Raw genomic sequence first — 56,913 nt, 5'->3', positions numbered from 1 at the left:
GATGACGGGCTCGAATGCGTTGAGCTGCAACTGTCCTGCCTCGGCGGCGAGTGTGACGGTGAGGTCGTTGCCGATCACCTCGAAAGCGACCTGGTTGACAACCTCGGGGATGACCGGATTGACCTTGCCCGGCATGATGCTCGATCCGGCCTGCACCGGCGGTAGCACGATCTCGCCGAAACCCGCTCGTGGACCAGACGACAGCAGACGCAGGTCATTGCAGATCTTCGACAGCTTGACGGCGGCGCGTTTGGTGACGCCCGACAGTTGCACGAAGGATCCCACGTCGGACGTCGCTTCGACGAGGTCGCCCGCGGTGGTCAACGGCAGACCGGTGATGCGTCGCAGACGTTCGCACGCACCCGCAGCGTATGCCGGATGGGTGTTGAGTCCGGTGCCGATCGCGGTGCCGCCCAGGTTGATCTCGGCGATGAGGCTGATGGCCTCGTCGATCCGGTCGGCGTCCTCGCCGATCGTGACCGCGAACGCACCGAACTCCTGACCGAGCGTCATCGGCACCGCGTCCTGGAGTTGCGTGCGACCGAGTTTGAGTATTCCGCCGAACTCGAGGGATTTCTCCGAGCACTCGGTGGCGAGCGCGCGCAGCGCAGCCGACAGGTCGCTTGCAGCGGCGCCGAGCGCGACCTTCACCGCTGTCGGATAGACGTCATTGGTGCTCTGACCGAGGTTCACATGCTCGAGCGGATGTACCACCTGGTACTCGCCGCGGGAGTGGCCGAGCAGTTCGAGCGCCCTGTTCGCGATCACCTCGTTGGCGTTCATGTTCGTCGATGTCCCGGCCCCACCCTGGATCTGGTCGACGACGAACTGCTCGTGCAGTGCTCCGCAACGGATCTCGGCACATGCCGCGACGATGGCGTCGGCAATCCTCGGATCGAGAGTTCCGAGCGCCCGGTTCGTCTCTGCGGCAGCCTGTTTCACCGCCGCGAGCGCGACTACGAGGTCGGCGTGGGTCGATATCGGTACGGAACTGATGGGGAAATTCTCGATCGCCCGGACGGTGTGCACGCCGTAGTACGCATCGGCGGGTACCTCGCGGTCGCCGAGCAGGTCGTGTTCGATGCGCACAGCATCGCGGCCGTCAGCGATCATGTGTCGGACTCGAATCGTGCTGTGCGGCCCGCGCGCACGGCGATCCCCGGATACTCCGTGCCGTCTGAGAGCTCTGCATCCTGCGTGCTCAATGTCCCTTGCGTCATCAGCCGCGTGCGGATCGAGTCGACCTGTGCGGCATCGACCACTGTGCCCGCGAGCGCCAGAGCACCCTGAGCGATGGCGGCCTCGGCCGCGGCGGTGAGCGTCGCGGCTGCGAATTCGGGCTGATGATTGACTGCGGGAAGCGAATCGATCCCGATGTAGGGGTGTATCGAGGGAAGAACCTGCGAGACGTTGCCCATATCGGTCGACGCGCGCGCCATGGTGGCGTCGGGGCCGGAGCCGAATCGACGTCCAGCGGCGAGAGCGCGCCGTTCGTAGCAGCCGAGAAGCTCCTCGTCGGTGCGGAACTCGGCGTACGGCTTGGATTCGGGGGTCACCGTCAGCGACGCTCCGCTGGCGAGTGCTCCAGCCTCGAAGCACCGCATGACGCGGGGTTCGACCTCGGCGAGTTCGGCCAGCGTCTCGGCGCGTACGTACCAGCGTCCCTCGGTGTGTTCGGCGATGGAATTGGGGGCCTCGCCACCGCGCGTCATCATGCCGTGCACGCGAACGGAGGACGGGAGTTGTTGCCGCAGCAGCCCGATGGCCACCTGTGCGATGGTGAAGGCGTCCGCGGCGTTCACGCCGCGCTCGGGGTATGCCGCGGCGTGCGCCGACTTTCCGCGGTAGTCGATGTGGCTGTGCGACACAGCGAAAGGTCGCGCACGGGCAACGTCGGCCGGGCCGGGATGGACCATCGCGGCGGCGTGCTGACCGTCGAACCCGCCCCGCTCCAGCAGTTCGATCTTGCCGCCGCCGCCTTCTTCGGCAGGGGTGCCGATGACGGTCAACGTGACTCCGAGATCGTCGACCAGTGGAGCCAGTGCATGTGCTGCGCCGACCGTGATCGCGGAGATCAGGTTGTGCCCGCACGCGTGGCCGAGGCCCGGCAGGGCGTCGTATTCGGCGCAAAGGGCGATGTGCAGGTCGCCGTTGCCGATGCTCGCGGTGAACGCGGTGTCGAGTCCACACCAGCTTTCTGCGACAGTGAAACCGGAGTCGGCGAGCGCGCCGGCGACCCGCGCGGCCGAATAGGTTTCCTCCCAGGCGGTTTCGGGGTGCGCGTGCAGATCGTGGGAGAGCGCGATCAGGTCGGCGTGCGATCTGTCTGTCCTGGTACGCAGTGCGTCGTCGACGGTGCTCACAGGTCCCCCGGAACCCCGTAGGAGGGAGCGCGGGTCGGGTCGACACCGCGCACGCGATAATCGTTCTTCTGCGGACGCCAGATATCCCACAGCGCGCTGAGATCGGCGAGCGGGTCGTCGGCGAAGTCGACACGCAGATCCGTCACCGGCCACGCAACGTCCTCGACGACGACGAGGCCCGCCGAATGTACCGGCCCCTCCTCGCCTCCCGCCTCCAGCGCGGTGCGGAGCCCGTCGAGCAATCGCCGCTCGAGAGCATCCGCCGTGCTCTGTGCATAACCGGACATCAGAGCGTCGAGCACCGCGACGTCGGCGAGCATGTTTCCCGCTGCAACGGCCTGATCGCCCTCGAGGCCGCCGTAAATGCCGAGACTACGAGGTCCCGAATGCAGCGCTGTCGCCCCGTTGGCGTCCACCACGGTGACCTGGCGGTACTCGGCGTGCGACTCTTCCGACAGTGCTGTGGCGAGTGCCTTCTCGGCGCCGAGTCCGTCGGCCAGACCGTCGAGGACCGCGGGGCCGAGTGCCGGGTTGGTGACATTCTGTGAGGCGACGACACCCACACCCGGGCGTACGTGGGCGCAGCGAGCGGCAACCGCGGGGCTCGACGAACACACGACGATGCCGAACGCGCCGCTCTCCGCGTCGCGGGCGACGAGGGACATCGTCATCGCTCTGCGCCCGCCTGTTCGCTGAGTACGGCGGTTGCGTCGATCTCGACGAGCCATTCCGGCCGTGCAAGCGCGTCGACGACGAGACCGGTCGAGACCGGGTACACGCCCTTGAGCCACCGGCCCATCACGCGATAGACCGTCTCGCGGTAGCGGATGTCGGTGAGGTAGACGGTGACCTTGACGATGTCGCGCAGAGAACTGCCCGCCTCGTCGAGGAGCATGGCGATGTTGCTCATCGCCTTCTCTGCCTGCGCCTCGACGTCGCCGATGCCGACCGACTCGCGGGTGTCGAGGTCCTGCCCGATCTGACCGCGCAGATAGACCACGCCGCCCGCGACGACGGCCTGGCACAGGTCGTTGTCGAGATTCTGCTCCGGGTAGGTGTCACGGGTGTTGAAGGGTCGGATGCGGGTGTGTGTGACGTCAGGGCTGACTGCTGCGCTCATACGGGATGCTCCTCCTGCTGAGATGGGTGGACCGGGTCAGGACATTGCTTGTGTGGCAAGAGCATCGGAGTCGTTGTGCTGTGCCGATGTCTGTGTCGGTGCCGGGATGCTCTCCTGGTGACGATCCGGGCGGTAGGCCAGATAGCCGCGCTGGATGGCGATCTGGTCGGCCAGGTACTTGGCGTCGTGCCACACGCCCCAGATGAAGCTCGATCCACGCCGCGACAACCACGGCAACCCGAGGAAGTACACGCCGGATTCGGGGGAGACGCCGCGCTGGTGGATCGGCCTGCCCCGGTCGTCGAATGCGTCGACGCGGAGCCAGCTGTAGTCGTAGGCGAACCCGGTGGCCCACACGATGGTCGTGATCCCGGCCGCGGCGAGGTCGAGATGGGAGATCGGGTCCGTGACACAGTCGGGGAGTGGCCCGAGTTGATGCGCTTGCGGTTCGGCGGGCAGGTCGAGTCCGTTGCGGGCGATGTAGTCGTCGGCTTCGCGCAGCATCGCAAGGTAGCTTGCATCGCCGTTCTCGATGTTCGTGCGCAGGTCCGGTGCGAAGGTCATCGTCGTGCCGTCGAAGTGTTCTGCGCGGCCGAGCAGGGTGATGCCGCTCGCCGCGAGGTCACGGAAGTCGACGGTGTGCCCGCCGCCTGCACCGCTGACGGCGATGGTCACGTGCTCTGCCCCGACGGGCGGTGCGGCAGCGTCCCATTTTCCGAGAACACCCAGCCACCAACAGAAGTCGCGGCCACGATAGCTGCGCGGAGGTCGATCGTGCGGGCCGACGGCGAGATGGGTCGGGCGACCGGAGGCGCGGAGTTCGGCTGCGATCTGTACGCCGGACGATCCGGCGCCGATCACGAGGACGCCGCCGTCAGGCAGTTCTTCGGGATTGTGGTAGTCGCTCGAGTGGATCTGATGCAGGGGCGCCTCGCGCGGCACGACGTCGGGGATGACAGGTGTCTGGAATGCGCCGGTGGCTGCCACCACGAACCCCGCCTCGATCGGTCCGTCGGACGTCTCGACGTGAAAACCGTTGTCGCCCTGCTTCTTGCGAACCGACGTTACTTCCACACCGGTCCGGATGGGTGCACCGATCTGCTGCGCATAGGCGTTCAGGTAGTCGGCGACCTGGTCCTTCGTCGCGAAGGCGTCGGGATCGACCGCGAACTGCATTCCGGGGAACCGGTCGTGCCACGCCGGGCCGTTAGCCACGAGTGAGTCCCAACGCCAGGTGCGCCATCGCTCCGCGACGCGGTCGCGTTCGACCACGAGATGACCGATGCCCTGAGCGCTGAGGTGCTCGCTCATCGCGATGCCTGCCTGGCCCGCACCCACGATGAGAACCTCGACCTGTGTCGTCGTGGTGTTGCCGACCATCTCTACCTCCGCTGTTCGGTTCGTCTGCCGTCCAGTCAATGATCGCCGCGTCGACTGCATCTGTACAGCGGGCATAACAGAGGTATTACATCTATTGAACCGATGTAGCGTGCCGACTCGAGATCGAACGGGTGCCGCCGAAGCTCGCAGGGTCAGCGATCGTGGCCGGGGTAGGGGCGGTAGGCCCGGCGCGCGGCGGTGGCGACGACCTCGGTGAGGTGCTCGTCGCCGAGGACAGCGGGCGCGCCGGCGCTGACGGCCTTGAGGTAGACCTCGCTGAGCCATTCGACGACGCCGAGGTGCTCGCATGCGGTCTCGATGTTGCCGCCGATGGCGACCGAGCCGTGGTTTCGCATGAGTGCGGCGGTGCGTTCAAACAGCGCGTCGACGACGTACTTGCTCAATTCTGGACTGCCGAACACCGCATAGGGTGCGACCCTGACCGAGCCGCCGACCATCGCGGCGTCGTAGTGGATGGGCGGGAGGACCTCGGTGATCGCCGACACCGCTACCGACGCGAGCGGGTGTGCGTGAGCGATCGCCGACGCCGACGTCGACCGGTACAGGTCGAGGTGGAACTGCAGCTCGGCGGTCGGGCGGTAGCGGGTCTCCACGACGACAGTGCCGTTCATGTCGACGACGACCAACTGACCGGGCTGTACGGAGTCGAGTCGGGCACCGGACGGGGTGACCAGAACGTGATCGCCGACGCGCACCGACAGGTTTCCGCCAGTGCTCAGCGACTTGCCTGCCGCCGCCAGGTGATGCGCGGCGACGCACAGGGGTACCCGCTGATCGACGATGTCCACGTCTTCGACCGTAGCCCGTGCACCCGCTTCGGCGCAGTGAGACGACCTCGCTCTCAGGTCTCGATCCTTCACGACGCCTTCCGAACGACATCACGACACCTTCACACGAGACAGGGAGTGCCCGATAAGCGACATCCCGCACAGAGTCGGCATCGACGGCGCCACTACACAGGATGTGTATCAGGCGTTGACCACCACCGACGGACTCGCGGGCTGGTAGACGGAGGACGTGAGCGGTAGTCGTGACTCGGGTGGGGTGCCCGAATTCCGTTTCCGCCGGTCGCGGATTCGACACCACGGTGCTCGAGACGGTGCCGTCGGAGCGTGTGCGATGGGTGAGATCGGTCGGATGAGCCGTGCGGCCACGGCACGTCGACGGCCGCTGGGTTCAGCGCAATGAGTCGTACTCAGCGCAACGAGTCGTACACCGCCTTCTCGAACTGCAGATACGCCGACAACGCCGCCGGATCCCCGAACGGGAACAACTGCGTGGCCCACACGCCCGCGATTCCCGCCCGACGATCCGCCCAGAAGTAGATGTTGGCGAGCCCGGCCCAGCCGAAGCTGCCCGCGGATCGCCCGGTCGGCGCATCCTGCTCGTTGGTCATCCCGACCAGCGACCAACCCTTGGCGATGCCGGGGAAGAACTCCATGCTGTGGGTTCGGCGTGGGTCGACGCCGGGCAGCGCGGTGACGGCACCGGAACGTAGCTGGTTGCGGGTCGCGGAGCGCACGGTGTCGGGGTGCAGGATCTGCTCGCCGTCGTCGGAGCGGCCATCGGCGAGCCACATGCGCAGGAACGTCAGAAGATCGCCGACGGTGGAGTACAACCCCTGTCCGCCGAGGTCGACGGCCGGGGTATCGGGCGCGGTCGGCCGACGCAGGGGCTTGAGCGAACCGTCGGGCATCCGCGCGTGGATCGTCGACGCGCGCTCGAGTTTCGCCTCGTCACGCGCGAACGTCGTGTCGCGCATACCGAGTGGGGTGAGGAGGCGTTCGCCCATCACCGTGCCCAGACGTGTGCCCGCGATGGCCTCGATCACCAGGCCGACCCAGTCGAGACCGATGCCGTAGAGCCACGCGCTGCCGGGGTCGAACACCAACGGTGTACGCAGCGATTCGATGCTCCCGGTGGCGACGTCGGGGACCGACAGTGCCTTCGCTGCGCGCGATGTGTCCTCGTCGAAGAAGGTGTAGCCGAAACCTGAAGTGTGGGTGAGTAATTGTCGGGTCGTGATCGCAGTCCGCGGAGCCCGTAGGATCGGTGTGCCCGTGCCGTCGAAGCCGGCGAGCACCGCGACGTCGCGCAGTCGTGGTTCGTACTCGGCGGCCGGGGCATCGAGGTCGAGCAGGCCGTCGTCGACGAGCTGGACGGCGACGGTCGCCGTCAGCGACTTGGTCACCGAATACATCGAGCAGATCGCGTCGGTCGCAATAGGTTCACCGGTGCCCGTCGACTTCTCGCCACGGGCTGCGACGCATTGGGTTTCGGCGGTGGTGCTGACCCCGGCGATGACCCCGGGGAGTCCGGACGGTCCGAGATCGAGGTGGTCGAGGTGGTCGTCGACGGTCGCGGTGATCGTGGCCGTACTGATGCTCATGCGAGTCCTTCGACGAAGTGTGCGATCCTGTCCAGGCCTTCGGTGAGGTCGGCGGTCGACGCGGCATAGGAGAGCCGCACATAACGGTCAGCTGTCGCGATGCCGAAATCCTTTCCGGGAGTGAGGGCTACATGTGCTTCTGTGAGTGCGCGCTCGCAGAACTCCCACGAGTCGAGTCCCGTCTCGGAAACATCGATGTAGACGTAGAACGCGCCGTCGGGGGCCACCGGTATCTTCAGCGCCGTCGGGGTGAGCGCGTCGAGGACGAGCTGGCGCCGCTGAACGAACTGGCGCCGCCGGTCCTCGCACACCGCAAGCGATTCGGGGGTGAAGCAACTCAGCGCGGCGAACTGCGCAGGGGTGGGCGGGCACACGTAGAAGTTCTGCGCGAGACGTTCGACGGCGTCGACGACGTCCGCTGGCAGAATGCACCACCCGAGTCGCCAACCGGTCATGCCGAAGTACTTCGAAAAGCTGTTGACCACAACGACGTCCGACGACAGTGACTGATCGGCGAGGACGCTGCGCGGCGGGCGGCCGTCGGCACCGGGATCCGACAACCCCAGATAGATCTCGTCGACGATGCTCCATCCGCCGCGCGCGGAGACACGGTGGCACAGGTCGGTGAGCTCGTCGTGACGCAGCGATGTGCCGGTCGGATTCGATGGCGACGCCACGATGACGCCGCGGGTGTCATCGCTCCACGCGGCGTCGACTGCGTCAGCCGTGAGTTGGAACCGTTCGGGAACCCCGGTGGGCACCAGTTGCACGCGCGCGCCGAATGCCTGGGCGAACTGTCGATTGCAGGGGTACGACGGATCGCCGATCAGTACGTCGTCGCCCTCGTCGATCAGGGTCGCGCATGCGAGGAGCAGTGCTGCGGACGCTCCGGAGGTCACCGCGACGTTCGCCGCGGTGACTCCGTCAGCGCGGAAGTGGTGACGATAGAAATCGGCGATGGACTCACGCAACTCCGGCAGGCCGAGCGCGCCCGTGTAGGTCAGCGGTCGACCGTCGGTAACCTCCCGTGCCGCGGCGAGAAACGCGGGTGGTGCACCGAAGTCGGGTTCGCCGATGTTGAGTCGGATCACGCGCCGCCCCCGCGACTCGACGGCGACGGCCCTGCTCGCGAACTCCATCGCGTAGAACGGAGCGACCTGCTGCGCGCGGTGCGAGATCTTCATGAGGTCATTCTGCGCGCCGACGTTCGAGGACCCGATCGCCGGGGCGTTTGATACTTGATCGGCGGGCGTTTGACCTCTGCTCGGATGCCTCCTGAGCCCACGCGCGGGCCGATCAACGGAGGTTGCAGCCGCGAGGTCCGCCACAACGTCCACGCGGCGCGATCGGCGGTCGACCTACCGCACAAAGCGCTCCCGCTCACCGGATGAGGTGAGCGGGAGCGAGATTGGTGAACGCGTAGCGGTTCAGGGCACGTAGTTGAACGTGTCCGGATCGGGTCCGCGTCGCTTGTTCTTGTTGAGGCCGTCGATGGCGGCCATGTCGTCGCCGGTCAGCTCGAAGTCGAAGATGTCGAAGTTCTCCTCGACGCGCGAGCGGGTGACCGACTTGGGGAAGATGATGTCGCCACGCTGGATGTGCCAACGTAGTGTCACCTGGGCAGTCGACTTGCCCTTCTCCTCGGCGATCTTCTTCAACACCGGGTCGTCGAGGACGTCGCCCTGTGCAATCGGCGACCACGCTTCGGTCGCGATGCCGTGATCGGCGTTGAACGCGCGCAGGTCGTCCTGCGTCAGGTACGGATGAACCTCGATCTGGTTGACAGCGGGCACGATCTCCGTCTCGGCGAAGAGTCGCTCGAGGTGGTGCTTCTGGAAATTGGACACGCCGATCGCGCGCGCCTTGCCGTCGGCGTAGATCTTCTCCATGGCCTTCCATGTGTCGACGAAATCGCCGACCTCTGGCAGCGGCCAGTGGATCAGGAACAGATCGACGGCGTCGACGCCCAGATCGGCCAGCGTCTGATCTGTCGCCTTGATCGCATCGTCGTAGTCGTGGTGGTTGTTGTTCAGTTTGCTGGTGATGAACACCTGATCGCGTGGGACGTCCGATCCGTTCACGCCCTCGCCGACCTGCTTCTCGTTTCCGTACATCTCGGCGGTGTCGATGTGGCGGTAGCCGACGTCGAGCGCAGTGCGCACGGCGTCGACGGTCTTCTCCGGCTCGATCTGGAACACGCCGAATCCGAGCTGGGGAATCTGGAGCCCGTTGTTGAGGGTGATGAGTGGCACTGTCATGGAACACCTTTCACTTCGTTGGGATCGATCCCGGGGCCGTCAGGACGCGCGGTCTGCATCCGCGAGCGGGATCGGGGTGTGGCTCAGCAGGGGCAACCAGCGCGGCTACTCCCATGGGTGCCGGTTCAGGGCAACAGTACGAACTTGCCGCGGGGATGCGAGGTCAGGAGATCCTCGAGTGCTTGTCCCGCTCGATCCAGGGGATAGGTCGCCGCGATGTCGGTGACCAGAGCTCCCGAAGCGGCGTCGGCGATCAGTCCGTCGACGGCGGCCGCCCGGTTCTCCTTGCTCTGGGGAGTGCTGCCGTTGACCAGGACGATGCCGTCCTCGCCACGTCCGAACGCTGCGATGCTCACGATGCGCGCGCGATCGGCGACGAGTTCGAGCGACACGTCGATCGCCTCGTCCGTGCCCACGGTGTCGATCGCCGCGGTGACGCCGTCGGGCGCCGCGGCACGGACCCGGTCGGGCAGACCGTCGCCGTACGCCACCGGGGTGGCGCCGAGTTCACGCAGGTACTCGTGGTTGGCAGGTGAGGCGGTGGCGACCACCGTCGCGCCGATTCTGAGTGCGAGCTGGACCGCGATCGACCCGACGGCACCCGCGCCCCCATGGATCAGGACGGTGTCGTCTGGCGTGATCGCGGCGGTGGCCACCACGTCGGCTGCCGTCACTCCCACGAGGAGAAGTCCTGCGCCGTGCTCGGCGTCGAGCCCTGCGGGTCGGGAATGGACGGAGGAGAGATCGACGACGACGTGATCGGCGAACGCGCCGGGTGCCGGATAGACGATGACCTCGTCGCCGGGAGTGAAGGTGGTCGGCGGGGTGTCGCCGGTCGAACTGCCGACCGCACGGACGACACCCGCGAGTTCATGTCCGATGGGCAGGGGCAGCTTCGATGTGTCGCCGCCCATGGCTCCGGAGACGGTCTTCGCATCGATCGGGTTGACCCCGATCGCGGTCACGTCGATGACCGCCTGGCCAGTGTCGGGGAGGGGGAGTTCGGCCTTCACGATCTCCACCACGGAGGTGGGATCACCGTATGCGGTTGCCACGGCTTGCCGCGCGGTGACGGCAGCCGACTCTATGTCGAGGGTGTTCTCGTTGGTCGGTGTCTTCGCTGAGCCAGTGTTCGAGGACTCTGTGTTCGTTGCATCGGCCATATCTGGTTCAAGGCGCAGTCGCTGCGGTGCTATTCCGATCCGAAGGTCACCGTCCGGTGTCGATCGCGCTAACTCCGACGAACAGGCAGGCCTCGACCCCGCCACTCGCGGCGTGAGTGACACGACACTCATCACCCGGCTCCGCTCAGCGTCGAAACCATGCCTCCGCGGCGTCACTCAGTGCTTTCTCGATGCGGAGCCTCGACGTCTCGGCGAGGTTCGCGGGTAGGTCATCGGGCGCGAACCACGCGACCTCGGTGTTCTCGTCGTCGGCCGCGCGTGGTGTTCCGGCGACGTGGCGGACCAGGAAGCACACGTCGAGGTAGCGAGTCTGATCACCGTTGGGGTAGGTGACCATCGGAGTGACGTCGACGCTGGTCAGCCGTACCACCTCGGCGTCGACGGCGGTCTCCTCGGCGATCTCGCGAACGATGGCACGCGCAGGCTCCTCGCCGGGCTCGAGCACGCCCGAGACGACCGCCCATTCCGCGGTGTCGGCGCGATGGGTGAGCAGGATGCGCCCGTGATCGTCACGGACCACGCCACTCACACCGGAGAGCCACAGCGGCGCGTGCCCTACGTGGGAACGCAGGTCGGTGATGAATTCGGGGATGGGCATGGCGACCATCTTGCCGTGGTGGTGACACTACGAGCACGTCGACCTGTCCGCGCCGACGGCGGTCGCGTCGCAACGTCGGCCGAGTCTGACCGTGATCTCCTGCGCCGGGCGCATGGCAGGATCGGTCACGGGCCGGATGCGCAGGCGAAAGGTGGTAGGCGATGCGTGGTAGAGGTGTTTTCGTGGCGTTGGTCGCGATCGGACTGATCGGGATCGTGTGGGCGATCGTCGACGTCATCGATCGCGGCTGGTCGAGCGTTCCCGGTAGCACATGGGTGTGTGCAGCGCTCGGTCTCGTACTCGTCGCCTTCGCGCTGTATCGCGAATTCGGCGGACAGCCGCTGGTCACCGTCAACGACGAGAACATCGCAGAGGAGTACGAGGCGCAGAAGCGCGCAGACGGGTTACCGGCCAATTGGGTGGTCAAACCCGGCTATTCGGACGCGCAGAGCGACGCCGCCCTGGGGCGCGACGACACACCGCCGACGTAGGCCCGTCCGGTCGTCGACGACGGACGCGTGCGACACGGTGCGGGGTCAACGCCCGTGTGCGGCGAATCTGTCGGTGGGCGGTGCTTCACTGTCATGTGCGCCGCATTGAGCCACTGAACATGCGCGCGGCGCCGTGTGTCGCGGATGAACGGCACACAGCGCATCCGATCGCCGAGACGAGGCCTGGCCGCATGAACGATCCCACCCCACACGATGTGTCCCACCGCCCATCCGCCGAGTCCGCCTGGACAGCCGCCAGAGAGTGGTTGGTCACCGAGCTACGGGTGATGCCGTCAGCGGCCGTGCTCGACCTCGGACCCGCTGGACACGACGCCGCCGCCGATGCCGACGCCGACGTGGAATGTGCGCAGATACATGTCCTGCAGGGCAACGTTTACCTGGTGCGACTCTCGACAGGGCTGATGGGGCGCCCCCGGTTGGCCGGCTACTCGGTGCCTCGGTCGGCCCGACACCGATGGCACCTCGACGACAGTTTCGACGACTGCACTCACGGCTACCTCACCAGTGATTCCGCCGAGCTCATCGCAGATGTGTGCATCGGCTGGTTCCGGGATCGATGCGCCTGGCCCTCTCCCGACTCGATGGGATGGAGCTACACCGCGCCGCAGCCGGCTCGGGGATGCCCCTGATCTTTCCCCCAACTGCCCGCCGAACAGGTGCTTTCCGTACCGCACACGCGCAAGGTGGAGTCATGACCACTTCATACGACAGCACCGGCACATCATCGAACAACAACGGCAACGGCTCGGGAATGGGCTTCTGGAAGGTCCTCGGCATCGTTGTCATAACGCTGATCGCGCTCGCACTTCTCGGTCCGATCCTCAAGGGACTCTTCTGGATCGGACTCGTCGTTCTCGCGATCTACGGCGGTTACATGCTCTTCCGGTCGTCACGGTCCTCGAAGTCGGACCGAGGCTCCACGGGTTTCTGACTTCACTCAAGCGCTCGCCCGTGAATTCGCCAGTTAGACAGACTGATTCAGATCATCGAATTCGACGGCGGCGCGTGGTGGGCAACCAGTGCGTGAGATGGTCACCGGGATTGTGACGTGCGTACCATTGTCCGGTGTCCGTTGACAGCGATGCCGTACCGGTGACCCGGCTTCTCGTGCAGACCGGCCCGGATGCCCAGAGCCCGGATGCCCAGAGCCCGGATGCCCAGAGCCCGGCCGCCCCGAACCGGGATGCCCCGAACCGGGATGCGTTGCATCCGAGTGGCCCCGATGCGATCGAGTCGACCGAGTCGGTCGCTTCGGTGGGCAACGCGGGACCGGCCGATATCAGGGCCGCGGTCGACATCGGCGCCTGCACGGGCGAGATCGACACGCGTACGGGTGAGTTCTTCACCCGGATGACCAGTCGAGCCCGCCCGTCTGCGGCCGGGACAGCGCGCCTCGCCGAGGAATTCCCTCACCGGACCCGAGATACGCGCGCGGCGCACCGTCGACGATTAACCGAGACGGTCGTGTCCGCCCCGGGAACGACGATCCCGATACTCGAGAGGCTCACTCGAATGGCGGTGTCGGCACATCACGTCACCGATCCGATGTCGGTGCCCGGCGAGATCACCATCGACCTCGACGACTCCTGGCAAGCCGCGCAGTCACCCGGTTGCCTGCGCCTCTTCGTTTCGGGACACGGCAGTGAGGGCACAATCGCGATCGTGCTCACCCGATTCATCGTCGACCATCACACAGATCTCTCCGCACTACTCGACCATGCGCCCGTCGAGGCGCGTGCGCTACCTGACTGGGTCGAGGACGACGTGGTCGCCACCCCGCGCGGCTTCCGCACAGAGGGGGCCTCGCTGCAGACCGGGACCTATCTGGACACGGGGGAGCGAAGGTTCTGTGCGCTGAGGTATGAGGTGTTCGCGCGCGGAAACGTCGCATACCTGGTGCACACGACGGGTCTCGTGCCGCTGCGCGCGGGCAGGGAATTCTGCCGTGAGATCGTCACAGCGGTCAGCAGTGTGCGGCTGGATGACTGACGGTCGGTCGGGTGACTCGGGCAGTCGGTCGAGCACACTCACGCGCGGGAGCAACGAGGGGGAAGAGCAATGGTGAGTCGCGGCGATCGCGTCGTCGACCTGGAGGCGGTTCTCGCCGCCGAGGCCGAGTTCGTCGACGACCCCGGCGACCAGGGCTGGCTGACCGCGTCGGCTGCGGGTGAACAGATCTACGTCCGGATGGGCGACTTCCCCGACGAGGACCTGTGGTCGCTCTGGCTCGGCGACGGCCGGTGGATGGAGTTCACCGTGCCGCCCGCGCGGTGGAACCTGCGGGTTCGCGCCGCGCGGTGGTCGGCCGACGCGCGAGTACGGCTCCCCAAGAACGAATTCCACGACTGAGACCACTGCCACGGCTGGGACCACTTCCACAGCTGAGACCACACCGCCCCGAGCGCCTTCGGTGTCGGCGGCTCGGGGCGGTGTCGGAGCGATCAGTCGTCAGGAACGGCGCGACGAGTCCGGGGTGACCAGCTCGCCGGGCATCTCACTGGCGTCGGCGGCGACGGCAGCAAGTTCCTCACCGAGCGACTCGGCGGGCGTCGCCGATGTGCTCGGCTCCCCGTCAACCGACTCGACCTTCATCTTCTTGCTACCGGTGAACAGCGACGCGATGGCGCCGATCACGCAGCAGATCAACGCGAACGTGAACGCAGCGGTCAGACCGTCGGAGAACGGATCGCTGATCAGGTGCGGGAAGAAGTCGAGTCCGGTGAGGTGATCGACACTGGACTGCGGAAGTGACTGCAGCGCCTGGCCGCCGACCTCCTTGATCGGGTTGTACCCGAGGAACGCGGCGAACAGGATGCCGACCGTCGGCAGGTGCGCGATACCGTTCGCAGCCTCCGACGGCATACCGTTCGCAGTGAGTCCGCTGTACATGGCGGTCGGCAGATGCTGGCTCAGCCCGGCGATCATCAGGGAGAAGAACAGGCCGATCGACAACACCATCGCTGCGTTCTGGAACGTGGTCATCATGCCGGCACCCGACCCTCGAGAGGTGATGGGCAGGCTGTTCATGACCTCTGCGCGGTTCGGCGAGGCGAACAGGCCCATGCCGATGCCGTTGATCAGCAGGATCAGTGCGAACACCCAGTAGTCGAAGTCGACGGGGATAGCGATGAGTGCGGCGAAGGTGCCCGCGGTGATGAGCATGCCGAGCGTGGTGAACCACTTGGTGCCCAGCTTGTCACTCAGTGCGCCGGAGATCGGGGCGCTGAGCAGGAAGCCGATCGTCATCGGCACCATGTAGATGCCGGCCCACAGCGGGGTCCGGCTGTAGTCGTAGCCGTGCTGCGGCAGCCAGATGCCCTGCAACCAGATGATGAGCAGGAACTGCAGACCACCACGGCCGATGGAGCCCATCAGGTTGGCGAGGTTGCCGAATGCGAACGAGCGATTGCGGAACAGTGAGAGCTCGAAGAGCGGGCTGGCGACCTTTGTCTCGATCAGCACGAACAGCGCGAGGACTATGACACCGCCGATGAGACCTGCGAGCACCCACGGATTGGTCCATCCCATGTTCGAGGTTCCGTACGGCTGGATGCCGTAGGTGATGGCGACGAGGATTGCCACGAGGCCCACCGCGAAGGTGATGTTGCCCCACCAGTCCATCTTGGAGTGCTTGCGCACACCGGTGTCACGGAGTTTCAGGTAGGCCCAGATGGTTCCGACGACCCCGAACGGCACCGAGACGAGGAAGATGTAGTGCCACTGGATGGGCGCGAGCAGGCCGCCGACGAGCAGGCCGAGGAACGAGCCTGCGATCGCGGCGACACCGTTGATACCCATGGCCAGTCCGCGCTGATTCGGCGGGAACGCGTCGGTGAGGATGGCCGACGAGTTGGCCATGAGGAACGCGCCGCCGACACCTTGGATGATGCGCCAGAAGATCAGCCAGATCGCTGCTTCGCTGCCGTCGAACCAGGTGATCGCCAGCAGGATCGACGAGACGGTGAAAATGGCGAAGCCCATGTTGTACATCCGGGCGCGACCGAACATGTCACCGAGTCGTCCGAAGCTCACCACCAGAACGGCGGTGACGACCAGGAACCCCATCATCATCCACAGCAGGTAGCTGGTGTTCTCGGGCAGGAGGGGATTGAGGTTGATGCCCTTGAAGATGTCGGGCAGGGCGATGAGCACGATCGACGAGTTGATCGTGGCGATGAGCATGCCGAGTGTCGTGTTCGACAGCGCGATCCACTTGTAGTGCGGATCGTGGGTGGGTGCGGGCGTCGGCCGTGCGGAGTCGGCGGACCCGGCGTCGTTAACCGCAGTGGTCATGGAAGTCCTTCTACGAGATCGGAAGTGCTGGGAGAGGGCGATGCAGGGGTGATCCGGTCAGGTCGATATCTCTTCTGCGAGGGCATCGGCCAGATCTTCGATCGCGGCGTGTACGCGCCGCTGTTGCTGCGAGTCCATGCGGTCCATTGCTGCGCGGAGCAACTGGGCCTTCTTGGAGCGGGCATGGGTGATGACATCGGCTCCCTCCGGTGTCGCCACCAGAAGTCGCGCACGCCGGTCATCGGGGTCAGGTGTCCTCGTGACGTACCCGAGTTGCTCGAGTCCGGCCACGAGACGTGACACTGTCGGGAGCGCGACCGCCTCGCGTTCGGCGAGAGCCGACATCCGCAGCGGTCCGTGGGCGTTGATCGTCCAGAGCGCCGACGCGGTTCCCACGCTCAGGTTGTTGTCTGTTCCTGAGGTGCGGAGTGCACGGGTGACCCGCACCAGATGGTGATGCAGCACCGCCACATCGCTGGTGTCTGCGGCTTCCGCGTCGACGGTGTCGTCGGCGAGCGAAGCGGAGTTGGGCACGATCATCACCTTCTTCGTGGAATTCCGGGGGCGAATGTCTGGACGTCGAGAACTGCTGGTCGAAAGACCAACACGCAATGAATATAGTTGCTTGATGCTAAGTAATCGAATCGTAAACTGCAAAGAAGATCCGGTGACCGGTTTCGCCTGCATTCCGTGAGAGCGGTGCCGCGTGCACCTGCGGTGGGCGGAGCGTCGGTACGTTGGATGGAGTGCGGCGTTTGTCGAGACGAATCCATCGACTCGGCGAATCCTGACGGATCCATTCATCGACGAATCGAGGGCTCTCATGACACAGGTGATCATCATCGGCGGACACGGGAAGATCGCACTCAGGCTGGCCAAGATCTTGCACAGTCGGGGCGACGAGGTCACTTCGCTCATCCGAAATGACGCGCAATCCGACGACGTCACCGCGACCGGTGCGCAACCACTGCTCGCCGATGTCGAGAAACTCGACACCGCGGGCCTTGCGTCCGTGCTCGCCGGCCAGGATGTCGTCGTGTGGTCCGCGGGTGCCGGTGGTGGGGACCCGAAGCGCACCTACGCCGTCGACCGCGATGCCGCCATCCGTTCGATGGATGCGGCGCAGTCGGCAGGCGTCGACCGCTACATCATGGTGTCGTACTTCGGTGCTGGTCCCGATCACGGTGTCCCGGAGGACGATCCGTTCTACGCGTACGCGGAATCGAAGGCGGAGGCTGACGAGTACCTCAAGAAGACCGACCTCGAGTGGACGATCCTGGGACCGAGCGCGCTCACCGATGACCCGGGTACCGGCCGCATCGACGTCACACACAAGGGTGACTGGAAGAAGGGGAACACGAGCCGTGACAACGTCGCCGAGGTTGCTGCGGACGTGATCTCCGAGCCGTCGACGATCGGCGCGTTCATCGAATTCAATGACGGATCGACCCCCATCGCCGAGGCCATCAAGCCTGCGTGATCGGGGCTTCACGGTGACAGGTGTCGAATCACGCCATCGCCGTGACATCGTGAGGTGGCTCCGACGATCCGCCGAAGGTGTCGCCCACTACTCGACGTGACGGGTGTCGCCGTCATCCCTCGGTGCGCGTGGTGCGCTCACGGACACAGCGCCACCGGATGGGCTGGACACTCACAACCAGGGCCGCTGCGTCGCTGTCCGCAATAAGCTCACCCCGACACACTGATCAAGGGGGAGCTGTTGGCACGCAAGGTATTTCGCAAATGTCCGATTCGTTTCACCCGTGCGTCCGCGATGGTGTCCGTTCTGGTCGTCGCGGTCGTGTGTGCGGTCGCGGCGACCGCCCCGCCCGCGAGTGCGGCGAGCGGTTCCGCCGACCCGGTGGGATCAGGACCGGTGCAGTCCGACTTCCGTGCGGCCGCGAGGTATCCACACCCCGAGGCGATTCCGCCCGGGGCCGACGACTGGGCGTGTAAGCCGTCGAAGGCCCACCCTCGACCGGTCGTGCTGGTGCATGGCACCTGGGAGTCGGCGTATCAGACGTGGGCCGGCTTCGCGCCGGTGCTCGCGCGTCACGGATATTGTGTGTTCGCCCCGGAACTCGGCATTCTGCCCACCTCGGCCGGGGGTGGTGTCCCCGCACTGCAGTCCGGTGGCGAATACGGCGCGGGCCACGTCGACGAGTCGGCCGCCCAACTGGGCGCTTTCGTCGAGCGCGTGCTGCGGGTCACCGGAGCGAGGCAGGTCGATCTGGTGGGGCACTCGCAGGGCGGCGTCATCGCACGGGCGTATCTGAGGTTCCACGGTGGAGCGGATGCATCGAATCCTTTGGGCAACAAGGTGTCCCGCGTGGTGACGATGGCCGCGACCAACCACGGCACGACGATGGACGGGCTCGTCGATCTCGAGCACGACATGCGCGCGGAAGGTGTCGACATCGGGCCACAGGTCGCTGCGGCGTCGGGTCCGGCCGGCGCCGATCAGCAGCAGGGGTCGGAGTTCATCACGCGACTCAACAGCGGCGGGGACACCATGCCGGGACTCGACTACACCGTGCTCACCACGACATACGACGAGGTCTCCACCCCGTACACCGCGAGCTTTCTGACCGCCGGCCCCGGCGCACACGTCGACGACATCGTCATCCAGGACGGCTGCCCGGCAGATCACACCGAACACACCGACTTCACGTACTCACCGCGAGCGCAGTCACTCGCGCTGCGCGGACTCGGGGCGCAGCTACCCCCGGTATGCGTCGCGCGGTGAGGTGACGGCTGCGACCATTACGCGAGTCCACCACCCGAGTCCGGTCCCGCCGACCCGCGGCAGTTGTGATCACGGTGATTGTTGATCTGGGCAGCCTCGCGTGAGCTGCGTAGCGTCGATCAACCGTGACCGTGACATCTACGCGCTCGACCGCCACAAGCATCCGTTCTGCGACGGCTGCGGATGGCAGCACGTCACTCGACACGCGAGGCGTCGACTCCGAGAGCGACGCCGAACGGCGTCGACGACTGCGAACCGTCGCTCTGGCAAGCCTGCTGGGTACGACGGTCGAGTGGTATGACTTCTTCCTCTACGCCACCGCAGCGAGTCTCGTCTTCAGCACGGTGTTCTTCCCGCACCAGAGCGGGTTCGTCGGCACACTGCTCACGTTCGCGACGTTCGCCGTGGGGTTCGTGGTACGTCCGATCGGCGGGGTCGTGTTCGGCCATATCGGCGACCGGATCGGCCGGAAGAAGACCCTCGCGCTGACGATGGTCATGATGGGGCTCGCCACCGCAGCCATGGGTGCGCTGCCGACTGCCGCGCAGGTCGGCGTACTCGCACCGATCCTGCTTCTCCTGCTGCGCATCGTGCAGGGGTTCGCGCTCGGCGGCGAGTGGGCGGGTGCGGTGCTGCTCGCCGTCGAACACAGCCCGCGCGGGCGTCGCGGTTTCTTCGGTTCGATCCCGCAGATCGGCCTCGCTCTCGGCCTCGCCCTGGGTACGGCGATCTTCGCGTTGCTTCAGGTGGTCTTCGACGACGATGCGTTCCTCGCCTACGGCTGGCGTATCGCCTTCCTCGGCAGCATCGTGCTCGTGGTCATCGGCTTCGTCGTGCGTCTCAGGGTCGACGAGACCCCGGCGTTCCGGGAGGTGGACGAGCTGTCGCAGAAGTCGTCGGCTCCGTTGAAGGAGGTTGTCCGGCAACCGTATACACGCAACACGGTGCTCGGCCTGCTCGCCCGATGGGGCGAGGGTTCGGCGTTCAACACCTGGGGCGTATTCGCGATCGCCTATGCGACCACGCAACTCGGCCTGCCCAAGGTGTCTGTCCTGATCTCGGTGACCATCGCCTCGGCGGTGATGGCGCTTCTGCTGCCCGTGTCGGGTCTGCTCACAGACAGGTTCGGCCCCCGACGGGTCTATCTCGCGGGAATGGTCGCCTACGCGGTCGCGGTGTACCCGGTGTTCGTGCTCTTCGGGACCTCAGATCTCGTCTGGTTCACGGTGGGACTCGTGGTGGTCTTCGGTGTGGTCCATGCGCTGTTCTACGGCGCGCAGGGCACGCTGTTCGCGAGCCTGTACCCGACGCCGGTGCGCTACACGGGGCTGTCGGTGGTCTACCAGTTCTCCGGCATCTACGCGTCGGGGCTCACCCCGCTGATCCTGACCGCACTCCTCGGGGCGTCGGGCGGCACACCCTGGTTGGCTGCGGGCTACCTGGTCCTGACCGGTGTCATCAGCGCAGCCGCGACGTCGTTGATCCGGCGTCGCGACCAGTTCTTCTGAGTCACCCCGGAACTCGGCTAGAGGGCCGCGAGCACCGCCGACGAGTCGACGGGCAGTGAGAACATCGGGTAGTCGAACGTGATGGCGTTCTCGTGCTCGGCCGGTGACGTCGCCGCGGTGCAGTCGGTCAGTGTGATGACCCGGTAGCCGTTCTCGTAGCCCGACCGCATCGTCGACTCGACGCAGCAGTTGGTGAGGAATCCGCCCAGGATGATCGTGTCGATTCCCTTGCTGCGCAGGATGAAATCGATGTTGGTGCTCGCGAACGTGTCGAGGCCGCGCTTGCCCTCGATGAGGATGTCTCCTTCGGTCGGGGTGAGGTCGTCGACGATGGCAGCACCCCAGGTTCCCTTCACGAAGGCATTGCCGTCGACGACGCCCTTGAGGATTCCGTAGGGGTGCCGGGTCAGTTCCCCGTAGCCGGGGGCGAAGGTGATCGGCGCGTGCATGATGGTGACGCCGGCGGCACGTGCCTTGTCGACCAGGGTGACGGTATTGGCCAGCATCCCCGTCGAATCCATGACCTCGGCGACGGCATCGTGCAGGACACCACCGTCGGTGGTGAACTCGTTCTGGAACTCGATGAGCACCAGAGCAGTGGTTGTGGGATCGAGTGTCAGTGCGTCGTCGGACATGGGTACTCCCAGCAGGCGGTGATCGGGGTCACAAGAATTCAACTGCGCGACGGCCCGCCGCGCAAGGTCGTCGGTGAACGCGCATCCCCGCCCAATCGGTGAGACGATGCAGACGTGACGACCGATCAGGTGAGTGACCGGCTGGCGGAGCTCGCACAACGATGCGGAGTGAGCGTCGGCTACACCGGGTGGGATCAGAAGTATCACGAGGTCTCGCGCGACACGCTGGTCAGGGTGCTCGCATCCCTCGACGTCGAGGCCGGAACCGACGATCACATCGAACAGTCCCTGGCAGAACTCGACGTCGCGGAATGGCGTCGATTCCTGCCATCGGTCACCGTGGTCACCGAAACCGACGAGTCGGCGAACACGCAGGCGACGTTCGCCGTGCACGTTCCGCACGGTGATCCGGTCGCCGTCAGCATCCGCACCGAATCCGGCGACACGGTCACGCCGACCCAGCTCGATGTGTGGACGCAGCCGCGTGACGTCGACGGCGTACTGACCGGGCGTGCGACCTTCGCTGTGCCGGGTGGACTGCCGCAGGGCTATCACGAGATCGTCGCCGCCAATCCGGCCCATGACACCTACGCGAGCGCACCCCTGATCGTCACCCCGCGCCGACTCTCGACGGCCGACGACCTCCTCGGCACGAGGCGATGGGGTCTCGCGCTGCAGCTGTATTCGGTACGGTCCGCGGGGTCGTGGGGTGTGGGTGACTTCGCCGACCTCGCGCGCATCTGCGAGATCGCGGGCAGTGTCTACGGCGCCGACTTCGTCCAGGTCAATCCGATGCACGCGGCCGCGCCACGTCCGCCGATCGAAGCGTCGCCGTATCTGCCCGCCACGAGGCGTTTCGTCAACCCGCTCTACATCAGGGTCGAGGAGATCCCCGAAGCCGACGAGCTTCCCAAACCCCAGCGCAAGTGGATCAAGGCGCTGCAGAAGGAGTTCTTCACCGACGACCTCGACGCGTCGGAGATCAAGCGCAACAAGTCGTATCGAGCAAAGCTCGACGTACTCGAGCTCATCCACGACGTCCCGCGGAGCAAGCGCCGTGACCATGCCTTCGACAGATTCTGCAAAAGAGAAGGAGAGGGACTCAAGGGCTTCGCCACCTGGTGCGTGCTCGTCGAGCGCTTCGGCGTCGACAGCGACAACTGGCCGGAGAAGGCCAGCGATGCGCGCTATCTCAAGCGGTTACGCCGAAAGTACGGCGACCGCATCGACTTCTACATGTGGCTGCAGTGGATCTGCGACGAACAGTTGGCCAGCGCACAACACTCTGCGATCGCTTCGGGTATGAGTATCGGGATCATCACCGATCTCGCAGTCGGCGTCGACCGTCACGGAGCCGACGCATGGATGCTCGATGACGTTCTGGCCTCGGGTGCCACGGTCGGAGCACCGCCGGACGGGTTCAACCAGCAGGGGCAGGGCTGGGATCAGCCGCCGTGGCATCCCGGAAGGCTGGCCGACGCGGGTTACGTACCGTACCGGGACATGCTGCGCACGGTCATGCGCCACGCGGGGGGACTGCGGGTCGACCACATCCTGGGACTCTTTCGGCTGTGGTGGATTCCCGACGGCATGGGGCCCGCGGGCGGGACCTACGTCCGCTACGACCACGACGCGCTGCTGGGCATTCTCGCCCTCGAAGCTCAGCGCGCCGGTGCGGTCGTGATCGGTGAAGACCTCGGCGTATTCGAGCCGACCGTGCAGACCGCGCTGGCACAGCGGGGCATCCTCGGCACGTCGATCCTGTGGTTCGAACACGGGCCGTACGCGCCTATCCCGCCGGAGGATTATCGCGAACTCTGTCTCACGTCGGTGACGACCCACGATCTGCCGCCGACCGTCGGCTATCTGGCGGGCGAGCACATCGACCTGCGTGCAGAACTCGGACTCCTCGAGACGTCGGAGGCCGACGAACGCGCCCGCGATGCGCGTGATCGCGATGCCATCCTCGACATGGCACGAGCGCGTGGGCTCCTGGACCCGGACGCCGAACTCACGAGCCCGGAGACCGTGGAGGCGCTCTATCGGCTCATCGCTGCGACGCCGTCTGTGCTGCTCGGTGTCGCGCTCGTCGACGCGGTCGGCGAGCGGCGGATTCAGAATCAGCCCGGCACCAACAGCGATCAATATCCCAACTGGTGCATTCCGCTTGCCGACGACGGCGGCACCGCCGTGCTCGTGGAGGACCTCGCGAGCAGTCGTCGGTTCTCAGATCTGGTATCGGCTCTCGCCGGTGAGGGTGTCGGGGCAGCCAGGGGTGCGGGCGGCAAGGACTGAGACGGCCGCGGGCGTCACCGGTGGTTCAGGAGTAGGCGCGTGCGTTCTCCCGGCGCACGGCGATCGCGGTCAGCACCAGCGCGACGAGTGCGAGGACGCCGACCGCGATGTTGAATACCACCCCCGACGTCCGCAGGCCCCAGTGGGACGCCGCGAAGCCCTCGCCGACGATCGGGATCGAGATCGCGACGTAGGCGACGACGAAGAAGGTCGAGGTCACCTCTGCCCGTCGATCCGCAGGACTCGCACCGACCACCGACGCGAGACCCTTGCTGAACGAGAGTCCTTGGCCGGCACCGGCGACCAGCGCGCCGATGACGAGCAGGGCGAACGACGCCGCCAGCAACCCTGCGACGAGCACCATCATGCCGACCAACAGCAACGCACAACCGGCGACGAGTGCGCGTTCGGTCGGCACAGACCGACCGGCGATCTGTGCCGCTGCGGACGAGCCGAACAGCAGGAACACCAGGATGCCCGCCAACGCGTGGGAATCGATGCCGAGGACCTGCGACACGAATGCCGGTGTCACACCGGTGAACGTTCCCATCACCGCAAAACCCGCGAACGCCGCGATAGCCGCTCGGAGGAAGACGCCCCTGGTCTCCGGCGGGACCGACAGTCGCTGCACCGAGAGGCGGGCTCCCGGTGTGCGCGTGACCGGTTCGGTCATGAACCAGATCCCGACGAAGACGATGGCGAGCAGTACCAGGTCGACGATGAATGACAGGCGCAGCGGCAGTGGCGCGAACTGGGCGAGCAGTCCCGCGATGAGTGGTCCGAGCCCCAATCCGCCGATGTTCGCCGCGGTTGCGAGTGCCGGCGCGCGGTCACGCCAGTTCGGTGGTGCGAGTTCGATGACCGCCGCTGTGGCCGCGCCGGCGTAGATGCCCGCGGACAGTCCCGAGAGCACGCGGCCGATCATCAGCTGCCACACCGGCCCCGCGGTCAGGAAGACCACGGCGCTCACGACGGACAGGATCGCGCCAGCGATCAGCAGTGGCCGCCGACCCACGACATCCGACCATCGTCCGAAACAGACAAGCGCAACGATCACCCCGGCCGCGTAGACAGCGAAGATGACGGTCGTCGTGGTGACACCGAAGCCGAGTTCCTCGGCGTAGATCGAGTAGAGCGGGGTCGGCAGTGTGGTGCCGAGCATCACGACGGCGAACGCCGCGATGGCTGCGACGAACGAACGCGCCCCGGACCGGGGTTCGCTCGTCGATGCCGTCGTCCCGGGCGATCGTGCGTCAGGCCTCTGCGTCATACGTGACCCAGCGTCGAAACCCCCTGCGGTATTCCGGACGGGCGGACGGTGATCCGTCCGGCGAGTGGGGTGCCGACGATGGAGTCGGCTTGCGCCGCAATGGGCGGTATATGTGCCGTGGACGTCGAGTTCGGCGCACGCCATCCCACACGCCGTTAGGGTTGATCCGTGCCAGCCATCGATCCCACGATCCTTGTCACCACCTCACGGATGCCGTTCGCCGTCGACGAGATCCACAAGCTCGGTGTGACCGGCAGGCGGGTGATCGCCGCCGACACCTTCCGCTCCGCGCCGGGTAGTCACTCGCGCGGCGCGCGCAAGCACTACACCGTGCCTGCGCCGACCCAGGAGACCGAAGCATTCATCTCGGCGATCGTCGACATCATCGACGCCGAGGATGTCACCTGGCTGCTACCGATGTTCGAGGAGGTGTTCTACCTCGCGTATCACCGGGACCGTCTGATGGCGGGCCATCGTGATCTCGAGCTGTTCTTCCCTGACTTCGACACCCTGCACCGCGTGCACGACAAGGTGAGCTTCAGCGAACTGTGCCGATCGCTGGACCTGCCCGTCGCCGACTCCATCACGGCGACCTCGCAGGAGGAGCTGCGCGCGGCGACGACGCACTGGGAACACTGGTTCGCCCGCGCGGCCTACGGCAGGGGTGGACTCGACGTGGTGACGAACACCGGACCGCTCGCATCCGAGACGAGCCTCGACGCCGTGCATCCCACCGCTGACGATCCCTGGTTGGTGCAGGAGTACCTGAAGGGTGTCGACCGCTGTAGCTGGAGCGTGGTCCACCACGGCGAGGTGGTCTTGCACTCGTGTTACGAGCACCCTCTGGCCATCGACAACCGCGGCGGGATCGTGTTCGAGTCCGTCGACTCGCCGGAATCGTTGCACGCCGCGCAGACGATCGCCCGCGAGCTGAACTGGCACGGTCAGATCAGCTTCGACTTCCTCATGACCGACGACGGCGTGCACCACATGGTCGAGTGCAATCCACGTCCGACGGCGGGGTGCACCGTCGCCACGCCTGAAGAGTTCGATGTGGCCCTGTTCGATCCGGGTGAGCTGGTGGTCGTCCCGCCGGGTCGGAAGAAGATGATCAAGGCGGCTGTCATCCGCGACGTCCTGATGCATCCGTCGCACTGGCAGGCCAATCGTCTCGCCGCCAAGGGGGCAGCGGGCGTCTACGACCAGCGCAAGGACCACCTGCCGCTGCTGTACTCCGCGTTGTCGTTGCAGCATGTCGCCAAGTACCGCAGACAGCTGGGGGTCAATCGAAAGAAGGGCGAACAACTCGTCGCCACCCAGTTCTTCGATGTGCTCTACGACGGATCGGCGATCACCTGAGGCGGCTCACCCTTCCTGGTCGAGGGTGATCTGCGTTACTGTGTCTTCGAGTCACAGACAACGCTGCGCGGTCAGTCGCGGAGAAATGCGGGAACGGGGTCGATGGTGGTGCAGTCGAGCACAACGACGGGGTCGAGCGGGTCGGGCGCGGGCGGTTCGATGCAGCCGGACCACGAGGTCGTCATCGTCGGCGCAGGCTTCGGCGGAATGGGTGGGGCGATCGAGTTCAGGCGCCAGGGGATCGAGTCGATCGCGATTCTGGAGCGAGAGGACGACCTCGGCGGGACGTGGCATGTGAACCACTATCCCGGGCTCGCTGTCGATATCGCGTCGGTCACCTACTCCTACAGCTTCGAACCCAATCCGTACTGGTCGCGCCTGTTCGCACCCGGTGCTGAGCTCAAGCGCTACGCCGAACACGTCGCCGAGAAGTACGACCTCAAGAGGCACATGGAATTTTCCACCAGCGTCGAGCGCGCTGAGTGGGATGAGCGCACGCACCTGTGGACGGTCTACACCGCCGACGGTTCGAGTCGTACCTGCCGTTACTTCGTCACCGCGACAGGGTTTCTGTCGCAGCCGCACATTCCCGATTTTCCCGGCCTCGACTCGTTCGCGGGAAAGGTGTTGCACACCGCCGACTGGGAGGACGGATTCGACTTCACCGGACGTCGTGTCGCCGTGATCGGCACCGGCGCCACCGCGGTCCAGTTGATCCCCGAAGCCGCCAGGGATGCTGCCGCACTCACGGTGTTCCAGCGAACCCCCATCTGGGTGGTACCCAAGGTCGATTTCCCGATACCCGCTGCGCTGCAGAAGATCTTTGCCACTGCTCCGGCCACTCAGCGCGTAGCCCGGCTCGTCAACACGTCGCTACTGGAAGTGCTGATGGTGTTCGGGGTGCTGCATTTCAAGCAGTTCGGACCGGGGAACAAGGCCGCGGCATTGCTTGCGCGTGCACACCTGCGAGCGCAGGTGCCCGACCGCGCGACGCGGCGCGCCCTGACGCCGGACTACGATTTCGGCTGCAAGCGACCGACATTCTCCAACAAGTACTTCCGTGCTTTCGCGAGGCGAAACGTCACGCTCGAGACCGGCGGCATCGGTCACTTCGAAGCAGATGCCGTGGTCAGCGCGGACGGAACGCGTCACCCGATCGACACGCTGGTGCTCGCGACCGGGTTCGACCTGTGGGACACCAATTTCCCCGCGATGACGATCGTCGGTCGCGGCGGTAGGAATCTGGGAAAGTGGTGGCGCGAGAACCGCTTTCAGGCATTCGAGGGCATCACCATCCCGCGGTTCCCGAACTTCTTGTCGCTCAACAGTCCCTACTCCTACAGCGGGCTCTCGTACTTCACCACCATCGAGTCGCAGATGCGGCACATCGCTCGACTGTTCACCGAACTCCGGCGTCGCGATGCGGACACGTTCGAGGTCACAGACGAGGCGAACGACCGATTTCTGGCCGAGGTCACCGACCACCTGCAATCGTCGGTGTTCTATCGCGGCAACTGTGCGACGTCGCGCAGTTACTACTTCGATCCGCACGGAGAAGCGACATTGCTGCGCCCCAATTCGACGTTGACGACACTGCGGGAGATGGGCAGCTATCCGCTGAACTCCTACAGCTACGACTGAGCGTGTGTAGCCAGCGCGGCCGATCGAACGTGCTCAGGACCCGACGTTCGCGGTGAGATTGATCAACAACGCGACGATCACCGTGCCGAAGAAGTAGCTCAGCAACGCGTGGAAGACGATGACTCGGCGTAGTTTCGACGATCCGATGTCGGTGTCGGAGATCGCGTAGCTCATGCCGACCGTGACCGCCATGTAGGCGAAATCGCTGTAGCGCGGGGGATCGTCCTGGTGAAAGTCGACGCCGGCAGGACCGTCGGTCCCGAAATACGCGCGGGCATAGTGCATGGCGTACATCGTGTGGATCGCCGCCCACGAGGCGACGACGGACAGAAGTGCGACGAGGAGCAGCACCGGGTCCTTCCGGGAGAGCACCTCGACGATGCCGATCAGGCTCATGAAAGCGGCGACGAGAATGATGGCGAACGCACCCAATCGCGTCGGTTCCTCCTTGCTGGCGTGGGTTTCGGTGGCAGTGTTGTCCATCGGCCACAGCGCCAGCCACGTCCAGATCACGAACAGGCCCGCGCCGATCGCCCACCCGGCGAGCGGAGCCCCCCGGGGGATCTCCTGCGCGATGCCGACGGCGGCCGCAGCTCCGACCGCGATACTCACCGCGAGCCGCACGATCGCAGGCGCGTCGCCGCGATGGGGCATCCGGAGCCAGCCCCAGCCAGAACTCGACTGTCCAGAACTCGACGGTCCAGAACTCGACGGTCCAGAACTCGTCGGTCCAGAGGCTCCTTGCCCGGAGCTTCCTTGATCGGCACTCGTTCGGTCGGCATTCATGGACCAAGTACACACCGGGCGCGACGAAATTACAGTGGGGACATGCGCGCATGGTCAGTCACCCGCCCCGGGCCGATCGGCGGCCACCCCATCGAATTGGTCGACAAACCCGTGCCTACGCCGGGCCCGGACGAATTGCTGGTCAAGGTGCGTGCCTGTGGTGTCTGTCGTACCGATTTGCATGTCACCGAGGGTGACCTCCCGGTTCATCGCGCAGGCGTCACGCCGGGACACGAGGTGGTCGGTGAGGTCGTCGACTCCGGTGAGCAGGTGCGCGGCTTCGACAGCGGCGACCGCGTCGGGGTGGCCTGGCTCCACCACACCGACGGAACGTGTAAGTACTGCAGACGAGGCAATGAGAATCTCTGTCCGGCATCGACATACACCGGTTGGGACGTCGATGGGGGTTACGCCGAGTACACGACGGTTCCTGCCGATTTTGCCTACCGACTGCCCGACGGCGTCGACGACGTCACGCTCGCCCCGCTGCTCTGCGCGGGAATCATCGGCTACCGCGCACTGGTACGGGCATCACTGCCCGACGGCGGCAGGCTGGGGTTGTACGGATTCGGCGGCAGCGCACACCTGTGCGCGCAACTGGCGATCGCGCAGGGCGCGGAGGTCCACGTCATGACCCGCGGAGAGAAAGCGCAGGAACTCGCCCGATCGTTGGGGGCGGCCTCGGTCAACGGCGCCTACGATGCGCCGCCGGTGCCGCTCGACGCCGCCATCACCTTCGCGCCCGTCGGAGAACTCGTCCCGGTGGCGATGCGCGCACTCGACCGCGGTGGCGTGCTCTCGATAGCGGGCATCCACCTGTCGGACATCCCGATGCTGAACTATGAGCGAGAACTGTTCTACGAGAAAGAGATCCGCTCGGTCACCGCCAACACGCGCGACGACGGCCGTGAATTCCTCGAACTCGCGGCCCGATACGGGATCGCCGCCACCACGCACAGGTATCCGCTCTCTAGGGCCGACCATGCGCTCGCCGATCTGGAGGCAGGCCGGTTCGACGGTGCCGCCGTGCTCGTCCCCGACGACTGACCACGCGGAGGTCAGGCAGGCGCGAGCAGTTCCGGGCCGTTGTTGGTGACCCGGTTGACCAGTGGCGACACCTCGCGAATTCCGATCGCGTCCGCCACCTCGTGACTCGGGGGTGAGAACAGCTCGGTCGGGGCAGGATGGTCGGGGTCGAGCCAGGCGTCCCAGTTGTCGAACGGCATGATCAGGGGCATACGGTCGTGGACCTCGCGCAATTCGCCGACGGCATCGGTCGTGAGAATCGTGCAACTCAGCAGGGGAGGGGCGTCGCGGTCGGAACGGTCGTGCCAGGTCGACCACAGCCCGGCCATGAACAGCCGGGTGCCGTCCTTCGGTGACATGAAGAACGGGATCTTCGTCGGCTTGCCCTTGCTGTTATCCGGACCGGCCTTCCACTCGTACCAGCCGTCCATCGGAACGAGGCAGCGCTTCGACTTGACCGCACTGCGGAACGAACTCTTCTCCGCGGCCGTCTCAGCGCGAGCGTTGAACAGCAGCGGCCCCTTGCCGACCTCCTTGGCCCAGGACGGGACCAACCCCCACCGCATCGGGCGGATACGCAGGCGCGGATCGTCGTGTGGGTCGTCGTGGGAATGACGTTCGACGACCGTCAGGATCGTCGACGTCGGCGCCACGTTGTAATTCGTGCCGAGCGGTCGCGACTTGCGCTCGTCACTCGTGGAGTCCGTCTGTTCGGTGCCGGTCGCGTCGCCATCAGCGCTTTCGGTGGAACCAGTCGCCGACGACGCGGGCACCTCGTTCACCGCGTCGATCTCGGCCGCGAGCTTGGCAGGGTCGGTGGTCACCGCGAAACGTCCGCACATGACTCCATGCTGTCACGCGGTACCGACACGACTCAGACAGCGATGTCGGCGGTGACCGCCGAGGTCGCCGCCACGAGGTCGGTCGGCGACAGCTCCACCTCCAGGCCGCGTTTACCTGCGCTGCACAGGACTCGGTCCCAGGCCAGTGCCGACGAGTCGACGACGGTCGGCAGGGCTGTGCGCTGTCCCAGTGGTGACACGCCGCCGAGCACGTAACCGGTCGATCGGGTGACGGCCTTGGCGTCGGCCATGACAGCCTTGGATGCCCCGAGGGCCGCCGCGATGGCCTTGAGTGACAGCTTGTGCGGTACGGGCACGACGGCGACGGCGAGCCCACCTGGTCCGCCGGTCAGCGACACGACGAGTGTCTTGAAGATCTGTTCCGGCGACACGCCGAGCGACGACAACGCGTCGACCGCCTCCGCTCCGTAGGCGTCGGACTTCCGGTCGTGCGCGTAGCTGTGCACGTCGTGTGGCACCCCCGCCTTGGCGAGCGCAGTGAGTGCTGGAGTCGCTGCCATCGGAACCTCCCGTGTGTGTCGCGTGCGCCAACAGATCAGTGTGCGCCAACAAATCGGACATGCGCGGAACAATTGTCGGCGCCACCCTGTTGACCAACAATGTCAGGGCGCTGCCCCACCGCTGCTCAGCGGGTGGTTCACATGTTGGTGGACCGGATAAGTACAGGACAACAGGACAGATCGAGGAGGTGGATCGTCGATGGGAGCAATGGTGCTCGAACGACCTGGGAAACTCGGAACGCAAGCGGGGTCGGTAAGCTTGATCGACATCACCGGTGCATCTGCGACGCCCTTCAGCGGGGTTCGCGGTACCGGAGTCATCAGCGAAGGGAATTACGTGGCTTCTCCCGAGTCCCCCGACTCTGCCGGCGGTGCTGACCGGACAAGCGACACCGTCCCAGGTGAGTCGACCCCAGTTCAGTCGACCACAGCCGAGTCGACCACAGAAGAGTCCGTCACCCAGGAATCGGCATCCACCGCGGCCGGCTCGGCGGCGCCGCGTCGTGCCGATCCGTCGGAAACCGATGCCGACCTCACCGAACGGTTCGAGCGCGACGCGCTCCCGTTGCTCGACCAGATGTACGGCGCCGCACTGCGGATGACGCGCAATCCGGCCGATGCGGAAGACCTCGTGCAGGAAACCTACGTGAAGGCGTTCTCGGCGTTCGCCTCGTTCCGTGAGGGCACCAACCTCAAGGCCTGGCTGTACCGCATCCTCACCAACACCTACATCAACGGGTACCGCAAGAAGCAGCGCCAGCCCGCCCAGTACCCGACCGACGAGATCACCGACTGGCAACTCGCAGCCAACGCCGAGCACACGTCGACCGGTCTGCGATCTGCCGAGATCGAGGCTCTCGACGCACTGCCCGACGACGAGATCAAAGCGGCGCTGCAGGCACTTCCCGAGGATTTCCGGATGGCCGTGTACTACGCCGATGTCGAGGGTCTCCCGTACAAGGAGATCGCCGAGATCATGGACACCCCGATCGGCACCGTCATGTCGCGTCTGCACCGTGGACGCCGTCAGCTGCGCGAACTGCTGACCGATGTGGCCCGCGACCGCGGCTTCATCCGCGAGCCGGCCTCAAAGAGCGGGGTGGCACGATGAGCGACTCGATTCCCGAGGTGACGCAGGCCGACGACCCGGAGTTCACCTCGCTCGATTGTTCTGCGGTGATCGCCGAGGTATGGCTCGTCCTCGACAACGAGTGTGACGCCGCCGCCCGCGCCCGGTTGCAGCAGCATCTGGACAACTGCCCGTCGTGCCTGGCGCATTACGGCATCGAGCGACAGCTGAAGGCGCTGATCAACCGCAAATGCGGTGGCGATCGTGCGCCGGACAGCTTGCGCGACCGACTCCGCGTCGAGATCCGCAAGACCGTCGTCGTACGCGAAACGCGGTACTCCGGCGGCGAATGACGCCCGTCTCGGGCGACCGAGACGCCGCATCCTGCCGGGTACCGATCACTCCCCACCGGCACCGATTCCCGGAATGGGGGGCCGACGTGGGACAATCACTGAGCACATCGGAGACGAAGGAGGCCCGTCATGGGTAAGCGCGGACGCAAGAAGCGCGCACGCAAGAAGAGTGCTGCCAACCACGGCAAGCGCCCCAACGCCTGAGCTGCGTGCCAGACGAAACGCCCGGAGCGTGACAGTCGGTCACATCGACCGCGTCCGCCCGGGCTTTTTCGTGCCCCGAGCCGGCGGGCCCGCGTCGAACTCTCTGATGGTCGGGTGGTTCGCTCGCGGGTGTTCTGCTGTCGGGGCACAGTGGTGGATTAGATTTGAGCCCATGGCAGAAGACGTGGTCGCCGAGATCGTGGCGAGTGTTCTCGAAGTCCGGGCAACGCCCGGTCAGCAGATCGAGATCGGCGACACACTCGTCCTGCTCGAATCGATGAAAATGGAGATCCCGGTACTCGCGGAGGAGTCGGGCACCCTCGCCGACGTCAAGGTGCAGGTCGGCGACGTGATCCAGGCGGGCGACGTCATCGCCACCTACGAGTAGTCGCCCGCGACACTGTTGAGCGAAGCCGATGTCGACGCTGGCGGATCTCCTCGCCGAACACACCACACTGTCCGACCGCGCTGCGGCCTACCTGCAGCGACTCGTCGCCGAATGGCAACTCCTCGCCGACCTCTCCTTTGCCGACTTCCTGCTCGCGGTACGTGCGGAGAGCGGCGAAGTGGTGACGGTCGCGCAATGCCGCCCCAACACGGCGTCGACGGTGTTCCCCAGCGATCAGGTCGGCATGGTCGTCGACGCCGATGCCGATCCGCAGGCCGTCCGCGCATTCGACGAGGGGCACATCCTGCGCGAGGAGGATCCCACATGGCTCGGGTCGGTCGCGATCCGACGTGAGGCGGTCCCGGTGGGATTCTCCGGTGATGTGATCGGCGTGCTCACCAGGGCCGTCGATCTCACCCATCCGCGACTTCCGTCGCCGTTGGAGCTGGCGTACCAGGACTCCGCCAACGATCTGTGTCAGATGGTCGCCGACGGTACGTTCGCGCGACTCGAGGCCAATCCGAGGGGTCTGTCGACACCGCGCGCGGGCGACGGCTTCGTCCGCGTCGACGAGCGTGGCGTCGTCGTGTACGCGAGCCCCAATGCGCTCTCGGCGTTTCATCGCATGGGGTGGACCTCGGAGTTGTCGGGGAGGCGACTGTCCGACGTGACGACGTCGCTGTTGACCGACGCGTTCGAGTCGCATGACGCGGCGACCATGATCGACGTCGCGGCCGGTGTCCTCGTTCCGCCCGAGGGGCCGTATCCCGACGTGGGTATGCGCATGGAAGCCGATGCGCGTCGGGCGACCGTGCTCCTGCGGGCGGTGCCCCTTCGTCCGCGAGGGGTGAGTTCCGGAGCGGTGGTGCTCATCCGTGACGTCACGGAGGTCAAGCGCCGCGATCTCGCGCTGATCAGCAAGGACGCCACGATCCGCGAGATACATCACCGGGTCAAGAACAACTTGCAGTCGGTTTCGGCGCTGCTACGCCTGCAGGCGCGGCGGACGTCCAACGACGAAGCTCGATCGGCTCTCGTGGAGGCTGTGCGGCGGGTGGCGGCCATCGCGACCGTGCACGAGCTGCTGTCCGGCAGCGTCGACGAAGAGGTCGACATGGACGAGGCGGTGTCGAGGTTGCTCCCGAGCATGGTCGACGTCGCGGCAGGGGAGACGCCGGTGTCGGTGAGCCACCGCGACCGGCTCGGCGTACTGCCGGCAGAACTGGCGATGCCACTGGTGATGGTGTTGACCGAACTGATCCAGAACGCCGTCGAACACGGCTTCGCGCAGCCGCGCGACGACGCGCGTATCGAGATCTCGGCCGACCGCGATGTGCGTCGCATGGTGCTCACCGTGCGCGACAACGGCACCGGGCTGCCCGACAACTTCTCGATCAACGACTCCGAACGACTGGGCCTGCAGATCGTCCAGACGCTCGTGAACATCGAACTCGGTGGCGCGCTGGAACTAGGCCCGAACCCGCAAGGGCAGGGAGCACAAGCGCGCATCACGGTGCCATTGCATGCGCGCACGCCCGCGTGAGCTTGTCGCAGAAGGGGCCGATCGTGTCGGGCTCATGTGCAACAAGGAGCGCAGTCCCACGTTGACAACGAGAACAGACAAGAAGACCCGGCACTCGGCCGGGTCAACTTGTCGTCCCCGCAGTGATCGGGGACCGTGGTCTGAATCGATCAGACGCTGCTGCGTGTCCGCGTGCGTGCAGTGCGACGCTTGAGCGCACGGCGCTCGTCCTCGCTCATGCCGCCCCACACACCGGCGTCCTGACCGGACTCGAGAGCCCAGGACAGGCATTCGGCGGTGACGGGGCACCGCGCGCAGACGAGCTTCGCATCAGCGATCTGAGCGATTGCCGGACCGCTGGTTCCCACAGGGAAGAACAGCTCGGGGTCCTCGTCGCGACAGATTGCCTTGTGACGCCAGTCCATTCCTTCTCCTTCAGGCGCGCGTATCACGCGCACCACTCGTCATCGAAATCTTGCTTCTTGTGGCTGTAACCATCAGTTCACGTAGACACACCAAATGTTTCCGTGCTGTTGCTTGTGAATACTTTCACGAATCCAGCCGAAGTCAATGGTGTTCATCGACACGTGTGCAATATCACTCTCCGTGGCCCCTTGCGGGAGGGGGGTGGTGCACCCGCGTCCGTGCCAATGTTCTATGCTACGCCGGTTGTTCGATTATTGCCGTTATGTTTCCGCAGCTAGTGGCGTAGATCGCATTCTGGCGCATCAGGGCGTGACATCGGGCACCCGACTATTGCCGTCAGCCTGCGCGTAATCGGAATTTCATCTGACTCCCGGGTCAGGAAGCACCGAGGTCGGCGGCGTTGTCGACGCCGACGGCCGGCCGTCGGGTCCGCCTCTCGGAGTCGCGGCGACCCGTGGGGCGAAAGGGGAGGCGCGACCGCGGATCCGGAGATGTCGTCAGGGGGCGACGACGTCGAGGACGCCCTCGCGATGGGTGAAGCGAATCGACGTGAACTCTCCCACGTAATCCCCGTCCATCTGGACGTCGATGGGCTCGTCGGCGTCGAACTGTACCCATTCGACGTCGTCGTCCCGGATCAGGTGGGGTGCCCTGGGCTCGCGATGGGTGAGCAGGCGGGTCGCGAGTCCGATGTTGCGCATCACCCCCGTCGAGGTCGCGGCGAACACTCCGAGTCGGCTCGTGAGGTCGGTGTGGGGATTTGTCCTGATCTCGTGGTTACCCAGAAATGTCCACGGCGTGGTGTTGCTCACGAAGGCGAAACGCACACCGTCGACCGGGTCGTGCCCGTCGAACCGCACCCGGAAGGCGGGTTGATTCGACGATCCGCGCACGAAACAACTGATCGTCGTCCAGAGGTAGCGGCCGGGTGTGGCCGCCTTTCCCGAGTGGCGTTTGTCCTCCATCGCGTGGACCACGACGGCATCCATACCCATGCCCGCGTTGAACAGAAACCATCGAGTATCTGTGTGCCCCAGTCCGATTCGGTGAATCGACGACGCGTCGAGGAGATCGATGAGTTGGCGTGTCGCGCGCAACGGATCCGAATCGACGCCGAGTGTGCGCGCGAACACGTTGGCGCTTCCGCCGGGGATGATGGCCAGCGCGGGGCGGGTGAGGGTGGGATCGAACTCTGCCGGAGTGCCGAGAAGGCCGTTGGTCACCTCGTTGACCGAGCCGTCGCCACCGTGCACGACGACCACGTCGTATCCCTCACGTCTGGCCCGCGCGCCGAGCTCGCCCGCGTGGCCACGATGGGTGGTGTGTTCGACGTCGACGGGTACGTGGGCGCCGAGGGTGTTGACGAGCGCGTCGCGACCCGCGGCCGTGGTCGCGGTCGCAAAGGGGTTGACGATGAGCATGACGCGCACGACTCCCGAGGATATGGGGTCGCCACGATCGCCCACCCTGCGACCCCTTGCTCCGAGCACCCCATAGTCTGGACGGGTGAGCAAAGAGCAGGGCCCAGCCGACCGACAAGGACGCTCGTCGGCACAGCGCGCCGGTCGGCCACCGGCCGGCGCGGCGTCGAGTGTGACTGCGCGCTGCCCGGTTCAACTGCGGGTGGCAGGTGCCATCACCGCGCTCGAAGGAGCGATCGCGGTGATCTTCGCGATCGTGCTGGTGATCCGAGCTGCCGCGGGACATCACGAGGCCGCCATCAGCGGATACGGCACCGCAGCCTGGTTCGGCATCATCTTCGGTGGTGTCCTGGTCGGCGGTGTCGCGCTGATGCGCGGACGGCGCTGGGGTCGGGCCATCTCGTTGGTCGCGCAGATCCTGCTCCTTCCCGTCGCCTATTACCTGTTCACGAGCCACCAGGTGGGCTTCGCCATTCCGTTGGCGATCGCGGCGGTCGTCACCCTGGTGCTGCTCTTCCATCCGGCATCGGTGCGATGGATCTCGGGCGAACTCGACGGTGCGAAGTGAGACGGGGCGGAGTGAGACGGGGCGGTGTGAGGACGGGGCGGAGTGAGCTGAGACCGCGTGAGCACAGCGGCAGAACAGTTGATGTCGGTCACACCGTGGAAATAGTGTGTGACAACCGCGTGCGCCCGAGACGCTGTGACCGGGCGGGTCGTAGAGTGAGCGCATGACGCGGATGCTGGCGGTAGCGAATCAGAAGGGTGGGGTCGCCAAGACCACCACCGTCGAGTCATTGGGCGCCGCGCTCGCCGATCTGGACGCGTCGGTGCTCGTCGTCGATCTCGATCCACAAGGGTGCCTTACGTTTTCGCTCGGGCACGATCCTGATCAGCTCGAGGCCTCGGTGCACGACGTACTCCTCGGTGACGAGGAGATCGCCGATGTCCTCCTCGACACGTCCGACAACGTGACACTGCTGCCCGCGACGATCGACCTCGCGGGCGCAGAGGCGTTGCTGTTGATGCGACCGGGGCGCGAATACGCGTTGAAACGCGCGCTCGCCGAAGTGGCCGAGGATTACGACGTCATCCTGATCGACTGCCCGCCCTCATTGGGTGTTCTCACGCTCAACGGTCTCACCGCGGCCGACGAGGTGATCGTCCCGTTGCAGTGCGAGACCCTCGCGCACCGCGGCGTCGGCCAGCTTCTGCGGACGGTCAACGAGGTACAGCAGATCACCAATCCCGGCCTCACCATGCTCGGTGCCGTGGCGACGCTGTTCGACGCCCGCACCACGCACAGTCGGGACGTGCTCTCCGACGTCTCGGACCGTTACGACCTCCCGGTGCTCGATCCGCCGATCCCGCGCACGGTACGTTTCGCCGAGGCGTCGGCGTCCGGAGCGTCGGTGATGCGAGGGCGAAAGAACAAGGGCGCCAACGCATATCGCGACCTGGCCGAGAATCTCTGGAAGCACTGGGAAGCAGGCGAGGAGGTCCGGACCTTCGACCCGAGCTGACCTGGACTCCGATCACACGGGGCGGGACTATGGTCAGTCGGCGCCTGTGGTCGGTTGGCGTCGGTGGTCAGTGGGCACCTGTGGTCAGTTGGGGTCGGTGGACACCAGCGCGCGGATGGTCGAGCCGTGTTGTTCGACGACCTCGTTGCCGATGACCCGAAGGCTCGTGGTGGCGGTTGCGTCGTCGCGGGGGAAGCCGATGGTGCTCGTCTCGCGCCCGGTCGCCGGGTCGCGGACACTGATGCCCGCCCTCGTCGGGAGGAGGAGTTGCCCCGCCATGGTCTCGCCCGGCCCGAGGGTCTGCGGTACCTGGTAGATCGGTCGCATCGTCTGCCCGTCGAGGACGATCGTCGCCGATCCGGTGAAGAAGGTGACCAGCCCTTCGCTGGTCAGCGCAACACTGTCCGACGGCGGGGAGACAGGCCCCTGCACGGTGCTCACCGGGCCGGGTGCACCGTCGGAGTCGAACCCGCGGATGGTTGCGCCCTCGGGCCGGACGTCGCCCCGCCCCGAGGTCGTCGACGGGTCGGCTCCGCCGTCGTAGACGGCAATCGCCGAGGTGCTCATGGCCACCACCACCGGTGGCGGCCCCAATGCAGTGTCGGTGATCAGCGACGACCCGTACTGCTTGACCTTCTCGTCACTGTCGAGCACGGCACCGAGGACCGTGAGGCGATAACCGGGGTCGTTCTCACAACGTTCGATCACCGCGACGCGGTCGCCGCTGACGGACCCCGAGTACAACCTGCAGTCCACGCGACCGGGTTGCGTCCCGGGCTTCACCGGTGCGCTCACGCGGCCGTATTCGATCCCGCGCACCAGGTTCGATCCCCATGTCTCGAGGCGCCGATCGCCGAGGGCGAGCACGTAACCCGAGTCGGCGACGAGCGTCATGTTGTCGTCCGCGTCGGAGGTGCGTGCACCCTTACGCTGTCCGGTCGACGAGGCCAGCGCGGTGACCTCAGAGCATCCACGCGAGTTGCGGTACGCCGCGAGCACCTCGTCGCTGCTCGACGGCCAGGCCGCGACCGCCGAGCACAACGAGAGGTTGCGTTCGTATCGCCACAGTTGTCGCCCCGTCGTCGGATCATGCCCGACAACCGTGCCGTGATCGGCTGACACGACGACCGACCTAGAGACAGCGGGAACGGTCGTCGCGCCCGACTGAGCGGTCCACGCGACGCGCAGACCGCGCGGCACGGCCGTCGCGGGTGCGACCTCGGGTGCAGGCGCCGACGCCTGGGCGCTGTCGGCGTGGCGGACGGGACTGACCGACCACACCACGACACTGACCACGATGACGACCACGACGATGACAGCGGTCACCACCAGGTCGACGCGGGTGCGTCGTTCAGGGGCGATACGTCTCACGGGCGCCCCGCGCGCGGATTGATCACCTCAGTACCGGATCAGTTGACGCCTAGTCGGCGGTGGCGGTCGCCGGTGCAGCGTCGGATCCGTGGTTGGCTGCGGAATCGCCTGCTGTGCGGTTGGCCCCACCGCGACGGCGGCGTCGCCTGCGGGGCTTGTGCTCGCCGGAGTCGGCCGACCCGTCAGCAGAGGTACCGGACGCGTTCGCCCGGCCGTTGTCCTTCGGATCGGTTGCCTGTGATCCGGTGCTCTCGCCTCTGCTCGCGCCGTCTGCGTCAGCGCTAGCCGTGCCGGTGGATGCGCCCGACTTCCCGCCTCGCGTCCGACGACGGGTGCGTGAGCTCGCGGTGCGCTCGGCACGTGGTCGACGTTCGACCCGCTCGCCTTCGGGCCGTTCGCGCTTGGGTGCCGCAACCCGGCCCGTCGCCGATTCGGGGATGCCGAGTTCGTCGCGCAGGTGTTCCGACGTCGAGTAGGTCTCGGCGGGCTCGGGAACGCCGAGTTTGAGTGCGGAGTCGATGAGTTCCCAGCGGTGCAGTTCGTCCCAGTCGACGAGCGTGATGGCGATACCCGTGCGACCGGCGCGGCCCGTGCGGCCGATGCGGTGCACGTAGGTCTTGTCGTCGTCGGGGCACTGGTAGTTGATGACGTGGGTGACGTCGTCGATGTCGATGCCGCGCGCGGCGACGTCGGTGGCGACGAGCACGTCGATGTCACCGCTACGGAACTTCTTGAGTGCCTTCTCCCGAGCCACCTGCCCGAGGTCGCCGTGGACTGCTCCGACGGAGAATCCGCGCTCTGCCAGGTCGTCGGCCACCTTCTGTGCGGTGCGCTTGGTTCGGGTGAAGATCATCGTCGCGCCGCGACCCTCGGCCTGCAGAATGCGGGCGACGAGTTCTGCCTTGTCGAGGGCGTGGGCGCGGTACACGTACTGGGTCGTGCGCTCGTGGACAGCGGAATCGTTGGCGTGCTCTGCGCGGATGTGCGTCGGTCGCTGCAGGAACGTGCGAGCCAGTGTCACGATCGGACCGGGCATCGTCGCGGAGAAGAGCATGGTCTGCTTCTGCTCGGGCAGCGCCGACATGATGCGTTCGATGTCGGGTAGGAAGCCGAGATCGAGCATCTCGTCGGCCTCGTCGAGCACCAGTACGCCGACCTTGCCCAGGATCAGGTGCCCCTGCTGGGCCAGGTCGAGGAGGCGGCCCGGGGTACCGACGACGACGTCGACTCCTGCCTGCAGCTCCGCGATCTGAGACTCGTACGGGCGACCGCCGTAGATGGATGCGATCTTGAGCGGGCGTTTCGTGCCGTCGGGAAGGGTCACGACGAGGTTCTTGGCTGCGATCTCGAGGTCGCCGGTGACCTGCACGCACAGCTCGCGGGTTGGCACGATCACCAGCGCGCGAGGTGTGTTGTCGAGGGGACGTAGGCCGTTGGCCTCCGCGTGCACGAGACGGTGCAGCAGCGGAACACCGAATCCGAAGGTCTTGCCCATGCCGGTGCGTGCCTGGCCGATCAGATCGTTGCCTGCGAGAGCGAGCGGGAGGGTGAGTTCCTGGATCGCGAAGGTGTGGGTCTTGCCGTCGGCGGTCAGGGCGTCGACGATGTTCTGGTCGACGCCGAGCTCGGCAAATGTGGGGGAGGAGTGGGTGTCGTCGACGATGGTCGTCTGCACGCCGGGTTCTGTCATGTTTTCTTGTGTGCCTTTCGCATCTGTTCCAGCACGCACGAAAAGGCTCCACTGAGAAGGTCACCCCGATCATGTCGGCGATGACATGCGGTTCTCCGCATATCCGGAACAGTCCGGCCTGCGAAGGCGTGGGCTCGATGAGTGCGCGCGCAATGTCTGGTGCCCCGCGGTCGGTGGCCGTTTATCTCGCTGCCTGCGTTTCCGCGGTGTCGCGGTGACGGTATCGGTTCCGCGCGGACGAGTCCGGCGTGCCGACATGTCACGTTCGCGTCAGTGCACCGTTGTCAAGTGTACTTGGTGAAGAGATCGAGCCCCGCCTACCATCGCCTCATGTCGTCTGCTGCGCCCTCCTCCGAGCCCACTTCCGGACCGTCGTCCACCACGTCGATCGATCCGGAGGACCCGGCGATCGGCAAGCTCTACTCGGTGCTGCTCGCGGGCGAGTTCGCCGCGTTCCACCGCCTGATCGAGGAGTCGGCGATGGCGCCCGACGTCCAGGGACGCATCAACATCGCACGCATGGTCGCCTCGGAGATCGCCCACTTCGAGAAGCTCTCGGAACAGGTGAGTCGTTGTGGCCTCGACCCGGCGGAGGCCGTCGTGCGCTACAGCGCGGTGTTCGACGAATACCATCGCGTCACCAATCCCAAGACCTGGTACGAAGCACTGGTGAAGGCGTACATCGCCGATGGTCTGGCAGCCGATTTCTATGCAGAGGTCTCGGGTGCTCTGCCACCCGCACCGCGCGCGGTGGTCGCCGAGGTGATGTCGGCGACGGGCAGCTCGTCGTTCGCCCGCGACGAGGTGCGCGCAGCCATCGACGCGAACCCCGCACTGCGGTCGCCGCTGACGCTGTGGGGGCGGCGACTGCTGGGCGAGGCCATCACGCACGCGCAGTGGGTGCTCGCTGCCGAGGAGGAGGTCACCGGCCTGCTCTTCTCGGGCGCGGCATCGTTGCAGGGCATGGCAGGGTTCTTCGACGTCGTCGCCGACCGGCACAGCGCGCGCATGGCCGACCTCGGGCTCGGCTGAGACGGCACAGCGGCGCCCGAGGCCGGGTTGGTTCGCTGTCGGTCGGGTTAGTTCGCTGTCAGCGGAGCGGGTGTCCGCGGTCGGCGGCACTGCACTAGCCTTGTGCCACAGGCTCTGCGGCGCCCGAGTGATCGGGCGCTGGTGTCTTGGAAGGCCCCGTCGCGCGAGTCCCGCGCGGCATCGACCACGGAAGGGTGGCCATGTCCGTCGAAGTGAAGATCGGCATCACCGACAGCCCGCGAGAACTGTCCATCCAATCGACCCTGACCGGTGACAAGGCGCTGGCGACCGTGGAGTCCGCGCTCGCCGGCAAGGAGTCACTGCTGACCCTGACCGACGACAAGGGCTCTCGGTTTCTCATTCCCGTGACCAAGATCGCCTACGTCGAGGTGGGGAGTTCGGAAATCCGACGCGTGGGTTTCGGTAGCTGACAGCGAGAGCCCCTGGAGCTATTCGGCCGTGGCCGGCTGGCTCTCGGGGGCCTGCTCGGCCGCTCCGATCGCGCCCGGCTCGCCGTGCTTCGGTACGTGCGACAAACCGCCCCAGAGCAACGCGACCGTCGTGTCGACCGCTTCACTCTTCGCGATGGGCCGTTTCGCCTCGAGCCAGTACCTGGCGTTCACCTGACTCGCGCCGACGAGGCCGGCAGCCAGCATCCGTGAGCGATACGGGTCAAGGCCGGAGTCGTGCATGACCAGTCCGTACACGGCGTCGACACATGCCTCCGTGGCTCCCTCGACGCGACGGATCACCGCCGGATCCATGGCGTCCGAGGAGAAGATCAACCGGAAGCCCGAGTTGTCCTCGTCGATGAAATCGAAGAATGCCTCCACCGCGGCACGTACGCGCTGTCGGTTGTCGGTGGTCGTGAGCAGTGCGTTGTTCACATCGGTCACCAGCTTTTCCGCATGCGAATCGACCACCGCGATGTAGAGGTCCAGTTTTGATGGGAAGTGTTGGTACAGAACGGGTTTGCTGACCCCGGCATGAACCGCTATCTCGTCCATCCCCGCCGAGTGGTAACCCCTCTCGACGAAGATCTCGCTCGCGGCGTCCAACAACTGTCGCCGCCGCGCGCTGCGAGGCATACGGGTCCCGTTTCTGGTGCCCGATGACGAGGCGTTGGCGGCAGGTGGCATGGATACAGGGTACTCGGGGCTCCGTGCGACGTGACCGGGGTCGCACCAAAGTCGCCTACCGGGGCGTCGTGTCGATCGCGGACGGACAGGTGGGTGCTGTTCGCCTCCCCGGATTGGGCGGGTACCTGTGAGAAAGTTGTCCGTGTGAGCCACACAGACAGTGGGCCGGATCGGTCGGGGGACGACGTGTCGACTCGTCGGGATGACGCGGGCGCCGGATCGGGGCGTCGGGTCAGGGCGGGGAACGCGGGTCGGGGTGCGGGACGTGTCGAGCAGCGAGCCACCGGCGCTTCCGCCGCCGACACCACCCGTATCGAGAAGATCCGGACCGGCTCGACGCCGACGTCGTCGGGAGGGCGGCCGAGGTCGCGTCCGCTTCCCGACCAACCGCTGCGCGCCCGCTGGGACCCCACCGACGACAACGGCCGCGCCCGGGTCGACCGCGACGCCCAGCCCGAGCGGAAGAAGCAGAGCTCACTCGGCCGGTTCGTGTCGACCTACGGGTGGCGGGCATACGCCATCCCGGTTCTGATCATCCTGACGATCGTGCTGATCGTCGTCACCGTGCGCGACGACGGATCGACAGCGGATGCGTCGAGTTCCGACGTGACTCCTGCCGCGCAGCGCAACACCGACGTCACCAAGGAGACCACGCCCGTCGGTGCGCCGACGGCGTCGATCACCGACGTGTCGCTGCCCGCGGGCACATTGCCCGACGGAGGTCCCTACACCCAGCAGGGAAAGAAGACGTTCCATGCAGTTCCAGGAACGTCGAAGCAGATCGGGACCGGACCGCAGGTGTACACCTACACGGTCGAGGTCGAGGACGGCGTCGCGCCGTCGGACTTCGGTGGGGATCGCACCTTCGGCAAGATGGTCGACGCGACACTCGCCAACAGCCGTAGCTGGATCGGTGACGGCAAGGTGTCGTTCCGGCGGATCGACTCCGGTGACCCCGACCTGCGCATCTCGCTCAGTTCTGCCGGAACGGCCAGGGAATTGTGTGGCTACCAGATCAAACTCGAGACGTCGTGCTTCTATCCGCCCGACAAGCGTGTGACCGTCAACGAGGCCCGCTGGGTGCGGGGGGCTCTGTCCTACGAGGGCGACGACGTGGCGTATCGGCAGTATTTGATCAATCACGAGGTCGGCCACGGCATCGGCTACGAGCACCACGAGCCGTGCAAACACAACGGAGCCCTGGCGCCGGTGATGATGCAGCAGTCGTTCGGCGTCGCGAACAGCCAGATCATGGCGCTCGACCCCGACATGCAGGCCGACAAGGCGCTGGTGTGCAAGCCGAATCCCTGGCCCTTTCCCGACAAGTGATCGCGCTCTCGCGACGTTCCTCCCCGTGACGACGATGAGGCAGGAATGGCGGCAGGGAATGCCTGTGCACCGCGGACCGTTGCCAAGGTGAGTCGAAAACACACCAGACGGAGGCGTCGTAGTGTCCTTGCCACCGCTTGTCGCGCCCGCGGCAGAACTGTCCAATGACGAAGTCGCCCGCTACAGCAGGCATCTGATCATTCCCGATGTCGGGATGGACGGGCAGAAGCGTCTGAAGAACGCCAGAGTGCTCGTGATCGGTGCAGGTGGCCTCGGGTCTCCGACGTTGCTCTACCTCGCCGCAGCAGGCGTGGGCACCATCGGCATCGTCGAATTCGACGTCGTCGACGAGTCCAACCTGCAGCGGCAGGTCATCCACGGGCAGTCCGACATCGGCCGACCGAAAGCCGAGAGCGCACGCGATTCGATCCAGGAGATCAACCCGTATGTCACGGTGAACATCCACGACGAACGACTCGAGCCAGAGGGCGCGATCGAGTTGTTCTCCACCTACGACCTCATCATCGACGGCACCGACAATTTCGCCACGCGCTACCTGGTCAACGACGCCGCTGTGCTCGCACACAAGCCGTACGTGTGGGGATCGATCTACCGCTTCGAGGGCCAGGCCTCCGTGTTCTGGGAGGATGCCCCCGATGGTCGCGGCATCAATTACCGCGACCTTTATCCGCAGGCTCCGCCGCCCGGGATGGTTCCCTCCTGCGCCGAGGGCGGCGTCCTGGGCATCCTGTGCGCATCCATCGGTTCGATCATGGGTACCGAGGCGATCAAGCTGATCTGCGGGATCGGGGAACCACTCCTCGGACGCCTGATGGTCTACGACGCTCTCGACATGACCTATCGCACCATCAAGATCCGCAAGGATCCGGAGGGCGAACGTATCACGGGGCTGATCGACTACGAAGAGTTCTGCGGGGTCGTCTCCGACGAGGCCGCCCAAGCGGCCGACGGTTCGACACTCACCCCACGCGAACTCAAGGAGCGGATCGATTCCGGCGAGAAACTCGCGCTGATCGACGTCCGCGAACCCGTCGAGTGGGACATCGTGCACATCGACGGCGCGACGCTGATCCCGAAGGGCGACATCCTCTCGGGCGCGGCACTCGCGGAGATCCCGCAGGATCGTCCGACGGTGCTCTACTGCAAGACGGGTATCCGCTCGGCCGAGGCACTTGCCGCGTTGAAGCGTGCGGGCTTCGCCGACGCCACCCATCTGCAGGGCGGCGTGACGGCGTGGGCCAACCAGGTCGACAAGGAACTGCCCGTCTACTGAGCCTCCGGGTGGACCTTCCGGCCCGGTCATCGTCACCCGTCCGTGGAGCGGTGTGCGAATGATCGAGCGGGAATCTCGCGCAGAACGCTTTGATCAGGGTCCGCGTCGCTGCGGCCGATAGTGCGGTGTGCTCGGTAATCTCTGCAGACGTGCAGAATCCGCAACCGCCCGATCACGTGCTCAACACGTTCGGGCTCACCGCTCACCCGCCCATCGCGATGGGCGACACCTGGGTGGGCGGGTGGCGGGTCGGCGAGGTGGTCTTGTCCCTCGTTCCCGACCACGCTCGCGCAGCGTGGTCGGCGTCGGTCCGCGAGAACCTGTACGTCGAGGGCCTGCGGATCGCGCGACCGTTCCGCGCCACCGACGGCCGCTATGTCGTGTCCGGCTGGCGCGCAGACACCTACATCGCGGGCTGTCCCGAACCGCGCCACGACGAGGTTCTCGCGGTCTGCGATCGGCTCCACGAAGTGCTCGCCGACCTCGAACGCCCACGATTCCTGCTGCAGCAGCCCGCGCCGCCGCACACCGACGTCGACGTGTTCGCCGCGGCCGATCGCGCCGCGTGGGAGGACGTGCCGCTACGGGCCGCGCGTGCCGCGGGCATGAGTGAACCGACCTCCGAGGACGGCAAGCGCAGCGTCGACATGCTCAAGACCCTCGCGACCCTGCGGAAACCCGTCGACGTGCCGTCACAGGTCGTGCACGGTGATCTGTTCGGCACCGTCCTGTTCGCGGGTGCTGCCGCACCGGGTATCACCGACATCGTGCCCTACTGGCGCCCTGCGGCCTGGGCGTCGGCGGTGGTCGTCGTCGACTCGCTCGCATGGGGCGGAGCCGACGACGATCTCGTGGAACGTTGGGCAGATCAGCCCGAGTGGGCCCAGATGATGTTGCGGGCCACGATGTTCCGACTCGCGGTACACGCATTGCATCCGCGCTCGACCGCTGGCGCGCTGCCGGGACTCGCCCGCGTTGTCGACATCGTGCGGATGATGCTCTGACGCGTCCGTTCGGCCGTCGCGGCATCGACATGCGGGTCGAACCGCCCGATGTGTGTGCTGCAGCACCCGCATTCGTCGATTCCACGCACGTTCAGCGAGCATCACCGCGTCGGCACGGCCCACCGGCAGTCGCGCAGCACGACGCGACCGTCGCGCATCGGAACGCCCTCCGCGCGTAGCCGTTCGAGCTGCCGCGCCGCGAGATGTGGCGCGGGCCGACCCGATGCCGGCACGACCCGATGCCACGGGAGGTCGGCGGTGTCGGTGCGCATGATCCATCCGACGATGCGCGGCGACGGGAGGTCCGCCGCGGACGCGAGATCGCCGTAGGTGCTCACCGAACCCTCGGGGATCGCGGCGACGAGGGCACGCACCCGTTCGATGTCGGCGTCGGTCACCGCCGCCATGCGACTGTCACGCCCCGTCGGTGATCAGCCGCGCGCACAGGTCGGGTTCGAGAAACGGCACCATGTGCCCGCAGTCGACGTGGTGGACCGCGACGTCCCCGTCGCGCTGAGTCGTGCACGCGTCGACGAACGCCTTCGTCACGAAGGGCGGATCGACACGGTCGGCGACGACGAGGTGTGTGTCCACGCCTGCAGGCGGCAGGACGAACGGTCGAGCCAGCTCACCCCATGCTGTCGCGGTTGCGGGCTCACTGATGCGCCAGCCGACTCGTCCGTGCGGCCGTTCGACGAGGTGCTCCTCGAGTTCGCGGTCGAGATCGTCGGCCGGGACCTCCGACCAGCCCTCGGCGAGCTTCGTGGCACGCGCGGCGCCGGCGTTCGCATAGTCCCAGTTGTCGAGCGTGTCCGTGGCGGCTTCGAGTGCGAACACCGGGTTGAGGCCCTGCGCCGGGTCGAGCAGGACGAGTCGACGAATCCGGTCGGGCATGCCGACCGCGAGGCGCGTCGCGATCGCGCCACCGAACGAGTGCCCGACGAGCACGAATCGCACCGCGTCGCCGAGATGCATCGCCACGACATCGGCGACGGCTTCGACGTGATCGTCGATTCCCCACGGTGGCCGCCACGGCGACCTCCCGTGTCCGAGGAGGTCGGGCGCGATCACCCGAAGCCCGGGGATACGGGTTTCGCAGAAGTGTTCCCACCGTCGGCCGTGGCCTGTGAGACCGTGCAGCGCGACGACCGGCGTGCCGTCGGGCGGACCAAAGACGTAGGTGTGCAGTGGTGCCATGCAGACATCATGCCTCGCCGAGTGCACGCCACCGTGCGCGCCACACCCCGACGTCGTGGCCCGGTGGGAAGTCGCGGGATCGTGTGTCGGGGGTGCGTGATTCGATGGACTCGTGGTTCGACGACAGAGCGAACCGGACCGGTCCGGCACGCAGCACTCCCGCACGCAACATTCCCGCATGCAACATTCCCGCAGGCAGCAACCCCGGGCCGAACGACAGCGGGGGCCTCGGGGCGGGGGCATGGGCGGGGGCACGGCCCTGCGCACCCACCTCGTCTCGTCGACCACCGTCGACGGTGCGCACAACGGCGACGGCGCCGCACCGAGAAGCTGGCCTGCCGACGTGCAGGCCGTCATCGACGGTGCCACGCCTGCCGAGGACGACGGCTCCGGATGGCGACCCTGGCGTGTGCACGGCGGCCCGGGTACCGGCAAGACCTCCCTCGTGGTCGACGCGGCCGTCGTGCGGCTGCTCACCGACGGCACCGATCCGGAGTCGATCCTCGTACTCGCGTCGAGCAGACGCGCAGCGGTCTCGCTACGCGAACAGATCACGCGACGGGTACTGGCCTCGTCCGGCGGGTTCGGGACCGGGGCCGGCGGTGCACTGCGTGAGCCCCTCGTGCGCACGGTCCACTCCTACGCGTTCGCCATCCTGCGGCTACAGGCCAACGCCCACGGCAATCCGCCACCCCGACTGATCACCGGTTCGGAGCAGGACGTCGTACTGCGTGAACTCCTCGCGGGCGACATCGAAGACGGTGCCGAATACTGGCCGACGCTGCTCCGTCCCGCATTGGGTACCGATGGATTCGCGCAGGCGCTGCGCGACCTCATGATGCGCGCGGCCGAGCGTGGGGTCGGGCCCGAGGAACTCGCGGCGCTCGGACGGACACACCGTCGGCCCGAGTGGGTGGCGGCTGCGCGGGCGTACGCGCAATACGAGCAGAACATGCTGTTACGCGGTGCCGTCGGTCTCGCGACCCCCGGTGCGTCGGCGCCCGCGGTCGACGCCGCGGAACTGGTCGGCTCCGCGCTCTCGGCGTTCGCCACCGATCCCGACCTGCTCGCCGGTCAGCGCAACCGCATCCGCCATCTGATCGTCGACGACGCGCAGCATCTCGACCCGCAGGCCGCTGAGCTCGTGCGACTCGTCGGTACGGGAACGGAGTCGACGATCATCGCCGCCGACACCGACCAGTCGATCTTCGGATTCCGCGGCGCGAGTCCCCGGTTCGCCGACGGACTCGCCGATACGGGTTCCGAACGCGACATCGTCCTGATCGAGAACGTGCGCTCCCGACCCGAGATCGGCCGTGTGGGGCGCGCACTGGCCGCGCGATTGCCAGGCGCCCGTCCGCACCCCTACCCACGGCCGGCGTCGGTTGCGGACGCCGACGCCGAGTCCGACGGTGCTGCCGCCTCGGTGCGGGTGTTCTCGTCGGCGGCCAAGGAGGCGACGGCCATCGCCGACCTGCTCCGGCGTGCGCACCTCTTCGAAGGCGTTCCGTGGTCCGACATGGCTGTCATCGTTCGATCGGTTCACCTCGCGCTGCCCGCGCTGCGGCGGGCATTCCGATCCGCGGGTGTGCCGTTGTCGACGCCGACGTCCGACCTGCCGATCCACCGGCAGCGTTCGGTTGCGGCGCTGATGACGGTGCTGCGCGCGGTCGCGGCACGCGGTGAGCACCCCCGTAGCGGCGACGCGTCGTCCGACGTGACCACGTCATCCGACGACATCTTCTCCATCGACGACACCGTTGCGTTGTTGACCGGCCCGGTCGGTGGCGCCGATCCCGGCGCGATGCGCCGACTCCGTCGCGGCATCCGCAGATGCGACGAGAAGGCCGAGCGCGCTGCGGCCTCCGCAGGCGGCCCATCCGGCGACGATGCCGCGGTTGCGCGGGATTCGCTGACGTCCCTGCGTGACGCGCTGTTCGATGACGAGGTCGCGCAGCGCTACGTGCGCGCGCTCTCGGACACCGAGGCCGCACCGTTGCGCCGGGCGCTCGACGTGATCGCGGCGGCCCGTCGGGCAGATCTCGCCCGACGAGGTGTCGAGGAGACCCTGTGGGCTGCGTGGCAGGCCAGCGGGCTCGAGCGTCGGTGGGTGGGCAGTGCGATCCGCGGGGGACCCGCCGGTGAGCAGGCCGACCGCGACCTCGACGCGGTGATGGCGATGTTCGAGGCTGCGGGCGACTTCGCCGACACGCTCCCGTCGGCCGGGCCCGCGGCGTTCGTGCACTATCTGAGCCAGTTGCAGATCCCGCGTGACTCCCGGACCCCGACCGCGGCGGCCGATGCGGTGACCGTGTTGTCGGCGCACGCCGCAGCGGGCCGCGAATGGGAGGTCGTCTCAGTGGCCGGCGTGCTCGACGGACTGTGGCCCTCGTTGCGGAGCCGGGGCAGTGTGCTGGCCACCGCCGAGCTGATAGACCTCCTCGACGGCGTCGCCCCCGAGGGGATCGACGTGGTCACCCGCGGAGCCGGCGCGCTCGCAGACGAACGGCGCCTGCTACTCGTGGCGTGTACCCGCGCGCGGCGTCGACTTCTGGTCACCGCGGTCGAGGACGGCAGCGGCGACGCGTCGCCGTCGAGGTTCATCGCCGAGATCGCCTCCGCGCTCGGCAGCGAATCCGACGTCGCCGACTCTGCGCCGCAAGCACTCGACGGTGTTCCGCTCGATCCCGGCGTCGACCGCGTGCTGTCGCTTCCGTCATTGGTGGCGACACTGCGTTCGGTCGTGGTCGCGGGTGCTGGCGGCCCCGAACCCGACGAGCGCACCAGGGCGGCAGCAGAACTCCTCGCGACACTGGCTGATTCCGACATCCCGGGGGCACACCCGCGTGAGTGGTTCGGACTCGGTCAGGTGAGCAGCGACGCTCCGCTGTGGCGTGCGGACGACGGGCCGATCACGCTGTCGCCGTCGAACATCGAGAGCCTGAGCAGATGCTCGTTGCGCTGGTTGCTCGAGCGAAACGGCGGACGCGACGGCGACGCGACACCGGCGATCGCGGGCAGCCTCGTGCACACGCTCGTGCAGGCGGTCGCAGGCAACATCGACCCGGCCGAGGTGACCGGCGCACTGCGCGACATCTGGGAACGCGTCGACACCGGTGCGGCGTGGTACTCGGCGCACGAGCTCGCCCGCGCCGAGGACATGTTGACCAATTTCCGCGACTGGTTACGCGTGTCGCGCGACGACCTCGACGAGCGGGGCGTCGAGTCGGCCATCGATGCGACTCTGCCGGGCGTCGACGACGATCCGTCCGTCCGGCTGCGCGGTCGTGTCGACCGCCTCGAAGCCGACTCGGCCGGCAGGCCGGTCGTGGTCGATGTGAAGACCGCGAAGACGGCGGTGTCGCGGGCCGACGCCGAGGAACACGCGCAGCTCGCCGCCTACCAGGTGGCACTCGCACATGGCGGCGCGGCGCAGTTCCCTCCCGGGTCGGACGGGACTCTCGAGCCGGGCGGCGGGCGACTCGTGTTCGTCTCAGCGAGCAACGCGTCGACCGGAGCGACCGAACGTGTCCAGCCCCCGCTCACCCCCGAACTGCTCGACGAGTGGATCGCGGTGGTGCGGTCGGCCGCCAAGGCCAGCGTCGGGCCGGTGTTCGACGCGACGCCCAATCCCGGCTGCGGACACTGCGCGCTGCACACGAGCTGCCCTGCGCAGCTGCGTGGGAAGGCGGTGATCGATGACTGACCCCGACATCTCGCGCACACGCGTCTCGGCGACCTCGCTGGCCGCTGCGCTCGGACTGCCCACGCCGACCGCCGAACAGGTCGCTGTCATCGAGGCTCCGCTCGAGCCGTTGCTCGTGGTCGCGGGTGCGGGTGCGGGCAAGACCGAGACCATGGCGTCGCGGGTCGTCTGGCTCGTCGCCAACGGACTCGTCGCGCCTGACGAGATCCTGGGACTGACGTTCACACGGAAGGCGGCCAGTGAACTCGGGGTGCGCATCCGGCGTCGTCTGTCGATGCTGGCGGGCTCGCCCGCGCTGGTCAACTGGGACCCCGACGGCGTGCTGGCTGCCCGGCTGCGCTCCGCCGATCCCGAGGTGAGCACCTATCACGCGTACGCGGGACGACTCATCGCCGACTACGGCTTGCTGCTGCCCGTCGAGCCGAGTTCGACACTGCTGAGCGAGACCGAGCTGTGGCAGCTGGCGTTCTCCATCGTGTCCACGTGGACGGGGCCGCTGCACACCACCAAGGTGCCCTCCGGCGTGACCGAAGCCGTACTGCGGCTGCACGGCGAGATGGCGGAGCACCTCGTCGACCTGGACACAGTGACCGCGTGGGGCGACGACCTGCGGTCGATGGTCGACACGCTGCCGCCGGGGCCACGGCAGCACGCAACGCCGAGCAGGGATCTCGTCAGGATCCAGGAGGTCATCGACGAGCGTCGCGAACTGCTGCCGATGGTGGCGGCGTTGCGGGCGGCGATGCGCGAACAGTCGGCGCTCGACTTCGGCAGTCAGATGTCTCTGGCTGCGCAACTGGTGCAACGCAATCCGGAGGTCGCCGCGGCAGAGCGGCGGATGTTCCGTGCCGTGTTGCTCGACGAGTACCAGGACACCGGGCATTCGCAGCGGATTCTGTTGAGCACACTGTTCGGTGGAGGTTTCCGCGCGACAGCGGGATCGACAGCGAAGAACTCGAGCGGTGCGCAGAGCCCGACCATCGCGGTCACGGCGGTCGGTGACCCGATCCAGTCCATCTACGGTTGGCGTGGGGCGTCGGCGGCCAACCTGCCACGATTCAGCGCCGACTTCCCGCGCGGCGACGGTCGACCGTCACAGCGACTCGAGTTGCTGACCAGCTGGCGCAATCCGTCCCACACCCTCGACCTGGCGAACCGTACGTCGGAGGAGTTGCGGCGCAGAGGGATTCCGGTCAGTGTGCTCCGCCCGCGACCCGATGCCCCGGCAGGCACCGTGTCGATTGCCCTCACCGACACCGTCGTCGACGAACGGGCATGGGTCGCCGACCACATCGAGCGCCACTACCGCGACGCCGAGCGAGCCGGCACCGATCCGCCGACCGTCGCGATCCTGGTGCGACGCAACGAGGATTCGGCGCCGCTGGCGGCCGAACTCGAGAGTCGGGGCATCCCGGCCGAGGTGATCGGCATCGGCGGTCTGCTCCACGTACCCGAGATCGAGGACGTCGTCGCCACCCTGCGGTTGATGGCCGACCCGATGGCGGGGACGGCCGCGATGCGCCTCCTGACGGGCGCGCGGTGGCAATTGGGTGCAGCCGACATCGCCGCGCTCTGGCGGCGAGCCACCAACCTCGCAGCCGAGGACTTCGCGGCGTCGGGTGGCACGGTCACCAGTCGTGAAGAACTCGACGCGGCACTCGACGCCGTGCTGCCGACCGAGGTCGTCGACCGTGCCGGCATAGCCGACGCGCTCGTCGACCCGGGCGATGCCGACGCCTATTCACCGCAGGGCTATGCGCGCATCCGTTCTTTCGGTGCACAGCTCGAAGCGCTGCGCCGACGTATCGGGCAGCCGCTACCGGAGTTGGTCGCCGACGTCGAGAACACGATCGGCGTCGGTATCGAGGCGCAGATCCGCGCACGTCGCATGCGCGGCGCCATCACGGGTCGCGAGCATCTCGACGCATTCGCCGAGTACGTCACCGCGTACGCGGAGCGGCAAGGCGCGAATCTGCCGGGCCTCCTGGCTTTTCTGGACACGGCCGAGACCATCGAGAAGGGCCTCGAGCCCGGCCGCATAGAGGTCGCCGAACAACGCGTGCAGATCCTCACCGTGCACGCGGCGAAGGGACTCGAGTGGGACGTTGTCGCGCTGCCGCATCTCGCCGCGCGGATCTTCCCCGGCGGGCGTGCCGACACGACGTGGATGCGCAGCGCCAAGGAACTCCCCGGGCCGCTGCGGGGCGACCTGGCGGAGCGCGGCACGGGGGAGGGATTCCCGACTTTCGACGTCAGCGGTGCGATCACCAACCGTAAAGAACTCGCCGAGGCGCTCACGCTGCACAAGGAGGCCATCGACGAGCGTCGGCTCGAGGAAGATCGTCGTCTGCTCTACGTCGCGCTGACGCGCGCACGCCAAGATCTTCTCGTGTCCGCTCACCACTGGGGTGAGACCGGCGACAAACCGCGCGGCGGATCGGAGTTCTTCGACGAGCTGGTCGCCATCGTCTCCGACGCTGTCGACGATCCCGCCGTCGATTCCGACGGCCTCGCGATCGACCAACTCGCGCCGCCACCTGACGACGGCGCGACGAATCCGTTGGCCGAGCAGGTCGTACGTGCGCAGTGGCCCGCGGATCGCCTCGGCGGTCGGCGCGAAGGGGTCGACGCCGCGGCGCGGCTCGTGCTCGATGCGATCGCGGCCAGAGATGCCCCGGCACTGTTCGACACCCCGGGCGGCGAGGTGTCCGGTATGCGAACGGCGGAGCAACCGACTCGCGCGGGCGACGGCGCTGCGGACAACGATCCACCGGCGGACGAGGGTGAGCACTCCGAGATCGCCGCATGGCGTGCCGAGGTGGATGCGCTCCTCGCCGAGCACAATCGGGGTAACCAGGCTGTCGTCGACGTCGCGTTGCCGACGCACCTGTCGGTCAGCCAGCTCGTCGAACTCGATTCCGACGAAAGGGAATTCGCCCGACGCCTGCGCCGCCCGACGCCGTTCCGGCCCAATCCGACGGCGCGGCGTGGCACGGCGTTTCACGCCTGGGTGGAGCGGTGGTTCGGTGCGACCCGACTGCTCGACATCGATGAACTCCCGGGCGCCGCCGATTCCTCGGCGTCACCCGACGCCGACCTCGATGCGCTGCGCGAGGCGTTCCTCGCGTCGCCATGGGCCTCGCGCACTCCCAGCGAGGTGGAGGTCCCGTTCGAGACCGTCATCGGCGACACCGTGATCCGTGGCCGTATCGATGCGGTGTTCGCGGAGCCCGACGGTTCGTGGGTCGTCGTCGATTGGAAGACCGGTGCGGTGCCCGGCTCTCGGGGCGACGGATCGTCGAAGGCCGCCCCCACGGGTGCGCAGCGTGAGTCCGTCGACATCCAGCTCGCCGCGTATCGACTCGCATGGGCACAGCTCGCGGGTGTCCCGGTGGACCGGGTCAGAGCCGCCTTCCACTACGTTCGGCACAACTACACGCTCGAACCCGACGTGTTGCCCGACCACGACGACCTCCGCGCGCTGCTCGCGCGAGAGTCGGAGCACTGATACGCCCGGCCGATGCATTAGATTCACACCCTGTGAAGCAAAGGTGGTTGCGCTGATGCCCGGACGCGGATTCCGTCGTCGTTGGCGCGGTGACGACCTGTCCGAGGGGCCCGATTACGCGCTCGTCGGCGTCGTCCGCATCCCCGAGCTCAAGCACAGTCCCGCGCGCGCGATCGGGCGTCGGGTCATCTTCGCGGTCGTTGCGCTGTTCTTCACCGCCGTTCTCGTCTATGTCGATCGCAGCGGGTACCGCGACGTCCAGGAGAACCCGCTCTCGTTTCTCGACGCGTTGTACTACTCGGCCGTGACGCTGTCGACCACCGGTTACGGCGACATCACACCGTTCACCCCGTCGGCCCGATTGATCAACCTGCTGATCATCACCCCGCTGCGCGTGCTGTTCCTGATCGTGTTGATCGGAACGACGCTCGAGGTGCTCACCGAGCGGTCCCGCCAAGCTCTCAAGATCCAGCGCTGGAGGAACAACTTGCGCAATCACACCGTCGTCATCGGGTACGGCACCAAGGGGCGCACCGCGGTCGACGCCATGATCGGTGACGGCATCAAGCCGTCGGAGATCGTCGTCGTCGACAACAACCCGGGAGTCCTCGAGCACGCGGAGGCCGACGGGCTCGTGACGGTCCGTGGCGACGCCACCAAATCCGACGTGCTGCGGCTCGCGGGCGTCGCCCATGCGTCCAGCATCGTGGTGGCTGCCAACCGCGACGACACCGCGGTGCTGGCGACGCTGACAGCCCGTGAACTCAACCCGCGTGCCAAGATCGTCGCGTCGATCCGGGAGTCGGAGAACACACACCTGATGCGGCAGTCGGGCGCGAACTCGGTGGTCGTCTCGTCGGAGACCGCCGGCAGGCTCCTGGGGATCGCGACCATGACGCCGTCGGTCGTCGAGGTGATCGAGGACCTGCTGACCCCCGACGCCGGATACGCCATCGCCGAGCGCGAGGTCGACCCGACCGAGACGGGCGGTTCGCCCGCGCACACTCGTGACATCGTGCTCGGCGTCGTCCGAAACGGTGTACTGCATCGCGTCGACGACAGCGAGGTCGAGCAGATCGAAGCGGGCGATCGACTGCTGTACGTGCGGAAGGGACCCGCCGACTGACGGAGGGGTCCGGCGGGGGCCCGCATGCTCGGTGCGCTGCGACCCACCGCGCATGCGCCCCGGCGTGCCTCGAGCGTCGCGATCGGGGTAGAACAGTCGCATGGGCGCCTTTGTCTTCGACCAACCGCCGCTGCTGTCCCGGGGCACGTTCGACCGTGCCGACGAAATCCGTGACGAACCCGACCGGATGGTGGCCGGCTGGCCGACCGCACGTGTGCTGCCCGTCGACAGGGGCGGTCGCTATCCGGTGGACGCCGACGGCGCGCTGCGTTGGGCCGACGCGTCGACATTCGGTGATCGGCCACCGACCGACGCAGTCTTCCTCGCACACACCGACACCGATCTGTGGACCATCAGGGTCGACGAGCTCGACGGCAAGACCGCCGACCCGCGACGTGGTGCCACCCGACTCGACGCTGACGAGGCGGGGCTGCTCGCCACCGCGCTCGGCATCCTCAACTGGCATGCGACAGCGCGGTTCTCGCCGGTCGACGGCTCGCTGACCGTGCCCGCGCGCGGCGGCTGGGTGCGTCGCAATCCGGAGACCGGTGTCGACGAGTTCCCGCGCACCGATCCCGCGATCATCACCGTGGTGCACGACGGCGCCGACCGTATCCTGCTCGGTCGTCAGGCCGTCTGGCCCGAGCGCTGGTATTCGACGCTCGCCGGATTCGTCGAACCAGGAGAGTCGTTGGAGCAGTGCGTGATACGGGAAGTGCACGAAGAGGTCGGCATCACCGTGCACGCGCCGCGCTACCTCGGTTCACAACCATGGCCGTTTCCCCGGTCGCTGATGCTCGGGTTCTCCGCACTCGGCGACCCGGACGAACCGCTGCGATTCCTCGACGGCGAGATCGGTGACGC

At 66.8% G+C, this 56,913-nt stretch carries 54 protein-coding genes (1 of these 54 only partly in view); 28 read left to right on the top strand and 26 right to left on the bottom strand.

Translation table 11 applies throughout. From position 1 onward, the window contains the following. The 11 genes from GOOTI_RS17710 to GOOTI_RS17655 all read right to left on the bottom strand — a co-directional run. On the bottom strand, positions 1-1,113 hold the 5' portion of the coding sequence (locus GOOTI_RS17710) for an aspartate ammonia-lyase (protein ID WP_007239990.1). Its footprint begins 306 nt before the window's first position; the window shows 1,113 of its 1,419 coding nt (coding positions 1-1,113); the start codon lies at positions 1,111-1,113; its stop codon lies beyond the left edge, outside the window. Continuing rightward, positions 1,110-2,363 (bottom strand): M20 family metallopeptidase, encoded by a 1,254-nt coding sequence (locus GOOTI_RS17705; RefSeq protein WP_007239989.1) that lies wholly within the window; start codon positions 2,361-2,363, stop codon positions 1,110-1,112. The genes GOOTI_RS17710 and GOOTI_RS17705 overlap by 4 nt, the downstream gene beginning before the upstream one ends. Further along, positions 2,360-3,034: a DUF1028 domain-containing protein gene (locus GOOTI_RS17700; RefSeq protein WP_039994293.1), complete on the bottom strand. Its 675-nt coding sequence runs from the start codon at positions 3,032-3,034 to the stop codon at positions 2,360-2,362. Before GOOTI_RS17700 ends, GOOTI_RS17705 begins: the two co-directional genes overlap by 4 nt. Next, complete coding sequence (locus tag GOOTI_RS17695) at positions 3,031-3,483, bottom strand: RidA family protein (RefSeq protein ID WP_007239987.1); 453 nt, start codon at positions 3,481-3,483, stop codon at positions 3,031-3,033. Before GOOTI_RS17695 ends, GOOTI_RS17700 begins: the two co-directional genes overlap by 4 nt. A gap of 36 nt (positions 3,484-3,519) precedes the next feature. Continuing rightward, positions 3,520-4,863, bottom strand: a complete 1,344-nt coding sequence (locus GOOTI_RS17690; RefSeq protein ID WP_007239986.1) for a flavin-containing monooxygenase — start codon at positions 4,861-4,863, stop codon at positions 3,520-3,522. A gap of 152 nt (positions 4,864-5,015) precedes the next feature. Further along, positions 5,016-5,672 (bottom strand): class II aldolase/adducin family protein, encoded by a 657-nt coding sequence (locus GOOTI_RS17685; RefSeq protein ID WP_007239985.1) that lies wholly within the window; start codon positions 5,670-5,672, stop codon positions 5,016-5,018. A 407-nt stretch (positions 5,673-6,079) separates the two neighbouring features. Continuing rightward, a complete protein-coding gene (locus tag GOOTI_RS17675) occupies positions 6,080-7,273 on the bottom strand; it encodes a serine hydrolase domain-containing protein (protein ID WP_007239984.1) in 1,194 nt (397 codons plus the stop codon). Next, positions 7,270-8,457 (bottom strand): aminotransferase class I/II-fold pyridoxal phosphate-dependent enzyme, encoded by a 1,188-nt coding sequence (locus GOOTI_RS17670; RefSeq protein ID WP_007239983.1) that lies wholly within the window; start codon positions 8,455-8,457, stop codon positions 7,270-7,272. The genes GOOTI_RS17675 and GOOTI_RS17670 overlap by 4 nt, the downstream gene beginning before the upstream one ends. Before the next feature lie 243 nt (positions 8,458-8,700). After that, positions 8,701-9,531, bottom strand: a complete 831-nt coding sequence (locus GOOTI_RS17665) for an aldo/keto reductase (RefSeq protein ID WP_007239982.1) — start codon at positions 9,529-9,531, stop codon at positions 8,701-8,703. Between the two features lie 125 nt (positions 9,532-9,656). Continuing rightward, positions 9,657-10,694, bottom strand: coding sequence for an NADP-dependent oxidoreductase (locus tag GOOTI_RS17660; RefSeq protein WP_007239981.1), 1,038 nt, complete (start codon positions 10,692-10,694; stop codon positions 9,657-9,659). A gap of 145 nt (positions 10,695-10,839) precedes the next feature. After that, the gene (locus tag GOOTI_RS17655) at positions 10,840-11,313 is read right to left on the bottom strand and encodes an NUDIX hydrolase (RefSeq protein WP_007239980.1); all 474 of its coding nucleotides are present in this window, start codon (positions 11,311-11,313) and stop codon (positions 10,840-10,842) included. A 182-nt stretch (positions 11,314-11,495) separates the two neighbouring features. Here GOOTI_RS17655 and GOOTI_RS17650 point away from each other — a divergent pair, with 182 nt between their 5' ends. The 5 genes from GOOTI_RS17650 (at position 11,496) to GOOTI_RS17630 (ending at position 14,174) form a co-directional block, all read left to right on the top strand. Continuing rightward, a complete protein-coding gene (locus tag GOOTI_RS17650) occupies positions 11,496-11,804 on the top strand; it encodes a hypothetical protein (RefSeq protein ID WP_233425527.1) in 309 nt (102 codons plus the stop codon). Between the two features lie 191 nt (positions 11,805-11,995). Next, positions 11,996-12,454: a hypothetical protein gene (locus GOOTI_RS17645; protein ID WP_007239978.1), complete on the top strand. Its 459-nt coding sequence runs from the start codon at positions 11,996-11,998 to the stop codon at positions 12,452-12,454. A 62-nt stretch (positions 12,455-12,516) separates the two neighbouring features. Continuing rightward, positions 12,517-12,756 (top strand): hypothetical protein, encoded by a 240-nt coding sequence (locus tag GOOTI_RS17640; protein WP_007239977.1) that lies wholly within the window; start codon positions 12,517-12,519, stop codon positions 12,754-12,756. A gap of 134 nt (positions 12,757-12,890) precedes the next feature. Continuing rightward, positions 12,891-13,814 carry an LpqN/LpqT family lipoprotein gene (locus GOOTI_RS17635; protein WP_007239976.1) on the top strand — a complete coding sequence of 308 codons (924 nt, stop codon included), beginning with the start codon at positions 12,891-12,893 and terminating at the stop codon, positions 13,812-13,814. Positions 13,815-13,883: 69 nt separating this feature from the next. Beyond that, entirely contained in the window at positions 13,884-14,174 is a 291-nt protein-coding gene (locus GOOTI_RS17630; protein WP_007239975.1) for a hypothetical protein, read from the top strand. A 99-nt stretch (positions 14,175-14,273) separates the two neighbouring features. On the opposite strand, the gene GOOTI_RS17625 is transcribed toward GOOTI_RS17630, so the two are convergent. Next, positions 14,274-16,118, bottom strand: a complete 1,845-nt coding sequence (locus GOOTI_RS17625; protein ID WP_007239974.1) for an MFS transporter — start codon at positions 16,116-16,118, stop codon at positions 14,274-14,276. Between the two features lie 57 nt (positions 16,119-16,175). After that, complete coding sequence (locus tag GOOTI_RS17620; RefSeq protein ID WP_007239973.1) at positions 16,176-16,658, bottom strand: MarR family winged helix-turn-helix transcriptional regulator; 483 nt, start codon at positions 16,656-16,658, stop codon at positions 16,176-16,178. A gap of 283 nt (positions 16,659-16,941) precedes the next feature. Between GOOTI_RS17620 and GOOTI_RS17615 the strand changes: the two genes are divergently transcribed. The 3 genes from GOOTI_RS17615 to GOOTI_RS17605 all read left to right on the top strand — a co-directional run bounded on the left by GOOTI_RS17615 (position 16,942) and on the right by GOOTI_RS17605 (position 20,372). Then, positions 16,942-17,598 (top strand): SDR family oxidoreductase, encoded by a 657-nt coding sequence (locus tag GOOTI_RS17615; protein ID WP_007239972.1) that lies wholly within the window; start codon positions 16,942-16,944, stop codon positions 17,596-17,598. A gap of 240 nt (positions 17,599-17,838) precedes the next feature. Next, on the top strand, positions 17,839-18,864 hold the full coding sequence (locus GOOTI_RS17610) for an esterase/lipase family protein (protein WP_007239971.1): 1,026 nt from the start codon (positions 17,839-17,841) through the stop codon (positions 18,862-18,864). Between the two features lie 161 nt (positions 18,865-19,025). Beyond that, positions 19,026-20,372: an MFS transporter gene (locus tag GOOTI_RS17605; RefSeq protein WP_051998007.1), complete on the top strand. Its 1,347-nt coding sequence runs from the start codon at positions 19,026-19,028 to the stop codon at positions 20,370-20,372. A gap of 17 nt (positions 20,373-20,389) precedes the next feature. Here GOOTI_RS17605 and GOOTI_RS17600 read toward each other — a convergent pair whose 3' ends face one another. Then, positions 20,390-21,007, bottom strand: coding sequence for a cysteine hydrolase family protein (locus GOOTI_RS17600; protein ID WP_007239969.1), 618 nt, complete (start codon positions 21,005-21,007; stop codon positions 20,390-20,392). A gap of 114 nt (positions 21,008-21,121) precedes the next feature. Between GOOTI_RS17600 and malQ the strand changes: the two genes are divergently transcribed. Further along, complete coding sequence (gene malQ, locus GOOTI_RS17595) at positions 21,122-23,302, top strand: 4-alpha-glucanotransferase (RefSeq protein ID WP_007239968.1); 2,181 nt, start codon at positions 21,122-21,124, stop codon at positions 23,300-23,302. A 25-nt stretch (positions 23,303-23,327) separates the two neighbouring features. Here malQ and GOOTI_RS17590 read toward each other — a convergent pair whose 3' ends face one another. Then, on the bottom strand, positions 23,328-24,572 hold the full coding sequence (locus GOOTI_RS17590) for an MFS transporter (RefSeq protein WP_083835946.1): 1,245 nt from the start codon (positions 24,570-24,572) through the stop codon (positions 23,328-23,330). Between the two features lie 210 nt (positions 24,573-24,782). Between GOOTI_RS17590 and GOOTI_RS17585 the strand changes: the two genes are divergently transcribed. Next, positions 24,783-25,931, top strand: a complete 1,149-nt coding sequence (locus tag GOOTI_RS17585) for an ATP-grasp domain-containing protein (protein ID WP_373279033.1) — start codon at positions 24,783-24,785, stop codon at positions 25,929-25,931. Between the two features lie 159 nt (positions 25,932-26,090). After that, entirely contained in the window at positions 26,091-27,572 is a 1,482-nt protein-coding gene (locus GOOTI_RS17580) for a flavin-containing monooxygenase (RefSeq protein WP_039994291.1), read from the top strand. A gap of 33 nt (positions 27,573-27,605) precedes the next feature. Here GOOTI_RS17580 and GOOTI_RS17575 read toward each other — a convergent pair whose 3' ends face one another. Further along, positions 27,606-28,226 carry a DUF1345 domain-containing protein gene (locus GOOTI_RS17575; RefSeq protein WP_007239964.1) on the bottom strand — a complete coding sequence of 207 codons (621 nt, stop codon included), beginning with the start codon at positions 28,224-28,226 and terminating at the stop codon, positions 27,606-27,608. A 174-nt stretch (positions 28,227-28,400) separates the two neighbouring features. Between GOOTI_RS17575 and GOOTI_RS17570 the strand changes: the two genes are divergently transcribed. Next, on the top strand, positions 28,401-29,405 hold the full coding sequence (locus GOOTI_RS17570) for a zinc-binding alcohol dehydrogenase family protein (RefSeq protein ID WP_007239963.1): 1,005 nt from the start codon (positions 28,401-28,403) through the stop codon (positions 29,403-29,405). Positions 29,406-29,416: 11 nt separating this feature from the next. Here GOOTI_RS17570 and GOOTI_RS17565 read toward each other — a convergent pair whose 3' ends face one another. Together GOOTI_RS17565 and ybaK are read right to left on the bottom strand one after the other, a co-directional pair. Continuing rightward, complete coding sequence (locus tag GOOTI_RS17565; RefSeq protein ID WP_007239962.1) at positions 29,417-30,226, bottom strand: SOS response-associated peptidase; 810 nt, start codon at positions 30,224-30,226, stop codon at positions 29,417-29,419. A 32-nt stretch (positions 30,227-30,258) separates the two neighbouring features. Beyond that, a complete protein-coding gene (ybaK, locus tag GOOTI_RS17560) occupies positions 30,259-30,747 on the bottom strand; it encodes a Cys-tRNA(Pro) deacylase (RefSeq protein WP_007239961.1) in 489 nt (162 codons plus the stop codon). A 337-nt stretch (positions 30,748-31,084) separates the two neighbouring features. Between ybaK and GOOTI_RS17555 the strand changes: the two genes are divergently transcribed. From GOOTI_RS17555 to GOOTI_RS17540, 5 genes are all read left to right on the top strand, one after another. Next, positions 31,085-31,858 (top strand): sigma-70 family RNA polymerase sigma factor, encoded by a 774-nt coding sequence (locus tag GOOTI_RS17555; RefSeq protein WP_007239960.1) that lies wholly within the window; start codon positions 31,085-31,087, stop codon positions 31,856-31,858. Next, positions 31,855-32,169: a mycothiol system anti-sigma-R factor gene (gene rsrA / locus GOOTI_RS17550; protein WP_007239959.1), complete on the top strand. Its 315-nt coding sequence runs from the start codon at positions 31,855-31,857 to the stop codon at positions 32,167-32,169. The genes GOOTI_RS17555 and rsrA overlap by 4 nt, the downstream gene beginning before the upstream one ends. A 129-nt stretch (positions 32,170-32,298) precedes the next feature. Further along, entirely contained in the window at positions 32,299-32,373 is a 75-nt protein-coding gene (locus GOOTI_RS27300; protein WP_109239415.1) for a 50S ribosomal protein bL37, read from the top strand. Positions 32,374-32,545: 172 nt separating this feature from the next. After that, entirely contained in the window at positions 32,546-32,761 is a 216-nt protein-coding gene (locus GOOTI_RS17545) for a biotin/lipoyl-binding carrier protein (protein WP_007239958.1), read from the top strand. 28 nt (positions 32,762-32,789) lie between these two features. Further along, complete coding sequence (locus GOOTI_RS17540) at positions 32,790-34,304, top strand: sensor histidine kinase (protein WP_007239957.1); 1,515 nt, start codon at positions 32,790-32,792, stop codon at positions 34,302-34,304. Positions 34,305-34,453: 149 nt separating this feature from the next. On the opposite strand, the gene GOOTI_RS17535 is transcribed toward GOOTI_RS17540, so the two are convergent. Then, positions 34,454-34,708, bottom strand: a complete 255-nt coding sequence (locus GOOTI_RS17535; protein ID WP_005170735.1) for a WhiB family transcriptional regulator — start codon at positions 34,706-34,708, stop codon at positions 34,454-34,456. A gap of 498 nt (positions 34,709-35,206) precedes the next feature. After that, the gene (locus tag GOOTI_RS17530; RefSeq protein ID WP_007239956.1) at positions 35,207-36,130 is read right to left on the bottom strand and encodes a diacylglycerol/lipid kinase family protein; all 924 of its coding nucleotides are present in this window, start codon (positions 36,128-36,130) and stop codon (positions 35,207-35,209) included. 172 nt (positions 36,131-36,302) lie between these two features. On the opposite strand from GOOTI_RS17530, the gene GOOTI_RS17525 reads away from it, so the two are divergent. Next, positions 36,303-36,698 carry a hypothetical protein gene (locus GOOTI_RS17525; protein WP_051998006.1) on the top strand — a complete coding sequence of 132 codons (396 nt, stop codon included), beginning with the start codon at positions 36,303-36,305 and terminating at the stop codon, positions 36,696-36,698. Between the two features lie 163 nt (positions 36,699-36,861). After that, positions 36,862-37,653, top strand: a complete 792-nt coding sequence (locus tag GOOTI_RS17520) for a ParA family protein (RefSeq protein ID WP_007239954.1) — start codon at positions 36,862-36,864, stop codon at positions 37,651-37,653. A gap of 84 nt (positions 37,654-37,737) precedes the next feature. Here the strand turns inward: GOOTI_RS17520 and GOOTI_RS17515 are convergent, their stop codons facing one another. Next, positions 37,738-39,024: an Rv3212 family protein gene (locus tag GOOTI_RS17515; RefSeq protein WP_007239953.1), complete on the bottom strand. Its 1,287-nt coding sequence runs from the start codon at positions 39,022-39,024 to the stop codon at positions 37,738-37,740. Between the two features lie 49 nt (positions 39,025-39,073). Continuing rightward, complete coding sequence (locus GOOTI_RS17510; protein WP_007239952.1) at positions 39,074-40,714, bottom strand: DEAD/DEAH box helicase; 1,641 nt, start codon at positions 40,712-40,714, stop codon at positions 39,074-39,076. Between the two features lie 330 nt (positions 40,715-41,044). On the opposite strand from GOOTI_RS17510, the gene GOOTI_RS17505 reads away from it, so the two are divergent. Both GOOTI_RS17505 and GOOTI_RS17500 read left to right on the top strand, forming a co-directional pair. Then, a complete protein-coding gene (locus GOOTI_RS17505) occupies positions 41,045-41,746 on the top strand; it encodes a ferritin-like fold-containing protein (RefSeq protein ID WP_007239951.1) in 702 nt (233 codons plus the stop codon). Between the two features lie 200 nt (positions 41,747-41,946). Next, the gene (locus GOOTI_RS17500; protein ID WP_039994290.1) at positions 41,947-42,177 is read left to right on the top strand and encodes a DUF3107 domain-containing protein; all 231 of its coding nucleotides are present in this window, start codon (positions 41,947-41,949) and stop codon (positions 42,175-42,177) included. 18 nt (positions 42,178-42,195) lie between these two features. Here the strand turns inward: GOOTI_RS17500 and fasR are convergent, their stop codons facing one another. Further along, entirely contained in the window at positions 42,196-42,885 is a 690-nt protein-coding gene (gene fasR, locus GOOTI_RS17495; protein WP_007239949.1) for an HTH-type transcriptional activator FasR, read from the bottom strand. A 144-nt stretch (positions 42,886-43,029) separates the two neighbouring features. Here fasR and GOOTI_RS17490 point away from each other — a divergent pair, with 144 nt between their 5' ends. The 3 genes from GOOTI_RS17490 to GOOTI_RS17480 all read left to right on the top strand — a co-directional run bounded on the left by GOOTI_RS17490 (position 43,030) and on the right by GOOTI_RS17480 (position 46,512). Then, positions 43,030-44,214: a DUF3152 domain-containing protein gene (locus tag GOOTI_RS17490; RefSeq protein WP_373279032.1), complete on the top strand. Its 1,185-nt coding sequence runs from the start codon at positions 43,030-43,032 to the stop codon at positions 44,212-44,214. Positions 44,215-44,335: 121 nt separating this feature from the next. Beyond that, a complete protein-coding gene (moeZ, locus tag GOOTI_RS17485) occupies positions 44,336-45,508 on the top strand; it encodes an adenylyltransferase/sulfurtransferase MoeZ (protein ID WP_007239947.1) in 1,173 nt (390 codons plus the stop codon). Between the two features lie 149 nt (positions 45,509-45,657). After that, the gene (locus GOOTI_RS17480; protein WP_007239946.1) at positions 45,658-46,512 is read left to right on the top strand and encodes a TIGR02569 family protein; all 855 of its coding nucleotides are present in this window, start codon (positions 45,658-45,660) and stop codon (positions 46,510-46,512) included. Between the two features lie 101 nt (positions 46,513-46,613). Here the strand turns inward: GOOTI_RS17480 and GOOTI_RS17475 are convergent, their stop codons facing one another. The 3 genes from GOOTI_RS17475 to GOOTI_RS26525 are packed head-to-tail and all read right to left on the bottom strand — an operon-like array spanning position 46,614 to position 47,896. Further along, a complete protein-coding gene (locus GOOTI_RS17475; RefSeq protein ID WP_007239945.1) occupies positions 46,614-46,919 on the bottom strand; it encodes an MGMT family protein in 306 nt (101 codons plus the stop codon). A gap of 7 nt (positions 46,920-46,926) precedes the next feature. Next, positions 46,927-47,709, bottom strand: a complete 783-nt coding sequence (locus GOOTI_RS17470) for an alpha/beta hydrolase (protein WP_007239944.1) — start codon at positions 47,707-47,709, stop codon at positions 46,927-46,929. Between the two features lie 7 nt (positions 47,710-47,716). Further along, positions 47,717-47,896 carry a hypothetical protein gene (locus GOOTI_RS26525; protein ID WP_039994289.1) on the bottom strand — a complete coding sequence of 60 codons (180 nt, stop codon included), beginning with the start codon at positions 47,894-47,896 and terminating at the stop codon, positions 47,717-47,719. A gap of 54 nt (positions 47,897-47,950) precedes the next feature. Here GOOTI_RS26525 and GOOTI_RS17460 point away from each other — a divergent pair, with 54 nt between their 5' ends. The 4 genes from GOOTI_RS17460 to nudC all read left to right on the top strand — a co-directional run. Beyond that, on the top strand, positions 47,951-51,415 hold the full coding sequence (locus GOOTI_RS17460) for an ATP-dependent helicase (RefSeq protein WP_007239943.1): 3,465 nt from the start codon (positions 47,951-47,953) through the stop codon (positions 51,413-51,415). Then, the gene (locus GOOTI_RS17455; protein ID WP_007239942.1) at positions 51,408-54,923 is read left to right on the top strand and encodes an ATP-dependent helicase; all 3,516 of its coding nucleotides are present in this window, start codon (positions 51,408-51,410) and stop codon (positions 54,921-54,923) included. Before GOOTI_RS17460 ends, GOOTI_RS17455 begins: the two co-directional genes overlap by 8 nt. 55 nt (positions 54,924-54,978) lie before the next feature. Next, positions 54,979-56,049, top strand: a complete 1,071-nt coding sequence (locus GOOTI_RS17450) for a potassium channel family protein (RefSeq protein WP_007239941.1) — start codon at positions 54,979-54,981, stop codon at positions 56,047-56,049. Between the two features lie 100 nt (positions 56,050-56,149). Next, the coding region (gene nudC, locus GOOTI_RS17445; protein WP_007239940.1) for an NAD(+) diphosphatase at positions 56,150-56,913 on the top strand (764 nt) is incomplete at its 3' end.

The organism is Gordonia otitidis NBRC 100426, assembly GCF_000248075.1.
GTDB lineage: Bacteria > Actinomycetota > Actinomycetes > Mycobacteriales > Mycobacteriaceae > Gordonia > Gordonia otitidis.
The sequence above is the reverse complement of the archived record's forward strand: the minus strand, read 5'-3'. Positions and strand labels throughout refer to the sequence as shown.

Coding starts and splice junctions, on each gene's coding strand:
- fasR (WP_007239949.1), bottom strand. CDS start 42,885: ATGCCACCTGCCGCCAACGCCTCGTCATCGGGCACCAGAAACGGGACC.
- GOOTI_RS17470 (WP_007239944.1), bottom strand. CDS start 47,709: ATGGCACCACTGCACACCTACGTCTTTGGTCCGCCCGACGGCACGCCG.
- GOOTI_RS17530 (WP_007239956.1), bottom strand. CDS start 36,130: ATGCTCATCGTCAACCCCTTTGCGACCGCGACCACGGCCGCGGGTCGC.
- GOOTI_RS17695 (WP_007239987.1), bottom strand. CDS start 3,483: ATGAGCGCAGCAGTCAGCCCTGACGTCACACACACCCGCATCCGACCC.
- GOOTI_RS17655 (WP_007239980.1), bottom strand. CDS start 11,313: ATGCCCATCCCCGAATTCATCACCGACCTGCGTTCCCACGTAGGGCAC.
- GOOTI_RS17535 (WP_005170735.1), bottom strand. CDS start 34,708: ATGGACTGGCGTCACAAGGCAATCTGTCGCGACGAGGACCCCGAGCTG.
- GOOTI_RS17580 (WP_039994291.1), top strand. CDS start 26,091: ATGCAGCCGGACCACGAGGTCGTCATCGTCGGCGCAGGCTTCGGCGGA.
- GOOTI_RS17520 (WP_007239954.1), top strand. CDS start 36,862: ATGACGCGGATGCTGGCGGTAGCGAATCAGAAGGGTGGGGTCGCCAAG.
- GOOTI_RS17615 (WP_007239972.1), top strand. CDS start 16,942: ATGACACAGGTGATCATCATCGGCGGACACGGGAAGATCGCACTCAGG.
- GOOTI_RS17675 (WP_007239984.1), bottom strand. CDS start 7,273: ATGAGCATCAGTACGGCCACGATCACCGCGACCGTCGACGACCACCTC.
- GOOTI_RS17645 (WP_007239978.1), top strand. CDS start 11,996: ATGAACGATCCCACCCCACACGATGTGTCCCACCGCCCATCCGCCGAG.
- GOOTI_RS17500 (WP_039994290.1), top strand. CDS start 41,947: ATGTCCGTCGAAGTGAAGATCGGCATCACCGACAGCCCGCGAGAACTG.
- GOOTI_RS17570 (WP_007239963.1), top strand. CDS start 28,401: ATGCGCGCATGGTCAGTCACCCGCCCCGGGCCGATCGGCGGCCACCCC.
- GOOTI_RS17545 (WP_007239958.1), top strand. CDS start 32,546: ATGGCAGAAGACGTGGTCGCCGAGATCGTGGCGAGTGTTCTCGAAGTC.
- GOOTI_RS17475 (WP_007239945.1), bottom strand. CDS start 46,919: ATGGCGGCGGTGACCGACGCCGACATCGAACGGGTGCGTGCCCTCGTC.
- rsrA (WP_007239959.1), top strand. CDS start 31,855: ATGAGCGACTCGATTCCCGAGGTGACGCAGGCCGACGACCCGGAGTTC.
- GOOTI_RS17620 (WP_007239973.1), bottom strand. CDS start 16,658: ATGATCGTGCCCAACTCCGCTTCGCTCGCCGACGACACCGTCGACGCG.
- GOOTI_RS17665 (WP_007239982.1), bottom strand. CDS start 9,531: ATGACAGTGCCACTCATCACCCTCAACAACGGGCTCCAGATTCCCCAG.
- GOOTI_RS17700 (WP_039994293.1), bottom strand. CDS start 3,034: ATGACGATGTCCCTCGTCGCCCGCGACGCGGAGAGCGGCGCGTTCGGC.
- GOOTI_RS17640 (WP_007239977.1), top strand. CDS start 12,517: ATGACCACTTCATACGACAGCACCGGCACATCATCGAACAACAACGGC.
- GOOTI_RS17450 (WP_007239941.1), top strand. CDS start 54,979: ATGCCCGGACGCGGATTCCGTCGTCGTTGGCGCGGTGACGACCTGTCC.
- GOOTI_RS17455 (WP_007239942.1), top strand. CDS start 51,408: ATGACTGACCCCGACATCTCGCGCACACGCGTCTCGGCGACCTCGCTG.
- GOOTI_RS17505 (WP_007239951.1), top strand. CDS start 41,045: ATGTCGTCTGCTGCGCCCTCCTCCGAGCCCACTTCCGGACCGTCGTCC.
- GOOTI_RS17630 (WP_007239975.1), top strand. CDS start 13,884: ATGGTGAGTCGCGGCGATCGCGTCGTCGACCTGGAGGCGGTTCTCGCC.
- GOOTI_RS17575 (WP_007239964.1), bottom strand. CDS start 28,226: ATGCCCCATCGCGGCGACGCGCCTGCGATCGTGCGGCTCGCGGTGAGT.
- GOOTI_RS17565 (WP_007239962.1), bottom strand. CDS start 30,226: ATGTGCGGACGTTTCGCGGTGACCACCGACCCTGCCAAGCTCGCGGCC.
- GOOTI_RS17540 (WP_007239957.1), top strand. CDS start 32,790: ATGTCGACGCTGGCGGATCTCCTCGCCGAACACACCACACTGTCCGAC.
- GOOTI_RS17460 (WP_007239943.1), top strand. CDS start 47,951: ATGGGCGGGGGCACGGCCCTGCGCACCCACCTCGTCTCGTCGACCACC.
- ybaK (WP_007239961.1), bottom strand. CDS start 30,747: ATGGCAGCGACTCCAGCACTCACTGCGCTCGCCAAGGCGGGGGTGCCA.
- GOOTI_RS17600 (WP_007239969.1), bottom strand. CDS start 21,007: ATGTCCGACGACGCACTGACACTCGATCCCACAACCACTGCTCTGGTG.
- GOOTI_RS17660 (WP_007239981.1), bottom strand. CDS start 10,694: ATGGCCGATGCAACGAACACAGAGTCCTCGAACACTGGCTCAGCGAAG.
- GOOTI_RS17670 (WP_007239983.1), bottom strand. CDS start 8,457: ATGAAGATCTCGCACCGCGCGCAGCAGGTCGCTCCGTTCTACGCGATG.
- GOOTI_RS17590 (WP_083835946.1), bottom strand. CDS start 24,572: ATGACGCAGAGGCCTGACGCACGATCGCCCGGGACGACGGCATCGACG.
- GOOTI_RS26525 (WP_039994289.1), bottom strand. CDS start 47,896: ATGTTGCATGCGGGAATGTTGCGTGCGGGAGTGCTGCGTGCCGGACCG.
- GOOTI_RS17585 (WP_373279033.1), top strand. CDS start 24,783: ATGCCGTTCGCCGTCGACGAGATCCACAAGCTCGGTGTGACCGGCAGG.
- GOOTI_RS17625 (WP_007239974.1), bottom strand. CDS start 16,118: ATGACCACTGCGGTTAACGACGCCGGGTCCGCCGACTCCGCACGGCCG.
- GOOTI_RS17690 (WP_007239986.1), bottom strand. CDS start 4,863: ATGGTCGGCAACACCACGACGACACAGGTCGAGGTTCTCATCGTGGGT.
- GOOTI_RS17510 (WP_007239952.1), bottom strand. CDS start 40,714: ATGACAGAACCCGGCGTGCAGACGACCATCGTCGACGACACCCACTCC.